Source organism: Paenibacillus sophorae, from assembly GCF_018966525.1.
Classification (GTDB): Bacteria; Bacillota; Bacilli; order Paenibacillales; family Paenibacillaceae; genus Paenibacillus_AQ; species Paenibacillus_AQ sophorae.
The window spans coordinates 3335008-3392678 of record NZ_CP076607.1 but is presented as its reverse complement, the minus strand read 5'-3'; the positions used below and the strand labels follow the sequence as shown (position 1 = coordinate 3392678).

At 53.2% G+C, this 57671-nt stretch carries 51 protein-coding genes and 1 other annotated feature (2 of these 52 only partly in view); of the genes, 9 read left to right on the top strand and 42 right to left on the bottom strand.

Translation table 11 applies throughout. From position 1 onward, the window contains the following. From rsgA to KP014_RS15930, 14 genes are all read right to left on the bottom strand, one after another. Positions 1-481, bottom strand: partial view of a ribosome small subunit-dependent GTPase A gene (rsgA, locus tag KP014_RS15995; RefSeq protein WP_036592204.1) — the 5' portion only. Its footprint begins 425 nt before the window's first position; only the first 481 of its 906 coding nucleotides appear in the window; the start codon lies at positions 479-481; its stop codon lies beyond the left edge, outside the window. Positions 482-594: 113 nt separating this feature from the next. Then, complete coding sequence (gene pknB / locus KP014_RS15990; RefSeq protein ID WP_090833919.1) at positions 595-2808, bottom strand: Stk1 family PASTA domain-containing Ser/Thr kinase; 2214 nt, start codon at positions 2806-2808, stop codon at positions 595-597. After that, a complete protein-coding gene (locus KP014_RS15985) occupies positions 2805-3581 on the bottom strand; it encodes a Stp1/IreP family PP2C-type Ser/Thr phosphatase (protein ID WP_036591537.1) in 777 nt (258 codons plus the stop codon). The genes pknB and KP014_RS15985 overlap by 4 nt, the downstream gene beginning before the upstream one ends. 6 nt (positions 3582-3587) lie before the next feature. Then, a complete protein-coding gene (rlmN, locus tag KP014_RS15980; RefSeq protein WP_036591535.1) occupies positions 3588-4628 on the bottom strand; it encodes a dual-specificity RNA methyltransferase RlmN in 1041 nt (346 codons plus the stop codon). 235 nt (positions 4629-4863) lie between these two features. Next, on the bottom strand, positions 4864-6366 hold the full coding sequence (gene rsmB / locus KP014_RS15975; protein ID WP_090833918.1) for a 16S rRNA (cytosine(967)-C(5))-methyltransferase RsmB: 1503 nt from the start codon (positions 6364-6366) through the stop codon (positions 4864-4866). Beyond that, positions 6363-7325 carry a methionyl-tRNA formyltransferase gene (gene fmt, locus KP014_RS15970; RefSeq protein ID WP_036598503.1) on the bottom strand — a complete coding sequence of 321 codons (963 nt, stop codon included), beginning with the start codon at positions 7323-7325 and terminating at the stop codon, positions 6363-6365. Before fmt ends, rsmB begins: the two co-directional genes overlap by 4 nt. A 5-nt stretch (positions 7326-7330) precedes the next feature. After that, complete coding sequence (gene def, locus KP014_RS15965) at positions 7331-7816, bottom strand: peptide deformylase (protein WP_036598502.1); 486 nt, start codon at positions 7814-7816, stop codon at positions 7331-7333. A gap of 48 nt (positions 7817-7864) precedes the next feature. Next, positions 7865-10414: a primosomal protein N' gene (priA, locus tag KP014_RS15960; RefSeq protein ID WP_036598501.1), complete on the bottom strand. Its 2550-nt coding sequence runs from the start codon at positions 10412-10414 to the stop codon at positions 7865-7867. Then, positions 10414-11628, bottom strand: coding sequence for a bifunctional phosphopantothenoylcysteine decarboxylase/phosphopantothenate--cysteine ligase CoaBC (gene coaBC / locus KP014_RS15955; RefSeq protein ID WP_036598500.1), 1215 nt, complete (start codon positions 11626-11628; stop codon positions 10414-10416). Before coaBC ends, priA begins: the two co-directional genes overlap by 1 nt. Positions 11629-11920: 292 nt before the next feature. Continuing rightward, positions 11921-12133, bottom strand: a complete 213-nt coding sequence (rpoZ, locus tag KP014_RS15950; protein WP_036598499.1) for a DNA-directed RNA polymerase subunit omega — start codon at positions 12131-12133, stop codon at positions 11921-11923. 42 nt (positions 12134-12175) lie between these two features. Continuing rightward, on the bottom strand, positions 12176-12745 hold the full coding sequence (gene gmk, locus KP014_RS15945; RefSeq protein WP_036598498.1) for a guanylate kinase: 570 nt from the start codon (positions 12743-12745) through the stop codon (positions 12176-12178). Between the two features lie 18 nt (positions 12746-12763). Next, positions 12764-13024 carry an extracellular matrix/biofilm regulator RemA gene (gene remA / locus KP014_RS15940; RefSeq protein WP_006209218.1) on the bottom strand — a complete coding sequence of 87 codons (261 nt, stop codon included), beginning with the start codon at positions 13022-13024 and terminating at the stop codon, positions 12764-12766. Positions 13025-13070: 46 nt separating this feature from the next. Then, positions 13071-13964: a YicC/YloC family endoribonuclease gene (locus tag KP014_RS15935; protein ID WP_036598496.1), complete on the bottom strand. Its 894-nt coding sequence runs from the start codon at positions 13962-13964 to the stop codon at positions 13071-13073. A 38-nt stretch (positions 13965-14002) separates the two neighbouring features. Beyond that, positions 14003-15874, bottom strand: a complete 1872-nt coding sequence (locus KP014_RS15930) for a bifunctional homocysteine S-methyltransferase/methylenetetrahydrofolate reductase (protein ID WP_036598495.1) — start codon at positions 15872-15874, stop codon at positions 14003-14005. Between the two features lie 159 nt (positions 15875-16033). On the opposite strand from KP014_RS15930, the gene KP014_RS15925 reads away from it, so the two are divergent. After that, the gene (locus KP014_RS15925; protein ID WP_036598493.1) at positions 16034-16291 is read left to right on the top strand and encodes a YczF family membrane protein; all 258 of its coding nucleotides are present in this window, start codon (positions 16034-16036) and stop codon (positions 16289-16291) included. Here the strand turns inward: KP014_RS15925 and KP014_RS15920 are convergent. The 5 genes from KP014_RS15920 to KP014_RS15900 form a co-directional block, all read right to left on the bottom strand. Further along, on the bottom strand, positions 16264-17364 hold the full coding sequence (locus KP014_RS15920; RefSeq protein WP_051500328.1) for a GerAB/ArcD/ProY family transporter: 1101 nt from the start codon (positions 17362-17364) through the stop codon (positions 16264-16266). The two genes, KP014_RS15925 and KP014_RS15920, sit on opposite strands and share 28 nt — an antisense overlap. Positions 17365-17379: 15 nt before the next feature. Continuing rightward, entirely contained in the window at positions 17380-18588 is a 1209-nt protein-coding gene (locus KP014_RS15915) for a Ger(x)C family spore germination protein (protein ID WP_036598505.1), read from the bottom strand. Beyond that, positions 18581-20182, bottom strand: coding sequence for a spore germination protein (locus KP014_RS15910; RefSeq protein ID WP_036598492.1), 1602 nt, complete (start codon positions 20180-20182; stop codon positions 18581-18583). Before KP014_RS15910 ends, KP014_RS15915 begins: the two co-directional genes overlap by 8 nt. A 180-nt stretch (positions 20183-20362) precedes the next feature. Continuing rightward, positions 20363-21199, bottom strand: a complete 837-nt coding sequence (gene dapF, locus KP014_RS15905) for a diaminopimelate epimerase (RefSeq protein ID WP_036598490.1) — start codon at positions 21197-21199, stop codon at positions 20363-20365. A gap of 66 nt (positions 21200-21265) precedes the next feature. After that, positions 21266-24109, bottom strand: a complete 2844-nt coding sequence (locus KP014_RS15900) for a calcium-translocating P-type ATPase, SERCA-type (protein ID WP_090833916.1) — start codon at positions 24107-24109, stop codon at positions 21266-21268. Positions 24110-24302: 193 nt separating this feature from the next. Between KP014_RS15900 and KP014_RS15895 the strand changes: the two genes are divergently transcribed. Next, positions 24303-26150, top strand: a complete 1848-nt coding sequence (locus KP014_RS15895; protein ID WP_036588797.1) for an Rqc2 family fibronectin-binding protein — start codon at positions 24303-24305, stop codon at positions 26148-26150. A gap of 173 nt (positions 26151-26323) precedes the next feature. Here the strand turns inward: KP014_RS15895 and KP014_RS15890 are convergent, their stop codons facing one another. From KP014_RS15890 to KP014_RS15840, 11 genes are all read right to left on the bottom strand, one after another. Next, positions 26324-27193 carry a PHP domain-containing protein gene (locus KP014_RS15890; protein WP_051499356.1) on the bottom strand — a complete coding sequence of 290 codons (870 nt, stop codon included), beginning with the start codon at positions 27191-27193 and terminating at the stop codon, positions 26324-26326. Positions 27194-27211: 18 nt separating this feature from the next. Next, a complete protein-coding gene (locus tag KP014_RS15885; protein WP_036588795.1) occupies positions 27212-27784 on the bottom strand; it encodes a GNAT family N-acetyltransferase in 573 nt (190 codons plus the stop codon). A 39-nt stretch (positions 27785-27823) separates the two neighbouring features. After that, the gene (locus KP014_RS15880; protein WP_036588792.1) at positions 27824-28720 is read right to left on the bottom strand and encodes a selenium metabolism-associated LysR family transcriptional regulator; all 897 of its coding nucleotides are present in this window, start codon (positions 28718-28720) and stop codon (positions 27824-27826) included. Positions 28721-28828: 108 nt separating this feature from the next. Next, the gene (locus tag KP014_RS15875; protein ID WP_036588790.1) at positions 28829-29266 is read right to left on the bottom strand and encodes a hypothetical protein; all 438 of its coding nucleotides are present in this window, start codon (positions 29264-29266) and stop codon (positions 28829-28831) included. 95 nt (positions 29267-29361) lie between these two features. Continuing rightward, positions 29362-30327, bottom strand: coding sequence for a GGDEF domain-containing protein (locus KP014_RS15870; protein WP_036588789.1), 966 nt, complete (start codon positions 30325-30327; stop codon positions 29362-29364). Positions 30328-30695: 368 nt separating this feature from the next. After that, complete coding sequence (locus KP014_RS15865) at positions 30696-30959, bottom strand: YlbG family protein (protein WP_036588788.1); 264 nt, start codon at positions 30957-30959, stop codon at positions 30696-30698. Between the two features lie 40 nt (positions 30960-30999). Then, positions 31000-31437 carry a YlbF/YmcA family competence regulator gene (locus KP014_RS15860; protein WP_036588803.1) on the bottom strand — a complete coding sequence of 146 codons (438 nt, stop codon included), beginning with the start codon at positions 31435-31437 and terminating at the stop codon, positions 31000-31002. Positions 31438-31484: 47 nt separating this feature from the next. Next, positions 31485-33434: a helicase-associated domain-containing protein gene (locus KP014_RS15855; RefSeq protein ID WP_175491808.1), complete on the bottom strand. Its 1950-nt coding sequence runs from the start codon at positions 33432-33434 to the stop codon at positions 31485-31487. Beyond that, positions 33434-35161 carry a DNA repair helicase XPB gene (locus tag KP014_RS15850; protein ID WP_051499763.1) on the bottom strand — a complete coding sequence of 576 codons (1728 nt, stop codon included), beginning with the start codon at positions 35159-35161 and terminating at the stop codon, positions 33434-33436. The genes KP014_RS15855 and KP014_RS15850 overlap by 1 nt, the downstream gene beginning before the upstream one ends. 92 nt (positions 35162-35253) lie before the next feature. Next, positions 35254-35667: a CBS domain-containing protein gene (locus KP014_RS15845; RefSeq protein WP_246590766.1), complete on the bottom strand. Its 414-nt coding sequence runs from the start codon at positions 35665-35667 to the stop codon at positions 35254-35256. A gap of 135 nt (positions 35668-35802) precedes the next feature. Then, positions 35803-36993 (bottom strand): M20 family metallopeptidase, encoded by a 1191-nt coding sequence (locus tag KP014_RS15840; RefSeq protein ID WP_090833913.1) that lies wholly within the window; start codon positions 36991-36993, stop codon positions 35803-35805. A 225-nt stretch (positions 36994-37218) separates the two neighbouring features. Between KP014_RS15840 and KP014_RS15835 the strand changes: the two genes are divergently transcribed. Together KP014_RS15835 and ftsW are read left to right on the top strand one after the other, a co-directional pair. Further along, positions 37219-37566 carry a YugN family protein gene (locus KP014_RS15835; protein WP_036601074.1) on the top strand — a complete coding sequence of 116 codons (348 nt, stop codon included), beginning with the start codon at positions 37219-37221 and terminating at the stop codon, positions 37564-37566. A 13-nt stretch (positions 37567-37579) separates the two neighbouring features. Next, positions 37580-38800, top strand: a complete 1221-nt coding sequence (gene ftsW, locus KP014_RS15830; protein ID WP_036601072.1) for a putative lipid II flippase FtsW — start codon at positions 37580-37582, stop codon at positions 38798-38800. A gap of 119 nt (positions 38801-38919) precedes the next feature. Here the strand turns inward: ftsW and KP014_RS15825 are convergent, their stop codons facing one another. Then, positions 38920-39285 (bottom strand): Asp23/Gls24 family envelope stress response protein, encoded by a 366-nt coding sequence (locus KP014_RS15825; RefSeq protein WP_025701447.1) that lies wholly within the window; start codon positions 39283-39285, stop codon positions 38920-38922. Positions 39286-39432: 147 nt separating this feature from the next. Here KP014_RS15825 and cax point away from each other — a divergent pair, with 147 nt between their 5' ends. Beyond that, the gene (cax, locus tag KP014_RS15820; RefSeq protein ID WP_036601068.1) at positions 39433-40503 is read left to right on the top strand and encodes a calcium/proton exchanger; all 1071 of its coding nucleotides are present in this window, start codon (positions 39433-39435) and stop codon (positions 40501-40503) included. An 84-nt stretch (positions 40504-40587) separates the two neighbouring features. Here the strand turns inward: cax and KP014_RS15815 are convergent, their stop codons facing one another. From KP014_RS15815 to KP014_RS15795, 5 genes are all read right to left on the bottom strand, one after another. Continuing rightward, positions 40588-40881 carry an Fpa/YlaN family protein gene (locus tag KP014_RS15815; protein ID WP_036601066.1) on the bottom strand — a complete coding sequence of 98 codons (294 nt, stop codon included), beginning with the start codon at positions 40879-40881 and terminating at the stop codon, positions 40588-40590. Positions 40882-41027: 146 nt separating this feature from the next. After that, on the bottom strand, positions 41028-41279 hold the full coding sequence (locus KP014_RS15810) for an HPr family phosphocarrier protein (RefSeq protein ID WP_036601064.1): 252 nt from the start codon (positions 41277-41279) through the stop codon (positions 41028-41030). Positions 41280-41386: 107 nt separating this feature from the next. After that, positions 41387-42502, bottom strand: coding sequence for an aminopeptidase (locus tag KP014_RS15805; RefSeq protein WP_036601063.1), 1116 nt, complete (start codon positions 42500-42502; stop codon positions 41387-41389). A gap of 96 nt (positions 42503-42598) precedes the next feature. Continuing rightward, complete coding sequence (locus KP014_RS15800; RefSeq protein ID WP_036601061.1) at positions 42599-43438, bottom strand: hypothetical protein; 840 nt, start codon at positions 43436-43438, stop codon at positions 42599-42601. A gap of 106 nt (positions 43439-43544) precedes the next feature. After that, on the bottom strand, positions 43545-45533 hold the full coding sequence (locus tag KP014_RS15795) for a sensor domain-containing diguanylate cyclase (RefSeq protein ID WP_036601059.1): 1989 nt from the start codon (positions 45531-45533) through the stop codon (positions 43545-43547). A gap of 384 nt (positions 45534-45917) precedes the next feature. Between KP014_RS15795 and rpsD the strand changes: the two genes are divergently transcribed. Further along, a complete protein-coding gene (rpsD, locus tag KP014_RS15790) occupies positions 45918-46517 on the top strand; it encodes a 30S ribosomal protein S4 (protein ID WP_036601056.1) in 600 nt (199 codons plus the stop codon). A 215-nt stretch (positions 46518-46732) separates the two neighbouring features. Here rpsD and tyrS read toward each other — a convergent pair whose 3' ends face one another. Then, positions 46733-47986, bottom strand: a complete 1254-nt coding sequence (gene tyrS / locus KP014_RS15785) for a tyrosine--tRNA ligase (RefSeq protein WP_036601049.1) — start codon at positions 47984-47986, stop codon at positions 46733-46735. 66 nt (positions 47987-48052) lie between these two features. Further along, positions 48053-48324 (bottom strand) — a binding site (T-box leader). Positions 48325-48457: 133 nt separating this feature from the next. On the opposite strand from tyrS, the gene KP014_RS15780 reads away from it, so the two are divergent. Continuing rightward, entirely contained in the window at positions 48458-51406 is a 2949-nt protein-coding gene (locus tag KP014_RS15780) for a transglycosylase domain-containing protein (protein WP_090833912.1), read from the top strand. A gap of 99 nt (positions 51407-51505) precedes the next feature. Here the strand turns inward: KP014_RS15780 and acsA are convergent, their stop codons facing one another. After that, the gene (acsA, locus tag KP014_RS15775; RefSeq protein WP_036601046.1) at positions 51506-53230 is read right to left on the bottom strand and encodes an acetate--CoA ligase; all 1725 of its coding nucleotides are present in this window, start codon (positions 53228-53230) and stop codon (positions 51506-51508) included. 251 nt (positions 53231-53481) lie between these two features. Here acsA and KP014_RS15770 point away from each other — a divergent pair, with 251 nt between their 5' ends. Beyond that, positions 53482-53652 (top strand): hypothetical protein, encoded by a 171-nt coding sequence (locus KP014_RS15770; protein WP_216700373.1) that lies wholly within the window; start codon positions 53482-53484, stop codon positions 53650-53652. On the opposite strand, the gene KP014_RS15765 is transcribed toward KP014_RS15770, so the two are convergent. The 3 genes from KP014_RS15765 to KP014_RS15755 all read right to left on the bottom strand — a co-directional run bounded on the left by KP014_RS15765 (position 53635) and on the right by KP014_RS15755 (position 56302). Beyond that, positions 53635-54333, bottom strand: a complete 699-nt coding sequence (locus tag KP014_RS15765) for a 5'-methylthioadenosine/adenosylhomocysteine nucleosidase (protein ID WP_036601043.1) — start codon at positions 54331-54333, stop codon at positions 53635-53637. The two genes, KP014_RS15770 and KP014_RS15765, sit on opposite strands and share 18 nt — an antisense overlap. A gap of 134 nt (positions 54334-54467) precedes the next feature. Continuing rightward, a complete protein-coding gene (gene ccpA, locus KP014_RS15760) occupies positions 54468-55478 on the bottom strand; it encodes a catabolite control protein A (RefSeq protein WP_036601040.1) in 1011 nt (336 codons plus the stop codon). 425 nt (positions 55479-55903) lie between these two features. Further along, positions 55904-56302, bottom strand: a complete 399-nt coding sequence (locus tag KP014_RS15755; RefSeq protein WP_216700372.1) for a hypothetical protein — start codon at positions 56300-56302, stop codon at positions 55904-55906. Positions 56303-56554: 252 nt separating this feature from the next. Between KP014_RS15755 and KP014_RS15750 the strand changes: the two genes are divergently transcribed. Beyond that, entirely contained in the window at positions 56555-57079 is a 525-nt protein-coding gene (locus tag KP014_RS15750) for a type 1 glutamine amidotransferase domain-containing protein (protein ID WP_036601080.1), read from the top strand. A 67-nt stretch (positions 57080-57146) separates the two neighbouring features. On the opposite strand, the gene KP014_RS15745 is transcribed toward KP014_RS15750, so the two are convergent. Further along, positions 57147-57671, bottom strand: the 3' portion of a protein-coding gene (locus KP014_RS15745; protein WP_036601034.1) for a hypothetical protein. 909 nt of this gene lie beyond the right edge of the window; the window shows 525 of its 1434 coding nt (coding positions 910-1434); its start codon lies off the right edge, out of view — the gene reads right to left on this strand; it ends in the stop codon at positions 57147-57149.

Sequence of the window (57671 nt, the reverse complement as noted above, 5' to 3'; positions counted from 1 at the left end):
GGAGCTCCTCGCTGCCTGAACCCGTCCGCGAACTAGTCACCATCACTTCATAGCCAATCCGCTCGTACAGCTGTTTAACATGAGCGATGCTCTCTCCGTCCTCTTCCGCCAAATCCCATTTGGTCAGCACGATGATCGTGTCCAATCCGGAATGCTCAATATGAACGAGAAATTTATCAAGAAGCTGCAGATTTAGGTCCGGTTCCCGAACGGAGAACAACAGCACCGCCAGCGAAGCATTTGCTACTGGCGGACGAATCAGTTCGGAATCGCGGGAGTGGAGTTCATCTACCGTCCCTTCTCCATTCTCGGTCAAGGAATAAATGACCCGGTCACCAACAAGTGGAGACTGGCCTCTCTTCTTAAAGATGCCGCGGGCTCTGCACTGAACGATTTCATCCTCCGGAGAGATCTTTCCTTCCCGGAGCGGTTTCACATAATAAAAACCGCTTAAAGCCTTGACGATTACTCCTTCAGGCATATAATGAAGCCTTCCTCTCTTGGATTCGGCGGGCACTATGGCAATCCGTCTCCCCGTTTGCTGCAAGAGCGGCTGTTTAAGCGGCCGCTCTTGTCTTTGAATAGTTTTTGTGATTACTTCTTATCTTTGCCTTTCTTCTTATGGCCGGAGGCGTCACCCTGGCCAGATATGATCTGCGTACCGCTCGCACTGTACCCCGTCTGATTGACGCCCTGCTCGCCCCCGGTATCCGGCGGAGTACCTTCCGTTCCGGGCGCGGTAACCGGATCTGCAGACGGTTCCGTACCGGCAGGTGTCTCGGCCGGCGTTTCGGCCGGAGACGGCGATGGCGGATTGACCGGCGAAGGTTCGGGAATTGGCACCGTACCGTTCTTTGCATCAATGTAAGAGACGGAATACGTATCGAAGAACTCTCCATCCCGGTACACCATGACAGCCCCTTCCTTATTTGGAGCGAGGATAAGGTTCACCGACAGCACCTGGGTTCTGCTAATCGTTCGGGTTCCCCAATCCTGTTTCTCGCCATTGTTCCGCGCATCGACGAATTCGATCCGGATCTTTGTCTTCTTCCCTTCCTGCACCGGAGATACCGGAAGGTTGAACGTGTATTCCAGCGCCTCAGGCGGATAGCCGTCACTGATGTATATGGTGATTTTTTCACCAGGCAGCGCCGCTGCGCCTTTTTCATACGGCCATTGCTTCGTTATCTTGCCCTTTTCCACGGAAAAACTGGCTTCCGTCTTCACATCGCCGAGCTCCAGGCCTAACTCCTCCAGCTTGGCTTTCGCATCCGACTCGGTGAGGCCCGTTAAGTCAGGCATCGTGATGCTCTCCTGGCCTTTGCTGACAGTGATCGAGATAGCAGCGGTATCCGGGTCATATTGGCTGCCTGATATCGGATTCTGCCGGAGTACCTCGCCTTCCTGAACCTCTTTGCTGAATTCGCTGTCCTGCGTTATTCGGCTCTGCTCCACACCTTGCGCCATCAGAGCTTTCACCGCATCGTCATAAGTCATTCCGGACAGATCCGGCATTTGCTGTAGCGGCTTGGCGATGCTTACCTTAAGCGCGATGGTAGTACCTTCTTTTACCGTCGTATCCGGCTCCTTGCTCTGCTCGAAGACAATCCCTTCGGCATAGTTAGGGTTGTACTGAGTCGTTACCGGCTCTTCCAGAACGAGTCCGGCTTCGCTCAGCTTGGCTTTGGCATCCTCCAGCGATAGACTGACCAATTTGGGAACCGTCACTTCCGGAACGACCAGCTTCGCGTTTACATACCATACCACCCCGGCCATCGCGATCAGAAGCAGCAGCGTAAGCCCGATCCACAGCGCGGGTCTTCCCCAATCCTTTCTCTTCTTGCCAGACGGGGTATCTTCCTCACGGATCATTCTATCCTCGCCACGGCTACGCAAGCCGTTGCTCCTGGGATTCGGTTTGATCGCCGGCATCACCCTGGTCCTGTCCTCATCGTCTTCCAAGAAGCTTAGTTTCGGCTCGCTGCGGCGCTCCGGGAGCAGACAGGTTTCCAAATCCTGAAGCATTTCTTTGGCCGATTGGTAACGCTCTTCCGGGTTTTTGCGCATGGATTTAAGAATAATATTCTCCACGCTTTGTGGGATCATCGAATTCAGCTTTCGCGGCTCCTCGAATTCCTCCTGAAGATGCTTTAGAGCTACGCTGATTGGACTCTCGCCCAAAAAAGGCAGGCTGCCGGTCAGCATCTGATAGATCACGATGCCGAGCGAATAGAGATCCGATTTTTCACCTGTGGCGACACCCTTGGCATGCTCCGGAGAAAAATAATGCACCGAACCGACAACCGAGCCGGTCTGGGTAATCGTAGTCGACGTCACCGCGCGGGCGATGCCGAAATCAGTCACTTTGACACGGCCGTTGCGACCGATAAGTATGTTATGCGGTTTGATATCCCGATGAATAATCTGATTTTGATGGGCATGATCGAGCGCGTCGCAGATTTGGGTGGCGATTCTCACCGCTTCATCTACCTGCAACGGCGCCCTCTCCTTGATAATTTCGTTCAGATTCTTGCCTTCCACATATTCCATGACAATATAATGAATTTCATCTTCCTGTCCCACGTCGTAGATACTAACCACATTGGGATGAGAGAGCGAAGCGGCGGATTGCGCTTCACGCCGAAACCGGCGAATAAATTCCTCATCATGCACAAATTGGTTACGCAATACTTTAATAGCGACATTACGATTGAGCAGAATATCATGTGCCCTATATACAAGCGCCATTCCGCCCCCACCGATCCGCTCGATGACTTGGTAACGGCCTCCCAACTCGTGACCGATCATCTCTCCCACTCCTTTGATTCGGGCACAGCGGCCTCCTCATGATGTTCCAGCATGGCGACGCTGATATTATCGCCGCCGCCGGCAAGCAGAGCCAGCTGAAGTAAACGGTCCGCTCTTTCCTTAAGCGATATTTCCTGCATGCCGGCAACCTTCCCCAGGTGCTCGCTACTAACAAAATTGCTCAGACCATCGCTGCACAGCAGCAGCACTTCACCCGGTTCAAGCGTTATTGGAATCAAATCGACTTTGATGTCCTCATCCGTTCCTAGAGCGCGTATAAGAACGTTGCGCCGTGGATGCGTATCCAGCTCCTCGAGTGTAATCTGGCCGTTCTTGAACAGCTCGTTTACCAGTGTGTGATCCTCGGTCAACTGCCGCGCCTTACCATCCTGAATTATGTAAGCTCTGCTGTCGCCGATGTGACCAATGTATCCAGACCGCCCTGCGAGCAGCGCAGACACGACAGTCGTCCCCATGTTGTGGTAACGCTCGTCACTGGCCGCTTGCTTGTAGACGGTATCATTGGCTTTCATTATCGCGTTCGACAAGACCGCGCTTAAGTCTTCTCCGGAAAGACCGGACGCAATTCCGTCCAGCCCTTCCCGGACAGACTCAAGCGCCAGGCGGCTTGCGGTATCACCCGCTAAATGCCCTCCCATTCCATCGGCGATAATACCCAGCGTATATCCTTGGCTCGTAACACCGGTCCAGACCGAATCCTCATTGACGGTACGTACCCGTCCAATGTCGCTGGCATGAACTGTTCTGATCAAAAGATCTCACCTCAACTCCATATGTTTGGCGCGCAGTTGTCCACATGCGGCGGCGATATCATGGCCTTGTTCGCGGCGAATCGTCACATTGACTCCCTGATCGGCCAAAATCCGCTGAAATTGGAAAATATCATTTCGTGAAGTGCGCACATATTTGCGTTCAGGCACATGGTTAACCGGAATCAGATTAACATGGCAGAGCATATGCTTGAGCACTCCAGCAAGCTCTTCTGCATGCTCCGGCTGATCATTTACGCCGCCGATCAGCGCATATTCGAAGCTGATGCGCCGTCCTGTCTTTGCCTGATAGTAGCGCAGCGATTCCATCACTTCATCAAAAGGATAACGGCGGTTGACCGGCATCAGCTTTGAACGAAGCGCGTCATTCGGCGCATGGATCGAGATCGCCAGGTTGATCTGGGTATCCTCATCGGCAAACTTATAAATGCTCGGGACAATCCCGCTTGTTGATACCGTTATATGCCGCTGTCCGATATTTAATCCTTTTTCATGGATCATCAGGCGCAGGAATCTCATTGTGGCGTCATAATTCTCAAACGGTTCGCCCGTGCCCATGATTACAATACTGCTGACACGTTCGCCCCTAGCATCCAGAATCTGCTGTGAGCGTACGACCTGTGCCACAATTTCACCTGCAGTCAAATCCCGCTTAAGTCCTCCAAGAGTCGAAGCGCAAAAGGTGCAGCCAATCCGGCAGCCCACCTGGGTTGTTACGCATACACTGTTGCCGTAATTATGCTTCATGATGACCGTTTCTATGGCATGATCGTCATGGAGACCGAACAGAAACTTCACCGTTCCGTCCTTCGATTCGAGTTTTGTAATTTCTGAAAGGGCGTTCATGGAGAACTGTTCATCCAGCTTCGCCCGCAAAGACTTCGGCAGGTTGCTCATCGAGTCAAAGTCGCTGACACGCTTGACGTACAGCCAATCAAAAATCTGTCCGCCCCGAAAAGCCGGTTCTCCGTTGTCCTTGGCCCACTCTACCAACTCTTCAAGGGTTAAATCATATATTAAAGGTTTCATTATCGTGATCGCACCTGTGCTTTCTTAATGATGTCTGAACTTATAGGATTTTCGCTAAAAATAGCCCGGGAATACCGTCTGCCGTCGTCAAAAAACCGCCCTACCGTTTGTTCATGAGTTATTCATATTATTTCTCATCCTGCCTATTTTAACACAAATCTCACAGAGGGTAAAAGAAAACCCGCCGAGGCAGGCCCGGCGGGGGATTAAGACGGTTGAGATCAGATCAGCGGCTCTACTGGCGGAGCCGTTCAAGAATTGCGATATAGAAGCCGTCACTGCCGTAATGTTGGGGTAAGATTTGCATCCCCTGACCCCTGGCAAGAACGTTATTACCAAGACGATTCCACAGTGGTGAAGAAAATGTCACAGAGCCGAAACCTTCGTTGCGTTCCAAGAAGGAATTAACGATATCGCCGTTCTCCATCCGGTCGAGCGTACAGGTGCTGTATACCAGCACCCCGCCCGGCTTCACCAGGGCAGCGGCCGAATCCAGAAGCTCGGACTGCAGTTTGGCAATCGCCGCCGCATCTTCCGGCTGTTTGGTCCATTTCAGATCCGGTTTGCGGCGGATAACTCCCAATCCCGAACAAGGGGCATCCAGCAAAATCCGGTCGAAGGAAGCAGGGGAAAATTTCTCCCCAAGCTCCAGCGCGTCTCCGCTTCCGGTGCCGATGCATTCTAGTCCAAGGCGCCTAGCCTGATCGGAGATCAGGGCGGCTTTATGCGGATGCAGATCATTCGCAAAAATGGAGCCTTGATCCTTCATCAGCTCGCCCATATGCGTCGTCTTGCCTCCGGGGGCGGCGCAGCAGTCCAGCACCTTCATGCCGGGCAGAGGATTAACGGCCTCAGCCACAAGCATGGAGCTTTCGTCCTGAATGGACAGGAGACCGTCCCGGTACCACGATGAAAGCGCCAGATTGCCGGCTCCTCTCACCACGATTCCATAAGGACTCAGTTCCGACGGCCGGGCATTGACTCCCTGACTAAGCATCTCATCAAGCAGCCGATCGCGGCTGGTCATCGTCGTATTCACCCGGACGCTTACGGCAGGCGGCTCATTATTGGCCTTGCAGACCGCTTCGGCCGTGTCCGCTCCGAACTCGTCCCGCCACCGCTCAACCATCCACAGCGGATGCGAATGGAGAAGAGCGGTCCGCTCTTCCCAGGACATTTCCTGCGGGATTACCGGCAGCGGACCCGCGCGAAGCACGCTCCGCAGCACGCCATTCACCATGCCCGAGATGCCTTGATGGCCGCGGCGCTTGGCCAGATTGACAGCCTCGTTCACTGCCGCGTGAGGCGGTATCCGGTCAAGGTACATAATCTGATAAAGACTTAAAGACAACAGGCTGCGAACCCAGGGCTGAAGCTTGTCCAGCCCTTTGCTCACAAAGCCCTTCAAGACATATTCGAGTGTATTCAAACGCGAGATCGTCCCGTACACCAACTCAGTGGCCAGTCCCGCATCCTCGCGGGATAAGGCCGCCTTCTGCAGGCTGGTGTTCAGCAGCAGATTGCTGTATGCCCCTTCCTGCTGAACGCGCACCAATACGTCAAGGGCTGTTTCTCTCGCCGAGACGCCCTTGGCACCGGTTCTAGTCCCGCCTGCGGAACCACGCCCTCCGCCGGGCCTGCCGCCTTTGAGCGCAGCCTTACCACTACGTTCCCCGCCTACGCGGCTGTTCAGATTGTTCCCGCCTGACGGCGTTCCCTGTCTGTTAGGCCCGCTCATTCCAGCACCGTACCCGGCTTCATCGTTCCGCCGCGTGCAAAGTCTCCCGCGGCCATTGCCTTCTTGCCGGCCGGTTGGACGGTAAGAAGATGCAGGCTTCCGTCGCCGGTCTTGACCTCAATGCCGGCCTGTCCAAGGGACAGCACAGTTCCCGGTGCGGGTCCATCACCATGAGCAGAAGCGCTAGAAGCCTTGGCGGCAGCACCTGAATCAGGAGACGCAGCCCATATTTTGAATGCCTCATCATTCCAGAGTGTAAATGCGCCCGAAAAAGGAACCAGACCGCGGATTCGGTTATAGATTTCGCGCGAGCCCGCGCTCCAATTAATCCGTTCATCCTCCCGGCTCAAATTCGGCGCATAAGTCGCCTGGCTGTCATCCTGAGGCTCCGCAGGTACGGGTCCGGCAAGCAGACGAGGCATTTGAGCCTTCAGCAAATCCCGGCCTGCCAGACTCAGCTTCTCAAACAGGGTTCCCGACGTATCGTCATCCTCGATCGGGACTTCAACCTTTGCGATCATATCTCCCGTATCCAGTCCTTCCGCCATGTACATCAGCGTCACGCCCGTTACGCTTTCGCCATTAATAATGCTTCTCTGGATTGGCGCCCCTCCCCTGTATTTGGGCAAAAGCGATCCATGCACATTCACGCATCCCCGGGCAGGCAGATCCAGTACGGCCTTGGGCAGAATCTGTCCATAAGCGGCCGTAACGATCAGTTCCGGTTCATAGGCGGCTAGCTCCGCAACCGCCTCCGGACGCCGCATACGTTCAGGCTGGAGAACGGGAAGGCCCAGCGCCTCCGCAGCCGCTTTGACAGGCGACGGTGTCAGTATCTTCTTTCTCCCCTGCGGCCGGTCAGGCTGGGTGATGACGGCAGCGACTTCATAGCCTTCATTCACCAGCATTTGCAGGCATGGCACCGCGAAAGCGGGTGTGCCCATGAACACAATCTTCATTTCAATCACTCCCCGGTCTGGCTGCGTTCCGCATTAATTTCGTATACCTTCTCCGCGACATCCGTGAACAGCACACCATTCAGATGATCGATTTCATGCTGGAATGCCCGGGCGAGCAGCCCGCTTCCCGTTATGGTAATCTCATTGCCGTCACGATCGAGCCCGTGGACGGTCACTGTTTCCGCGCGGCGAACATCACCGTTAATGCCCGGAATACTTAGGCATCCTTCCGGGCCAAACTGTTCGCCTTCGGACTTAATGATTTCCGGGTTGATCATCTTGATCAGACCGTGCTCTTCATCGGCGTCCACCACAATCAGCCGTTTAAGAATGCCAACCTGCGGGGCGGCAAGGCCTACGCCCTCAGCGTCATACATCGTGTCCGCCATATCATCCAGCAGCTTTTGCACATTGGGTGTAATTTTCGTAACCGCTTTTGCTGTCTTGTGCAGCACTTCGTCAGGCTCTTTCACTATTAAACGTATCGCCATTTCGCTATCACCTTCCTGGTTTTATATATATACTATGCCAAAACGGCGTTACATCAGCATTTGGGGATCGACATCAATACTGATCTGAAGCACCGGATCGCGAAGCGAATCTTCCAGCTCTTCCGACACCTCGCGGGCCAGCCCGATAGCATCAATGGTTCCCCGCCATTTGATCATGCACTGGAACCGGTATCGTCCCTTTAACCGGGGCAGCGGGGAAGCTACTGGACCAAGCAGATCGAGTCCGTCCGAGGTCAGCTTGTCCAGACTGCCGAACCACCGGCGCTGCCTTGCCTTTCCTTGAATGCTCATCGCATAATTCTCAGCCATGCGCAGCGCCACCGGCATTTGTTCATGCGACAGCGTCACAAGAATCAGCCGGCAGTACGGCGGATAGTGGAGCGCTTTCCGATGTTTCAGTTCTTCCCTTACGAACGAGGCATAGTCATGGCGGCTGGCGTGAATGATGGAGTAATGATCCGGCGTGTAGGATTGGACCAGCACCTCTCCAGGAAGCTTATGCCGTCCTGCCCGTCCCGCCACCTGCGTAAGAAGTTGGAATGTCTTCTCGGCGGCCCGGAAATCCGGCAGGTTCAGCGCCGAATCCGCTGTGATGACGCCCACAAGCGTTACATCTGGAAAATCAAGCCCCTTGGCTACCATTTGCGTTCCGAGCAGCACGTCGGCCTTCTTGTCCCTAAATTGTCCCAGCAGCTTCTCATGCGAGCCTTTCTCTGTCGTCGTATCGACATCCATCCGGATAACCCGCATTCCCGGAAACAGCTTGACCAGCTCTTCTTCCACACGCTGCGTTCCCGTTCCAAAAAAACGGATATGCTCACTTCCGCATTCCGGACAGACCTCTGGAGCCGGCTCTGAATGACCGCAGTAATGGCAGCGCAGATTATTGCTTCGGCTGTGGTACGTCAGCGAAATATCGCACTCTGGACAGCCCGCGACGTAGCCGCAGCTGCGGCACATCACAAATGTCGAGAATCCTCTGCGGTTCAGCAGAAGCACGGTCTGCTCCCCGCGCTCAAGCCTGCTCTGAAGCGCCGCGTGAAGTCCCCGGCTGAACATGGAGCGGTTGCCTTCCTTAAGCTCCTCCCGCATGTCCACCACCTGAACCGCCGGAAGCTCGTTTCCCAGCGCCCGGCTTGGCATTTCCAGCAGCACCGGTGAGAAATTCTCGTCGCTTTTCGACCTGGCGGCATAATAGCTCTCCAGCGAAGGTGTCGCCGATCCCAGTATGACGACCGCATCACCGAGCAGCGCCCGGCGAACCGCCACATCGCGCGCATGATATCTCGGATTTTCCTCCTGCTTGTACGAGGTTTCATGCTCCTCATCCATAATAATCAGTCCCAGATTGCCAAACGGAGCGAATATCGCAGAGCGCGCGCCGACGGCAACCGACGCTTTGCCTTCGCGGATCTTGCGCCACTCGTCATAGCGTTCTCCGGAAGACAGACGGCTGTGCATGACCGCAACCCCGCTGCCGAATCTCCCCTTGAAACGTTCCACCATTTGAGGAGTTAACGATATTTCGGGAACAAGTACAACAGCCTGCCGGCCTTGCTCGACGCAGTGCTGGATGCACTGAAGGTAGATTTCCGTCTTTCCGCTGCCGGTCACGCCGTGAAGCAGAAAGGTCTCATGCCGCTGCTCGTCGACAGCCCTTACAATACGTCCATAAACCGCCGTTTGCTCGGAGGTTAGCGGAAGCGGCGCACTCGGCTTGAAGTCGCGGCCGCGGTAGGGATCGCGGTAGACCTCCACCTCCGTAATCTCGATCAATCCTTTATCTTCCAGTCCCTTTACCGTTCCGGCGTTCACCTGCAGTGCAGACAATATCTCCTTCAGCGGCATCGGAAGCACCGCTTCCATATCGATCAGAAACGATAGGACTTCCTTCTGGCGGGCGGATCTGGCAGGCAGATTATTCAGCGCTTCCCGCGCGGATTCCGGTTCCATCGTCAGATCGACAGCTTTAAGCTTCTTCTTGCCCATTTTGTCCTTGATCGATTGGCTTTCCTTCAGTGCGCCCCGACGAAGCATGAATTTTATCGTTTCCGCCCCATCCGGAAAAGCCCGTGACAGCTGCTTCATCGACACCTCGCCGGCGCGGCGTACAAATTCAGTAATATCCCGCTCCTCCCGGCCGGTACCTTGGAAGACCGGAAACCACTCCTCATCGGGAAACAGCGTTCCTTCTTCATTCCTCGGTTCAGGCTCAGTGGCCCCAAGCGAAATAAGCCGTTCGGCTTTGCCCTTAAGCGCCGTCGGCAGCATCGCCTGCAGCGCCGAAATCCGGCGGCAGGCATATCGCTCGCTCATCCAATCCGCCAGCTCCACGAGTTCCGGCGAGAGCGGAGGAATGAGATCAAGCACTTCCTGGATCGGCTTGATTCCCTGAATCGCCCGCACATCGCCATACTCCAGGGAAACAACAAAGCCCTGAACGGTTCGGTGCCCGAAAGGAACCGCCACCCGGCTGCCTACCTCAATCCATACTTTTAAAGATTCCGGAATCGAATAATCGAAGGTTTTGTCGGTGCTGCGCACAGGAACATCGACGATCACCTTTGCGATATCCATTACAGACCTGCTTCCGGCAGCCGGGTCGCCGCAATGGCGAGCAGCCGGCGGGCTACCTCATCCTTAGAGAGCAGCGGCAGTTCCTCCACAAGACCTCTTTTGTCATATATCGAGACAATATTCGTATCAACACTGAAACCGGCTCCCGGCATACCTACATCATTGGCGACGATCAGATCAAGATTTTTGCGAACCAGCTTGTCTTTGGCGTACATTTCAGCATTGCCGGTCTCCGCTGCAAACCCGATTAGAAGCTGATGCTGCTTGCGCTCTCCCAAAGTTTCCAGAATATCGACGGTCTTTACCAGCTCCAGGGTCATTGTGTCGCCGGACTTCTTGATCTTGGTATCCGCTCTTTCCTTCGGGCGGTAATCCGATACGGCGGCAGCCTTGATCAGAATATCACAGTCCTCCCAGACGGCCGACACGGCGTCATACATCTCATCGGCGGATTGAACGCGCACAACGTTCACATCCAGCGGCGGCCGTTCATCCGTTCGGGCGGCTACCAGCGTTACCTCAGCGCCCATTTCCTTGGCCGCACGCGCCAGCGCAAAGCCCATTTTGCCGGAAGAATCATTGGAAATATAGCGGACAGGATCGATCCGTTCCACCGTGCCGCCGGCTGTTATGACGACTTTTTTGCCGGCCAGTTTACGACTCCCAGCCTTCTGCTCAAAATACGTCTCTACACAGCTGACGATGGTCTCCGGCTCCTCCATTCGTCCCTTACCGACATAGCCGCATGCCAGCAGCCCCTCACCAGGTTCGATGAACTGGATTCCGCGCTTGGCAAGAATATCCAGATTATTCTGTACGGCAGGATGCTGATACATATGCACATTCATCGCCGGAGCGACCATTACAGGTCCTGTCGCTGCCAACAGCACGGTAGAGAGCATGTCATCAGCGATGCCATGGGCCATTTTGGCGATAATATTTGCAGTGGCTGGCGCCACCAGCACAAGATCGGCCGAATCAGCCAAATCGATATGTGAGATAGAGGAAGGATCGCGCTCCTGGAAGGTATCGCTGTACACCCTCTGTTTCGACAATGACTGCAATGTCAGTTCAGTAATGAACTGTTTGGCCGAAGCCGTCATAATAACATGCACCTTGGCACCCTTTTGCACCAGCTTGCTGCACAGGGCGGCCGCTTTATACGCCGCGATTCCGCCGGTGATGCCAAGCAATATCGTTTTGCCTTTCAACATTTCCTTCCCTCCTGCTCCCCGTGTATACGGAAAGAATCCGGTTTGAGAAAAAGCTGCCGCGCCTGCTTGAATCTGTGAGCAACCGTTTCTCATATACGTAAAGAATCTGAATACAAGTAAAATTTTAAAAAAATAACAACCTTCCGGTTGTCAGGAACAGCCCTGTCCGGGCTATAAATGGAATGCAGGCATAAATCAAGCGCACGAGTCGCGCTATCGGCGCCCACAGCCCTCCATTCTAATAAAGGGCCGCAGCGCCAATCGTCACAATAAAGATACTGCTCTTCAAAGTTTAATCGTTGATTTTGTCATCTACCCGGGTTACGGTGATGTAGTCCTTGTATACTTCTTCAAGCGCAATCCCGACCTGCTTATGGGATTTCGGAGATTTCAGTTCGGACCGGCTGCCTTCGCGAAGCTGTCTTGCCCGTCGGGCCGCTGCGACAACAAGCGAATATTTGCTGTCGACTTTGTTCATCATTTCATCAATTGACGGATATAACACAGGGACACCTCTTCAATTAAATTTATACTATTAATCGCCAGCCTATCTTATTTTACAATGTTCGGCAATAATAATGCTTTCTATTCGTTTGCAGGCAAGATCGATTTCATCGTTAACCACTGCGTAATCATAGTGACGCATCAGGCTGATTTCGTCTTCCGCGACCGTCATACGGTGATTGATAATGTCGTCATGCTCCGTGCCGCGTCCGCGAATACGGTCTTTCAGCTCATCCATCGAAGGGGGAAGAAGAAATACAAAGATTCCTTCGGGAAACTTCTCTTTGACTTTAAGCGCACCCTGCACTTCGATTTCAAGGATAATATCTTTTCCGCTTTCCAGCGTCCGTTCTACGAAATCACGCGGCGTACCATAAAAGTTGCCCACGTATTCCGCGTATTCCAGCAGCTCATCGTTGTCAATCATCTGAAGAAACTGCTCCCGGGATTTGAAAAAATAATTGACTGCGTCCTGCTCTCCCTCGCGGGGCTTCCGCGTGGTCGCCGATACAGAATAGATGAGCTCCGGTATTCTCGGGCGCAATGCGGTGCATACCGTTCCTTTACCGACTCCGGACGGGCCGGACAATACGATCAGCAATCCTTTTGACATAGTACACTCCATTAATCTTTATTCGTCATTATCGTCATCTTTACTGGACAGCCTGTGCGCCACGGTCTCCGGCTGAACGGCCGACAGTATGACATGGTCGCTGTCCGTAATGATGACGGCACGGGTGCGTCTTCCGTAAGTAGCGTCGATCAGCATATGCCGGTCTCTCGCTTCCTGGATAATCCGCTTAATCGGAGCCGACTCCGGGCTGACTATGGAAATAATCCGATTGGCCGATACTATATTTCCAAAGCCGATGTTGATGAGTTTGATTGCCATGTTCCGGTTGTTCCCCCCATTAGTTACATCTTCGCTTGCCCTGTCGCTACTCCATATTGGCAGCCTGCTCGCGGATCTTCTCCAGCTCCGCCTTCATCTCAACAACGCAGCTGCTAATCCCCACATGATTGCATTTGGATCCGATCGTATTCGTTTCCCGGTTCATCTCCTGTATGAGAAAATCCAGTTTCCGGCCAATCGGCTCCCCGCTGTCCAGCAAAATCCTGCACTGCTCAAAATGGCTGCGCAGACGTGTCAGCTCTTCATCGATATTGGAGCGGTCTGCGAAAATAGCTACTTCCATTCCGAATTTATGTTCGTCAAAAGGGAGCGTGCCGTCTTGAAGAATTTCGAGCCGCTGCCGAAGCTTGTCCCTGAATTCAATCACGGCGGCAGGAGCCATTCCGCTCATTGCGCCATGCAATTCCTCAAGCCTGCTCAGCCGTTCCGCAATGTCGGCAGCCAAGAAGCGCCCTTCCCGGACACGCATTTCTACCAGAGCCTTGACGCTTTCTTCCAATCCGTTTACAAGCAGCTCTTGAAAGGAATCGCCATTCTCCGGAAGAGCGGTCAAGGAGTCCTCGCCGTTCTCCATAACTCCGGGCAGAGTCAGCAAGCCCTTCAGATCCAGCTCTCCGTTCACGCCAAATTCCTTCTTCAGCGCTTCCGCCGCCGCCAGGTAGGATTTCACGGCTAAACGGTTCAGAACCTGCCCGCCCGCGTTCTCCTCGTGCTCCCTATTGATAACGACATCCACCCGGCCGCGTCTGACGTATTGCTGGACTTTTCTTCGCAGCGCATCCTCAAACCCGTTCCACTCCCGAGGCATCCGCAGCACGATTTCGCAGTAACGGTGATTCACCGATTTGACTTCGAAAACGATCTTGCTGCCGCCATAATGCCTCGACGATTGACCGTATCCGGTCATGCTAAATGACATCGGTATCACATCCGTTACACTATTGTAAATGATTCTTTCTAGCGAAACAAGGGGGATAATTGGCGACCCGACTTCGCCCATACATGCTCCATGAGCTGAACGCTCATCTCATAGAACATGAATGGAGTCATCAAATAGATCCCGTTAAAGCGTTCCGTTGCCGCGTCAAGCAGTTCCTTGGCGATCGCTACCCCTTCGGCCCGTCCCGCTTCACCCTCCAGCCCTTTCATCCGGCTGCGCACCTCTTCGGACAGTTGAATGCCGGGCACCTCGTTATGAAGATACTCGGCGTTACGTCCGCTGGCCAGCGGCATGATGCCGATGAATATAGGGATGTTCAGGTGAGCCGTGCTATCAGCGATGGTATGAATCAATTCCTTGTCGTATACCGGCTGGGTCATGATATAGTCGGCTCCGAATGCGATCTTCTTCTCCAGACGCTCGACCGCCTTCCCCAAATGCTTCACGTTAGGGTTAAACGCCGCCCCGATGACGAACTTGGCTTTCTGCTTGAGCGCCTTGCCCGAGAAAGCGATACCGTCATTGAGCTGCTTGATCATCCGGATGATCTCGAATGACGTCAAATCGTATACCGAACTGGAACCCGGAAGATCTCCAAACCGCGCCGGATCGCCCGTAACGGCAAGCACATGGTCGATGCGAAGCGCATCGAGGCCCATCAAATGCGATTGGGTGCCGATCAGATTGCGGTCCCGGCAGGCAATGTGCACCAACGGACGCAAACCCGTCTTTTGCTGAACCAGCGAACCGAGCGCCATATTGCACATGCGGCTGACAGCCAGCGAATTGTCCGCGAGGGTCAGCGCATCTGCGCCTGCCCTGCGAAGCGCTTCCGCTCCCTTCATGAATTTCGATATATCGAGATCCCGCGGCGGGTCCAGTTCCACGATCACCGTATGCCGTTCCTTCACGAGATCGATAAGGGTTGGTTCTCCTCCGTCCGCGAAGGAATCATCCGCAAGGCTCTCCTGTATTCGGACGCTTGTCTTCTCCCGCTGGACCGCCTCCGGCAGAGGGAGCGGTTCATAGCCTGTAAGCGCCGCCGAAATTTCGGCGATATGCTGCGGCGTCGTTCCGCAGCAGCCGCCTATGATCCGGCAGCCCATGTCGGCGAATGCACTCGCCATCTCGCCGAAATATTCAGGCGATGCGCCGTATTTGTAGTGGCCGTCCACATAGTCGGCCAATCCCGCGTTCGGATATACCGACACCGGCAGCGTCAACTTGCCCTGGAGGGTGCCCAGCGCTCTTTTGATGCCTATCGGACCGGTGCGGCAGTTAAAGCCGATAACATCCGCGCCGTCCTCTTCCAGAACACGGAATGCCTCCGGAAGCGTCAGCCCGTCCATCGTCATTGCGGTTTCATCAACAGCGAACTGGCAGATGACGGGGAGATTGCTTAGCTTGCGCGCGGTTCTAAGCGCAAGATGGAGTTCCTCCAAGTCGTAGAACGTTTCCAGCAGAATGCCGTCCACATCTTCTTCGAGCATCGCGCCGATCTGCTGGCCGAAGTATTTCTTCAATTCGGAAGCGGACAGACTGGCTCGCTTGCCAGCACGGATCGACCCAACGGCACCCACGACATACCCAGTGCTGCCGGCAGCTTTTCTGGCGATTCTAATCCCGGCCCGGTTAATCTCCTTCACCTTGGACTCCAGACCGAACTTTGACAGTTTATCGTAGTTGGCCGAATACGTATTGCTCTCCAGCAGTTCCGCACCCGCCTCAATATAGCTTCGATGCACTTCTTCTATAACCTCAGGCGAGGTCAGATTCAATTCTTCATATGATATGCCGACGGGAAATCCTTTCTGATACAAAAAGGTTCCCATTGCCCCGTCGCCGACCAGCACTTTGGCGGCCCAGGCAGACCGCAAATCCAGCTTCACAGAGCAGCCCCTCCCTGACATTAGTTTCATACTAATGTAACATAAATCGTGAGGAAAGATAAGCTGTCCGTCCAAAAGCATCTGCAAGATTTGACACAAAGCGCATGACGAAAGGCTTCCCGACCCATACTATTGTATAAGGCAAAGGAGCTGAAACCCGTGAAGAAACGAATAAGAAAGATGCTGCTGAAAAAATACGCCGCTGTGGTCCTGTCTGGCACCCTTACCATTCTTCTGTTGTATTTTGTGGACTGGATGTTCGGGTACGGTATTACCAATATTAACACCCTGTTCCCTTTCACTATTACTACTCAAGCCGAAAAAATACTGATGATTACCCTGGCCGCAAGTTTCCTTATCCCGGATCTTATCCATTGGATTACCGGGAATCAGCCCGGTCGGGAACTCGAACGATAATTCCTGAAGGCGGCGACAATAATCAGGACGGCCGGAATGACAATAGTAAAGACGGGATATACGAAGGTAAGCATCTCCCCGCCTTCCTCCAGATGCTCAACAAAACTTCGCGAATCCAGCATACCGGATAATAAAATGATAATCGCTGAGGGAATAATCAACATCCGGTATGGAAGATTGAACAGATCCGAGATGGCGATCACCGCCGCACCGTAGTAAACGGCTACTTTGAAAAAAACACCGATAATCAGCAGCATTACCACCAAAACGTCCAATCGCTGAATAAAATCGGACAACGCCGCTTTACTCACGGTAGATAGCAGAGGAAACGGAGAACGCTCCACCATGTCGCTGCCCAGCACCGTAATATTGAGGAGCGCCGTGTAGCTGATAATCAATCCGGCTGCCAGGATTGCGGAAGGCACAACCCAAACCGCTCTTTTTTTGTCGCCGACATAAGGCATCAGCATCGTGAAACAGAAGACTTCGCCGAACGGAAACATATAATTTGAACGGATCACCGAAAGGGCCACCGGTTTGATTCCATCCCCCAGCATCGGCTGCAGGCGCGACCATTCCATTTCCCCCGAAAAAAGCATTAGCAGCGTAATAATCCCGCTGATCATCAGCACACCGATCATAATAATAAACGAGGTCCGGGCCAGCACCTCCAATCCTTTATGCAACACGTATCCGCAAGATAAAATCATCATCGCGGCAACGATCATGATCGGCGTTCGGTTCAGGGCGGCCATAACCAGCAGAGCACTTCCATCCCGCATATCACGACCGGCTCCATTCAAGAAGATAACCGCATAAAGAATGACCACGACCGACCCAAGCGGTTTGCCGAGAATCGCCCGCGCATAGCCGGATAATGGCAGATCGGGATACAACTTGAATAGATAATTGTAACCGGTATAGATAAGTATACCCACCAAACAGCCCAGGAAGATGGCTATCCAGGCGTCTCTGCCGGCTTCCATTCCAACATTGACGACAAGAGCCGTCCCCAGCTCAAACATAAGAACCAGGGAAAAAAAATGTAGTGATCCTATTCTGATCTCCCGCATGAAATCCCTCCATTCCTATTCCTCTCCCTCTTCCGACGATCGCAAGGAACGGGTCCTCATCTCGGTATGACGGATAAGGGTGTTCACCTTAATGTGCACTTCGCAGCGGGGAAAGATGGACTCCCAGCGATCCTTCACCCGTTTCCAGCCTTTCGGATTAACCCGGTTCACGGACTCATTGAACCGGATATAATCGCTGTTAAGACGCATGGCCTCTTTGACGGCGGCATCGATTTCCTTCTTTGTTTCTTCACTCAGAAGCTTTTCCCAGTTTCTTAGTACAGAAGACTTGGAAATATCCAGAGAACCGTTGTATTCCTTCAAGGTGGCTTGCTGTTGGGTGCTGATGTAGATAACCGGATGCTCCGGATCTTTCGCATTGGCCCTGACAGAGGTATGCACTTTGAACATACCGAAGGTGGCGGATTCATTTTTCCCAAGCTCAAGGAATAACGGATATTCTTTCTGCTTGTTATGGATTAGGCTCAGGCCCATTCCCTCAGGGCCATCTTGAAATGCCTCCAGCTTATCCTGCTTGAATACGGCAAGACCGGCGTTTTTCAAGATAGCCTTTGGCTTTATGCCCTCCAAATTTGCCTTCGTTTCCCCCGCTTCCGGATCGCCCTTGACAATCACGCCGTTAATAATCGCCCCTGCCTCTTTAGCCAAAATCCCGCGGATCACATCATCCACCTCAATCCGGAAATTGTAACCGAAGGAGCGGTTTCCCGTTTCCAGCTTTTGTACAAGGTCGTTGGCAGGGATTTTGCCGAATATCGTCATCACGGAAAGAATGTCTTCCGCCCGCTGTCCTCTGGACACAAAGACCAGGGTGCTGAGCCGCATCTCGGATTCCCGTTCAAAAATATCCATGAGATCCCGGATCCCTTCACGAGCGAGGTCTTCGGATATGATGATCACCTTCGAATGGCCCAGAGAGAGAATTCTCGCGGATTGACGGGAAGCGTTGCCGAGGGCCTCATAAATGGACCGGCCGCTTCCTTTATATAAAGCGACAGGGGCGTTCCCCCTGCTGTTTTTCCCGGTTATTTCATCCGCCACGATGACTTGGAAGGACACGCTGTATTTTTTGTCCTCCGTCAGCCCCTTATCGATAGATACGCCTGAAACAATCGCTCTTTTGTTCAGTTCAACGCTGTCCCAACAACCGGCCTCAAAAAGAAGAAGCCCCGACACCACAAGCAGCTTCCAAAATTTAAGCACCACTCTGCCCATCCTTCCCTGTACCGGCTGTCCCCTTGCGCTTACCTGACTTGTCGTCTTTCATGTATCCAAGCTTATTGGGCCTGAGACTGACCAGAAACATAGGCACTCTAATAACCGTATCCTTTTGCCCTCTTATGGAAAACGGGCTGAGCGGGGCTAGATAGGGAGTACCGAATGATTGCAGGCTGTTTATATGGGCAATCAATACAATCAGTCCCAGAGTAATCCCATAGAATCCAAACATGGACGCGGCCACCATAAATCCAAAACGGATAATTCGGCCCGCGACCGCGAGGTTGTAAGAGGGAATGGCAAAGCTTGCAATACCGGTAAGGGCAACCACAATAACCATGACCGGCGTAATAATACCCGCTTCCACTACGGCCGTGCCTAGAATCAAGGCGCCGACAATCGATACGGTCTGTCCTACCGCTCTCGGCATCCGGATGCCGGCCTCCCTCAGGATTTCAAACGCGGCCTCCATGATCATCGCTTCGATCGCAGCCGGAAAAGGAACGTTCTCCCGCTGGGCCAGCAGGCTGATCAGCATGGGCGTCGGTACCATTTCGTAATGGAAGGTGGTAAGTGCAATATAAACCGAGGGGCCCAGAAGCAGAATGATCAAGCTCATATAACGCACCAATCGCATGAGTGTGGCACTGTCAAATCTCTGAGTATAATCATCGGTCGATTGCAGAAATTGGGCTAAAACCGTAGGTACAACAAGCACAAAAGGCGTACCGTCAACAATCAGAACGACTCTACCCTCCAGCAAATTGGCCGCCGACACATCCGGGCGCTCCGTATTATAGACCGTGGGGAATGGGGTAAACACTTTATCCTGTATGAGCTGCTCAATATAGCTGGATTCCAGAACCGCTTCAATGTCGATTTTTTTCAGGCGCATTCTTACCTGGTCAACGACTTTGTCATCCGCCCTGCCTTTCATATACAAAAGGGCAACGTCCGTATTCGTCACTGAGCCGATTTTCATAAATTCAATCCAAAGTTTCGGCGATTTGATCCGTCTGCGGATCAGCGCAATATTCGTAATTAGCGACTCGACAAAGGAGTCTTTAGGTCCCCGTATCACAATTTGGGAGGAAGGCTCTGCAACGGTCCGCCATTCCCCCCCTTTCGTTCCTCCCACGATGGCCTTGCTGCAACCGTCCACCAAAATGATGGTGTTGCCCGACAGAAGGGAGAGCATCATGTCGTTCCAATCATCTTTGACTGCGGTTTCGCCTAGCTCCAGCGCCCTGTCCAGAATAAACTGAAACCTTTCCTGCGGCTCCCGCGGCATTCCTTCCGCAGCATCGGCGGAATTATCGAACAATGCTCCCATCACGAATTCATCAACGGCTACGGTGTTGATCAATCCATCCATAAAAACGGCGGCCACCCAGACCGGTTCAGCCGAACCGATCTGAAACTTCCGGATTTTCAGATCGGGACTGAAACCGAGCTCACGCGTGACGTTGTCGAGCGTCTGCTCAAGATTATTCGAAATATTAAGGTTATCGGCTCCAGATGCTGTATCGCCAGAAGCCCTCGCATCGCGGTCCTGAATAAGTGATCTGTTTTTTTTCATTCCGCCCTCGCCCCAATTCCGACTTCATCTTTCCATTATTTACGACTTCCGCGTATGTTATTCACCTGGACCCAAGGTATATGCATTAGTGAAACAGGCGTTATTAAAAAAGGAAAAAGGCCAACCAGCAATCTCTGGTTGACCTTATATAATAACTTTTGTGGCTTGGCGGAGTATAGCTTATATGGATACGGACCCTTTAAATACTGCTTCGGCCGGTCCTGTCATATATACATGATTGTCTTCTTCGTTCCATTCAATGTACAGGTCTCCGCCCTTCAGGCTTACCCAGGCCGCCCGGTCGCTCACTCCATTAAGCACGGAAGATACGAGTGTGGCGCAGGCGCCCGTTCCGCAGGCAAGCGTAGGGCCGGCTCCCCGTTCCCATACACGCATGTCGATCCATCCGCGGTTTTTCACAGTGGCGAATTCGACGTTTACCTTGCGGGGGAACAGAGGATGAACCTCCAGCTTTGGCCCCCAGGTAGCCAAATCGAAGGTAACAGCGTCTTCAACGTAGATAACGCAGTGCGGATTACCCATCGACACAGCAGTAAAGGTGAATTCCTGTCCATCCGTCTCGATCGGCCGGCCCAGCACCGGCTCGGCGTCAATGTCTACGGGGATTTTGGGGCCCGCCAGTACGGGCTCGCCCATATCGACCGTTACCGTCTCAACTTCTCCGTTCTTCACCTGCAGCTTTACTTTCTGTTCGCCCGCGCCTATCGTTTCAATGACGATTTGCTCCGACTTTACATGCCCGTGGTCGTACACATATTTCGCCACACAGCGGATGGCATTGCCGCACTGCTCCGCTTCAGAGCCGTCGGAATTGATAATCCGCATCATGTAGTCCCCTCGTTCCGAAGGCAGAATATATACGAGTCCGTCTGCTCCAATGCCGAAGAACCGATTGCATAATTTAACGGCCAAATCAGGCGCGTTGGCTGGCAGCGACTTCTCGCCGAATACGACAATGAAGTCGTTGCCGAGTCCGTGCATTTTGGTAAATTCCATGCTTCGTCCACTCCTTCGATTAATTGCAACAAGCATACCGCAAGGAAGAAGACAAAGCTATTAATTTTATGCCGAAATTTTTGTACTTTTCAGCATGGTCTGTCCGCCGCCGCTGCCGCCGCTGCGGCTGCGCTTCCGGTTCCGCTTCCCGCTCCAGACACTGCCTGCGCCCATTAGGAAGGTGGGAATCCCAGCTGCTACCAAACACAGCGACCAGTCCCGGAAGCCAAGCGGTATCGTCTTGAAGATCGGCTGCATCACCGGAATGTACATAACCGCCAGCATCAGCAGCACGGACGAGAGCACCGCAAGCACAAGATATTTATTCGTGAACGGGTTTCGGTGGAACACGGAGCGCGAGCTCCGGCAGTCGAATACATGGAACAGCTGGGCCATAACGAGAGTGGCGAACGCTACCGACTGTGCTCTCACCAGTTGGACCGGATCTTCCGGGGCAATACGAAGCGTCAGCCAGAAGGCGGCTAGCGTGCACAGCCCTATCAGAATGCCGCGGCTGATAATCTTCCAGCCGAGCCGGCGGGCGAAGATATTTTCTTTGGCGCCGCGCGGCTTGTGTTCCATCAAGTCCTTCTCGGGCTGGTCTACGCCCAGCGCCATGGCGGGCAGACCGTCCGTGACGAGATTGACCCATAATATCTGGATCGGCACAAGCGGCAGCGGCAGACCGAGCATCATTGCAAAGAACATGGTCAGAATCTCGCCGACATTCGAAGCGAGCAAATACCGGATGAATTTGCGGATATTCTCATAAATGCTCCGGCCTTCCTCAATTGCTGCCACAATTGTCGAGAAATTATCGTCTCCTAAAATGAGCGCGGAAGCTTCCTTGCTTACATCCGTTCCTGTAATGCCCATAGCTATGCCAATGTCCGCCGCCTTGATGGCCGGGGCATCGTTGACTCCGTCGCCCGTCATGGCCACAACATGGCCGTGACGCTGCAGCGACTTCACGATGCGCAGCTTGTGCTCGGGCGAAACGCGGGCATAGACGCTCACACTGTCCGACAATTTGTCGAGCGCATCATCGTCCATCCGCGACAGCTGGCTGCCTGTCAGCACCTTGCCGCCGCGCTGGAGGATGCCGAGCTGACCCGCAATCGCCTCGGCTGTGGTGCCGTGATCGCCGGTGATCATCACCGTCTTGATGCCCGCCCGCCGGGTGACGCTGATCGCATCCCGCACCTCCCGGCGCGGCGGATCGATCATACCGGCGAGCCCGGCGAAGACCAGCTGGCTTTCGGCATCCTTCTCTGAATTAGCTTGCTCATTAGGCCGCAGCTCCCGGTAAGCCAGACCGAGCACGCGGAGGGCGTCCGAAGCCATCGCTTCGTTCGCGTCCAGCGCTTTTTGCCGGAGCGTTGGCGTGCAGGGCACAACCTGGCCTTCCCACAGCATATACGAACAGCGGCTCAGCAGCACATCGGGCGCGCCCTTCGTGCACACCATGCGGCCGCCGGGATGGGTCACGGTCACCGACATCAGCTTCCGTTCGGAATCGAACGGAAACTCCTTGTCTCTGGAGAAGGTTGCGCCCAGCGCCGAGGCGGTCAGCCCCATCTTCGCGGACAGCGCCACAAGCGCCCCCTCTGTCGGGTCGCCTTTGAGCGCCCAGACCTTGGCTGTGGAAGATGCCGTCTCTCCTTCGCCGCCCTTCCCCTTGCCTTTATCTCTACGCTTGGTCTTCGTTTCAGCAGAAGCCGTCTCGTAGATCTCCGCGTTGTTGCATAACGCGCCAATTTGGAGCAATCTTCTCAGGCTCTGATCATGTTTCAAATCCGCAGGCTTTCCCTTGTCGAGAATTGCCCCAATCGGCGCATATCCTTCGCCAGTCACTTCAAGACTGCGCCCTCCGCTCCACACGCGGGTTACCGTCATCTTATTCTGCGTCAGCGTTCCGGTCTTGTCGGAACAGATAACGGACGCGCAGCCCAGTGTCTCTACCGAGGGGAGCTTGCGCACAATCGCCTTGCGCTTGATCATCCGCTGCACACCGAGAGCAAGCGCGATCGTAACGATCGCGGGCAGTCCTTCGGGTATCGCAGCGACCGCAAGGCTGACCCCTGCCAGAAACATCGACACCGCAGGCTGGCCATGTAAAATCCCGGCAAGCACCACTACTACGGTCAGAGCGAGCGAGACGTAGATCAGAATTTTACCAAGCTGCTCCAGCCGGCGCTGCAGGGGTGTTTCCTGAGTGTCGGTGCTCTGGATCAGGCCCGCGATTTTGCCCATTTCCGTATCCATCCCGGTACGGACCACAATCGCTTTGCCCGTTCCCCGGGTTACCATTGTGCCCATGAAGCCGATGTTCTTCTGATCGCCAAGCGGAACTTCCTCGGCGTGTATCGGCTCCGAGTGTTTGGAGACCGGCAGCGATTCCCCAGTCAATGCCGATTCCTCGCAGTACAGCGCGCTGCATTTAAGCCAGCGCAAATCGGCGGGGACCCGGTCGCCGCTTTCAAGCAGCACGATGTCGCCGGGAACAAGCAGCTTCGCCGGGATGTGCTGCACGGTCCCGTCACGCAGCACTTTTGCCGAAGGCGCGGACAGCTGCTTGAGCGCCCGCAGCGAGCGCTCTGCGCGAAACTCCTGAACAAACCCGAGTACCCCGTTTAGGGCTATGATAGCGACAATCGTGATCGCATCCAGATATTCGCCCAGCAGCCCCGATACAAGCGTCGCCCCCATAAGCACCAGGACCATGAAATCCTTGAACTGATTGAGCAGCAGCGTCAGCGGGGATATTTTTTCTCCCTCCGACAGCTCGTTTAGCCCCTTCTCCTTGCGTCTTGCTTCAGCCTCCTCATCGTCAAGGCCCCGCTGCGGCGAAACCGCGAATGTCTTTTGCAGTTCCTCGCTGCTGAGCCGGTGCCAACTTTTTTGTTCCATGACTCTCCATTCCCCTCCCGGTCGTTTCTTGACTTCCGGCGGCGTTAGTGCTTTTCCACCCGTTCATGACCAATGTATTCGGGGTCGTCCCGAATTATCACCCGGGCTTATCCTGTTCGTTTTGCGCAAGGCGGCAAAAGTATGGCATCATAGAGAGGAAAGAAATTTTACCAGCGACAGGAGAATTTGAATCATGGCACTAGACGGAATTGTAACCCGCGCCATTGTGGCTGAGCTTCAAGTTTGCATTGGCCAGCGGATCAGTAAAATATATCAGCCCGGCGATCACGATCTTGTATTTACACTCAGAGGCGCGGGCGGAGGCGGCAAGCTGCTCTTATCAGCCAATCCGACTTATCCGCGCCTGCATTTTACGGAAAGAAGCACCCTGAATCCGCCGGAGGCTCCGATGTTCTGCATGCTGATGCGCAAGCACTGCGAGGGGGGCGTAATCGAGTCCATTACCCAAGTGGGGATGGAACGGATCATTCACTTCGATATCCGGCAAAGGGATGAGCTTGGAGACGTGTCCTCCAAAAAGCTTATTATCGAGCTGATGGGACGTCACAGCAATATCATCCTAACGGACGCCCAGGCCGGTACGATTATCGACGGCATTCATCATGTTACGCCCGCAATCAGCAGCTACCGGATCGTTATGCCCGGCTTTGCGTATACGCAGCCGCCGGAGCAGAACAAGCATAATCCGCTGAACATTTCGCGGAACGGATTTTTGGAGTTGTACGACGATGCCGAGACCGGAACGGTAGAGCAAGATCAAGAGGCGGATTCGGAAACTGAAGCGGAGCAATCGAAAAAAGTCATCCGCAAGCTGCCCTCCCAAGATCCCGCCGGCTGGATCGTTGATACTTTCAGCGGCATCAGTCCGCTGATTGCGCAGGAAATCGCTCTGCGCGCTAAGGAAGGACAAAGCGCCGGTGAATCCGGCATAACTTCGGCGGACGCTAACCCAAGCGGCAAGCTGGCGGACGCCTTCGAATCCCTCATGGAGCCGGTCAGAGAGAAGCGGTTCGATCCGGTAACCGGCACGAATGCCAAGGGGAAACTCGTCTTCTCGGCGGTCCCGCTTAAGCTGCTGGAGGGCAAGACGAAACATTATGACACCATCAGCCGCTGTATGGAGGACTATTTCGGCGATAAAGGGGAGCGTGATACGGTCAAGCAGAAAGTAAGCGACTTGATCCGCTTCCTGACGAACGAGCGGAGCAAAAATATCAAGAAGCTGGCCAATCTTAAAGCGGACCTTGAGGAAGCGGGCGACGCCGAGCAGTACCGGGTCCGCGGCGAGCTGCTGTTCGCGTCGCTCCACACGCTGTCCAAGGGCGATATAGAGGCTCGTTTAGTCAATTATTACGATGAGGAACAGGCGGAGGTCGTTATCCCGCTTGATCCGCTGCTTACGCCGTCAGACAACGCTCAGCGCTATTTTAAAAAATACAATAAGTACAAAAACAGCCTGGCGGTCATCGAAGAGCAGCTTGAAAAGACGCATGAGGAAATCCGCTATATGGAGAGCCTGCTTCAGCAGCTGGATCACGCCACCCTGAACGACATCGAGGAAATTCGGGATGAACTTGTGGCCGGGGGGTATCTCCGCGACCGCAGTAAAAAGGGCAAAAAGAAGAAGAAGCCTGCCCGCCCGACACTTCAGGTGTTTACTTCCTCGGAAAGCCTGGAGATTTACGTGGGCAAGAACAACCTGCAGAATGAGTACCTGACGAACCGCCTTGCCGGTTCCAACGATACTTGGCTTCATACGAAGGATATTCCCGGCTCGCATGTCGTGATTCGCGGCGAGATTTTCGGAGACGCCACCCTTAATGAAGCCGCGCAGCTGGCCGCATACTTCAGCCAAGCGAAGCAGTCCAGCAGCGTGCCTGTTGACTGCACCCTGATTAGGCATGTACGTAAGCCAAGCGGCTCAAAGCCCGGCTTTGTCATTTACGACCATCAGCGGACCCTGTTCGTAACGCCGGATGAGGAAATGATCAAGCGCCTTCCCAGTACGCTTAAAAGTTGATGCTAATCTGGAACACGCGCAATTGAACAACCAAATGAGCTGTTGTTCGTTCGCGGACATAATAAAGAAGCTTTCACCGGATGCCCATGCCGTTCAGTGAAAGCTTCTTTTTTTCGTAAAATTAGGCCGATGAGTAATCTATTTGTTGGAGCAAATGCTCGCGTTAGGTCTCTCTAACCTTTCAGCCGTTCCAGCACTTCCGCTCCGACCGTTACGCCGCCGAGATCGCCGTGAAAAATCACGCCGCCCCTAGCGCCGTGAAAATCCGAACCTCCCGTAACGAGAAGGCCGTAATCCCGCGCCATTTCAAGGTAGCGCTCCTCCTCGGCCGTGCCGTGATCGGAATGATAAGCCTCGACACCGGCGAATCCGCCGCCCTCAAGAATACCGCGCACCAATTCATCGTCGCCGTACAGCCCGGGATGCGCGAGCACCGCCTTCCCTTTCGCTTCGGCGATCCAGACACATGCTTCTCCGGGGGAGATGCGCGGCGGCGAGACAAAGGCAGCGGCTCCCTCGGCCAGATACTTATTGAATGCGTCGCGCATGTCGATTGCTGCTCCAAGCCGCACCAGTTCATCCGCGATATGCGGCCTGCCGACGCTCTCGTCTTGCTTCAGTTCCCGGCCAATACCGCTAATGACCGCCTCCATCGTAATTTCGATGCCCAGTTCCCGCAGCCGTTCGATGATGGCTTCGTTCCGCGCAGCGCGAGTCTCCTGCAGTGCGGCCAGCCGTCCCAGGAACTGCTCATCCCGAAAATCAACATAATATCCAAGAATATGGATGTCTTTGCCGCCGGCGCGGGTGCTGATTTCAACCCCCGGAACGACCGTAATGCCGTACTGTTCCCCGGCCGCCAGCGCTTCGGCTATACCTGCTACGGTATCATGATCCGTAACGGCGACCGCAGTCAGGCCCTTCTCCTTGGCCAGACGCACATTTTCAGCCGGAGGCTGCATGCCGTCGGACGCAAGGGTATGCGTATGCAGGTCACAGCGCCCGATAGGCTCGGCATTCTCACCCCGAAATTCTTGTTCCATTCCCTTCTCCCTCCCCTTTTATATGAAATTCTTCATTCCTTCCCATTCCTCGCGCAGAATCCCCATCTTGATTGCATCATAATGTTGCCCGCGGACAATCCGCGCCTTGCGGACACGGGCTTCCTCCACCATTCCGCATCTGGCGGCAAGCCGCATCATCCGTTCATTGCCGGACCATGTGCCGATGCCAAGGCGGACGGTGTCCAGGTGTGTAAATAAATAATCCATCCACATTCGGAAAGCTTCGGTACCGTAACCGCCTGACCAATAACTTGAGTCGTAAATAACAATCCCGATCTCAAACCAATTCGTAACTTCGGACACCCAGTACCTGCCAACCTTTCCCTTAATTTCTCCGTCGATCTCGATGATCAAACTGGAGCGTGTCTCATCGGTCGAAGCCGTCTCCAGATCCGCCCTGTGTTGCTCCAAGAATTGTTCATGCGTAGCCGGCTTCGGCTTCTGATAGGGACCATTCCAGTTCCAATGCTCCCGGTCGGGCGATTCATAGTAGTGATAATAAAGCTTCGGAATATCGTCCTCTGTGATATCGCGCAGAATTACCTTTTTTCCCTGCAAAAAAATTCCCATTCCGCTCCTCCCAACTGCCATTTTTCCGGCTGAATCCTCTTAATCCTCCGCGTGCTGCCGCAGAAAAGTCAGGAACGTAACCGCGTGAATCGGCAGCAGCGTCGATTTCAGATGAATCGCGTAAAACTGCCGCTTGAACGAAGCGTCCGTTATATTCACAATTCTCAGCAGTCCCAAGGCGACTTCATGCCGCACCGCCTGGGGAGACAGCATCGTTATGCCCAGTCCCGCTTCCACCGCCGATTTGACGGCCCCCGTGCTGCCAAGCTCCATGACAACCTGCAATTCCCCCAGATCCATACCCTTGGACAAAAGCTGCTCTTCCATAACGCGGCGTGTCCCGGAACCCTGCTCGCGCAGTACGAATGGAAACCGCAGTGCCTCCTCGAGCTGCACTTCGCTTCTGCCTGCAAGGTCATGACCTTCCGGTACAATCAGCTTCAGCTCATCCTCCATCACCGGCTCGATCACCATATCCGGGTGTTTCACTTCCGCTTCAATCAGTCCGAAATTAAGCTGGTGCTTCGTGATTTCCTCCATGATCTGCGTCGTATTCATGATCTTCAGCATGACGGAAATGTTCGGATACGCCTTGCCAAAAGGCGCGAGCAGCCGGGGCAGCACGTATTCCCCGATCGTCAGGCTTGATCCGAGCAGCAGCCGCCCTTCAAGCATATGAGTATAGGCGGCCATCTCCTGATCGGTCTGCCGCATCAGCTCAATGCTGCGCAGCGCAAACGGCAGGAGCGTCCTTCCCGCATCGGAGAGCATAATCTTTTTGGTGGAACGGTTGAACAGCTTCGTCCCGAAATAATCCTCTAGCGCCTGAACCTGCATCGTCACGGCCGGCTGCGTCATATGCAGCGCCTGCGCCGCGGCGGAGAAACTGCCTTTTTCAGATACGGTGTAAAAAATGTGCAGCTGGTGAAAATTCATGCTCGTACACTCCTATTATCGTTAAGACTTATGTTCACGAGCTCTCGTCGATTTCAAAAAGACATGCGGCCCAGCCGCATGCCTCTTCGCCATATGGTTTACTTCCTGTTACCGTCTCTTCCGGCCGCTCTGCATGAGGGTTGTCCGCCGTGAACTTTGCTGCCGGGCATAATAAGTCTTCAGATCCCTAAGATCTATATTTTCCGACATTTTCCCCAGAAACGAAACGACGATCAGCTTGTAGAGCGGGTTCCCGTAAAGATCGGACTCGTCCGGAATTTCCACAATGCGCGCCGCCATCACAAGATCATTATCAACCACATACATTTCCGGCTCCGCCGGAGAATGCGCCCGCACCCTTTTTTGCTTGAGACACTGCCACAGCCAGTAAGCGGCATCTTTGCCGGGCTGTCCGTCGCTCTGGCCCCGGCCCTCATACCGGCTTCTCGCATGGGCTGTGATCACAAGGTCGGCAATTCTGTACTCATTCAGCATAACATAGAACGGCTCGTGAACGCCCCAGCTGCCGGTCTTATTATCGCGCATAGTTATCACACTCCACCATAAAGAGACTCGGCGCGCATGTATTGATGACATCTTACCATCACAGGAGCGGGATATACAAGTTTGAACCGGAGGGGCTATACATAAGCCCGGGGCTCCAAATGACTGTCGTCGATCAGACAGCTGCCCCTATGCAGCTTGCATCTTTTTTTCAGGCTTGCAGCTTCAGCAGAAATCTCTTCAATTGAACCGAAACTGCGAAAGCGGTTAGTTACAACGGCAACCGATAGCGATACAAGCGGGATTTCTTCCAATTTTCCCGAGCGGTTCTCGGTCAGGACCGACTGTCTCATGAAATGCGCCTCGGAGTAGAAGCCCCTAATCGTCTCATCGAACGCACGCAAGACCGACCGGCAGCATTCGCTGTAATGGTGGTGATCCAGAATGACGATAAAATCGTCCCCTCCAATATGTCCGACAAGTCCTCCTGCGGGAGTCATGCCGTTTTTTATAAGATCCGCCGTCCACTGAAGCAGCCGGTCCCCTTCCTTGAAGCCATAAGTATCGTTATAAGCCTTGAAATTGTCGAGGTCAAAATAAAGCACGCTGTAGTGCTCCTGTGCCAACGATCCCCTCAACCACTCGCTTATGCTCACATTTCCTGGAAGTCCGGTCAGTGGATTCATGAAACTCGCTGTCTCGGCTTGAATTTCGGCAAAATGAAGCAGCAAGTCCCTGACGCTGACCGCGCCGTACAGCTGACCGCCGCATGTGACCACCACATCGTCGTACAGCTTCTCTTTGTCACGTCCCATCGCAAGCTTGCTGACTTCAGTTATGGGGCAATCATAATCAACCACCAGAGGATCAGGGTCCATTATGAGCTGTACAGGTCTTTCCATATACACTGTGTAGCCGTATAAAGTCCCGATTCTCTGGTAAAATCTCACCCTCATAATCAGAGCGATTGGATAATCATCCTCCGTTACTGCCACCCCATGAAGTGCTGGATTTTCTTTAAAAATCCGGTCCACGCGTTCACACCGGGTACCAGGAGCGATGCTCGGAATTGCCTGGCTTATTTCTCCAACTTTATTCTGCATCAACCTAGGCTCCTTTCCAAGAAGAAGCGGCTGTCCGATCCTGCACAGAAGGGTACGCTTCCCGTAGAATATTGGGCTATTGAAAATCAGCATTATAGTGACGCATGTTCGTCTCCGCTACCAATTCGTAGTTGATATCCGCTTCGTCAAATCATGATATTATTTTGATTATAGGACTATACTATTAACTCCCAATAAAATCCGGGAATATTTTCCCAAAGAATAATGCGGGTCAGCTGATTATTAAGAACCGGATCCCGTTTGAAAAAATACAAAAAAAGGAAGAGGTCCAGGAGGCGGACTTCTTCCTTTTTGGCTAAAGAGATACCGCGAACAGGCCTGCTGTCTGCCGGGCGAGATGCTATGACTTATAATCCGTAATAGCGGGTCTTGTCCGGTTCGCTGCCGGAGTACTCCGTCTTCAACTCATTCCGATACGAACGTTCGATCTTGCGCACGTAAGACAGTCTTCGCACGTTCTTCATAATTTCCTCTGCACGGTCCGTATTTACATACATGACCGCGTAGTGCATTTTGCGTGAAATGTAATGCAGGGTGCCGTATTTCTCCAAATTTCGCGCGGCTTTTACGTCGCTGACCCAAATGATATAACCTGTGCGTTCCGCAATCATGCGTTTCTCCGCCTTTCTGTCTATGGCTTCCTTCGGCGGATCAGCCGCAGGAGCATTTGCCTCCGCTGCCGCAGCCGCCTTTAGGCAAAGGATCATTGCCGGGAACCTTGATGCTGTCCGAAACCGCAAAGGCAATCGTCTCCGACATGGAATGGAGCATATCGTCCAGCGCCTTCTCTGCCAGCTTAAAACGGGCAACCTCCTCGAATTCATCCAGTTCAGCCTCCACCGCCGCAACCTCTTCCTTGGCTGCATGATAATTCGGATGGAAATGGCCGAAACGCTGGGTTTCCTCGAACAGTTCTTTTTTGCTCCGAAGCTTTTTGATCAGGTTCTGGATATCGGAATTAGCGGCAACCCGCCCCTTCCAGTATAAATAATCCGCCACTTCGGCGGATTGATTAATCATATCGCCCAATTCATAGGCGTTTGTCAGCACTTCGGCCATATCGACCGTATTATATTCCGCTACGCTCATGAATTTCATCTCGACTTCCGTAATGAATGTTCCACTTTTCGGGTGGACTATCCCATCATACCACAACCGCCGCCTGGAGCAGAAGGGGGAAGGGTGGGAAAAGAGGGGACAACGAGCTGAATCTTGTCCCAGTCCCCGTCGGAAAACTCCCGTTCTTGCGAAGTTTCACCAGATTCGCCGAGTAAATATCCGGATACCCTCCACGCTCCCGGCAATATGCGGGAGGGAATAAATTCGCATGTCCGTTCTTCCATAGTCAGCCTTACCTTTGTCCCCCATTTTATTGCCTGTTCCATAATTAAACGATTAGTTGAAGCGTGGTATCGGCGCCTTTCTTTGATCCACATGGACGGGACATCCGCCGAATCCGGCCATAATTCCTTGGCAGACTTAAGCGTTGGCGGCATCTCCTTCGGCAGAGCAGCGGCATAATCATCGCCGTACCACAGCCCTGCGGCCGGAACGGTTGGCAGAGCAAATCGGGGGCCAGGTTCGCTCTCCGCGGAATGGGGGCTGCTCAGACGGAGCAGCCCGTCCTCACTTGTCGCTTCATCGCTTCGGCTGGGTTGCCCTTCCAGGGGAGCCATACCCGCTGAAGCGAGCTCCTTGCGGATCAGGCCAATCCGGTCACGGTTGACGCCGAAATGGCGTGGTCCGAGCCTTTCAAGACTGCCCTGCAGCCTGGGATGCCCGGCAATCAAATCGGCATCCTGTTCGTTTCTGCAGGTGAGCACCAGTGTCTCTGCAAGCGCTGTACGGCCGATATCGCGGCTCCATTGGCCGAGTACGGCTCTGACCTCGCCAGGCAGGCCGTTATCCGTGAATCTTTCCAGCCAGGCGATGATCTCTTGCGGAGACATCCCTCTTCCGCATGCCCACGCCAGCCGTTCCCTAGTCAGTCTGAAGCTCCACATGCAATCGCACTGAGCCAGCTCAGCGAAGCAGGCCAGACTCCAGCGAAGCCTATAGGGCGTCTCCTCCGGGACGAGCACCTCAAGATCCGGCTGCACGATAATCCGCTCCGCAGCTTGACCTCCCTTCAGCATAGGCTTCTCCGCTGGCGGCTTCACGGATGTCCAGCGGAAGCAAGGGGTTTCGCCGGCGGAGATGCCGACTTCGCACCAGCCGAATCCGGCAAGGCAGTTCAGCCATGCGATGGATGCCTCCGCAAGCGTGTCTCTTTCCCCGGGCGCAGACAATCCTTGCGCCTCCATCCAGCCGATTGTATCCTCCAGCGAATACCAGCGGCCCGGAATATGTTCGGGGCGAGCGATCAGACAGCGGAAATGCCGATCGGCTGCTGTCCGGCGGCCGTATCGCCGGGAGACTGCGTCTAGAAGAAGCGTAAACATTTCGCTGTCATCAAGGCGCAGCCAATTCTCCACCGAAGGGGCCGCGAGCGAATAAGCCTGCTGACTTCGCTCAAGCAGCCCCAGATGAAGCAGGAGATCAATAGCCAAGATTGCGGGGAGTGGATAATTATCCGGATACGGCGAGCGCAGACCCAGCCCCTGCAAATTACCCTCGTTCAGTTGAAGCTTAGCGGCGAGCAAGTTAACATATTTTTTATGGACGGCCCCTTTGGTGGTTAGTGGTAGTCCTTCCTCCGCCGCAAACAGCAGGACGCGAAACAGTTCTCCCGCCAGCCCCTGGCCCGCCAGGGCGGACAGTTGAATCCCGTCTGAACTCAAGGTGGAAGGATTTATAGGGAAAAGTCTGCTTTGCGCAGCCTCCCATCTTCCGGACGGAATAAAGAATAGTTTCGCACCCCCAATTTTCCGAACCGCAACAAGCCATCCTTCCCGCCAAAGCTCCGAAAGCGCCAACCTGAATTCGGCACGGGTCATCTCAAACGGACGAAGCGAATCTTCCTTCCCTTCCTGAAACGGATGGTCCGCATGTGCCGCGCAAATTCGTTTGAGCACTTCACATGCCTGGCCGGACAGCCTCTGAAGCTCCGCATCTCCATTTCTGGTTCGCCGGTCATTCATCGTCATTATGATCCTGAAGCCTCCTCTTTGTGCGGATTCTCGCATTCCGGTTCTTCGAATCGTATCTCGCTTTCTTCGCAGAACTTAGGCATCACGGTGTACTCATAGCCCTGCTCCGTCAGAAACAGCCGCCGGCGAAGCGCGAACTCCTGCTCTCTGCTGTCTTCCGTTACCAGCGTATAGAAAAAAGCCCGGTTGTCTCCCTGCTTCGGGCGCAGCACCCGGCCCAGCCGCTGCGCTTCTTCCTGACGGGAGCCGAACGCGCCCGACACCTCGATGGCAACCGAAGCATCCGGAAGATTGACGGCAAAGTTGGCAACCTTGGATACGACCAGCACCGGTAAAATGCCTTCATTAAATGCGTTGTACAACTTTAACCGCTCTTTCTGCGGTGTCTTTCCGGTAATGACCGGAGCTCCGACGATTGCAGCTAGCTCCGTGAGCTGGTCAAGATACTGGCCGATGACAAGAATGGACGCTCCCTTGTGCGCCTTGATAATCTTCACCGCTATTTCCGCTTTGACGGGATTGGCCGAAGCGAGACGAAACTTCTCTTTTGCCGTCCCGTACAGATACCGCTTCTTCAGCTCCGGTTCCATTGGCACAGGAACTTCCAGACACTGGACGGCAGCGATCCAGCCCCGGCGCTCCAGCGTCTTCCAGGGGCAGTCATAGATTTTGGGACCAATCAGGGAGAAAACATCCCCCTCCCGCCCATCTTCTCTGACCAGTGTAGCGGTAAGGCCAAGACGGCGTGTAGCCTGAATCTCGGCTGTTGCCCGAAAGACCGGAGCGGGGAGCAAATGTACTTCGTCGTAAATGATCAGCCCCCAATTCCGTTCATTGAAGAGCCCCATATGCTTAAACCCGTCACCTTTGGCAACGCGGTGCGTCAGCATTTGATAGGTGGCGACCGTAACCGGCCGCACCTGACGTCGTTCGCCGGTATATTCACCGATGGATTCGGGAGCCAGATTGGTTCGCATCTTCAGCTCCTCAGTCCATTGACGGACCGAGGTTGCATTGGACGTAAGGATTAGCGTCTCGTAATTTGAAGCCTCCAGCACAGCCAGACCGACGATTGTCTTGCCCGCACCGCAGGGCAGAACGATAATCCCGCTGCCGCCGATAGCTTCGAACCGTTCAGCCGCTTCCCGCTGGTAATCCCTCAGTTCAAAGGAATCATCGCCTTCCTTCCAGCTGATATCCAGCGCTTCGCCCTCATGGTAACCGGCGCTGTCCAGTACCGGATATCCGGCCCCGGCCAGCTCCTGCTTCAACATTCCCCGGCGGGCGGCGTTTCCGGTCATTTCAACCGGACCTGTTCTGTGGAAACCGCAGGCGGCTGCAGCCGCTGCCACCTCCGGCTCATTCAGCAACTCTTCGCTGTCTCCGCGCAGCAGCAGCCTCTCCTCTCCATCTGCCGAATATAAAGTAAGTCTCCCATATCTGGACATCAGCAGCTTAATCTCTTCCGATAACCCGGAAGGCAGCCCGCGACCGGACAAAAGCTCAAGGCATTCCGCGATTCCGTCTGCCGAGGCTCCCAGCGCAGCCGCATTCCACAGCGACAGCGGAGTTATCCGGTATGTATGATAGAGCGGAGGGCTCTTGACCAGCTCCGCGAACATCGGCAGACGGTCCCGGGCCGCTTCGAATTCCGGGTGGCTGCAATCCAGCAGCACTGTCCGGTCTTTGCGCACTAGACACGGCCCCATGTTAATCACATCCATCCTTCTTGCAAATTCTATCTTCTCTAATTCGCTGCACATAGGAAAAAGCCCATCCCGGCAACCCGGGAATGAGCTTATAGATAAGAACAGTTCTAATGCAGGCCATGCTGCTCGGAGATATCGGACAGCGCGGCTCCGGCATTGTCCGCAAAAATATTACGCACCGCCAAGTCGCCGATGGACACGACTCCAATCAGCTTTTTGCCGTCCGTAACCGGCAGGCGGCGAATTTGCTGCGAAGCCATCAATTCGGCGGCTTCATCGACCGAGGTGGATTGCGAGGCGCAGCGAATTCCTGTTGTCATTACTTTCTCCACCGATGTCGATCCCGAATGCTTCTCCGCATATCCACGGATGACAAGGTCGCGGTCGGTAACAACGCCGATGAGCGTATTGCCGTCGGAGAAATCAACGACAGGAATAAATCCGGTGTCATTATCTCTCATTTTGACGGCCGCTTCATAAATGTTGTCCTGCAGGGTCACCGTAACCGGCTGGGTGGTCATTACTTCCTGAACTGTTTTCTTCAATGAAGAACCCTCCTTTCGCTTTACGGATGACACAGCCGATACCCGGCTGAAGCGCTGAAGGCGCATTGGCCCATCCGTATTACGTAAATAGGTTCTCCTGTTACTGCAAAATTATTCGGCCTTCGCTTCGTTCAGGCAAGAATCCGTCATGGCAATCATCAGCTTGAGTCCGTGCAGCATCGCTTCCTCGTCGAAATCAAATTTGGCGTGATGATGCGGATATATCGCGTTCTTCTCGGGATTTCCGGCCCCCACGAACATAAAGCACCCGGGAATTTCCTTTACATAATAGGCAAAATCCTCGGCAGGCATCTGCTTTTCGATCCGTTCTACCCTCACCGAACTGCCTAGCGCCGCAGGCGCTTCCCGGAAAAAGCGGGCCGCCTCACCTTCATCATTAACGAGCGGCGGATAGCCCATTAAATAATCCAGCTTCGATTCCGCGCCATAGGCCGCGGGAACGGATGCCACCATTTCTTCAACTCTGCGTTTGAGCAGCTCCCGTGTCTCCGTATCGTATGCCCGAACCGTTCCGGTAATCCGGCACCGTTCAGCAACAACATTTTGGGCATACCCGCCCTGAATGGTGCCAACGCTTAAGACCGCCGGCTGCAGCGGATCTACGAAGCGGCTGATAATGCTGTGAAGCTGCGTGACGAGCGCCGCTCCCGCCGCAATGCTGTCGATCGTCCGGTGCGGCATGCCGGCATGCCCTCCCTTGCCGATGATATCGATAAAGAATTCATCCGCCGACGCCATCAGCGGACCAGGCGCGCTTGCCACCGTTCCGATCGGCAGCGTAGACCACAGGTGCAGCCCGTACACGGCGTCGGCTCCTTGCAGCACGCCTTCACCGATCATGCCAAGGGCTCCGCCCGGGCATACCTCCTCCGCAGGCTGGAACAGGAACCGCACCTCGCCGCGCAGCTCATTCCTGCGGCTGCTGTAATAACTCGCTGCCGCCAGCAGGATGGAGGTGTGCCCATCATGCCCGCAAGCATGCATCACGCCGGATTTTTGTGAAGCATAGTCGCATTCCTTCTCGTCCTGGATTGGCAGAGCGTCCATATCCGCCCGGAGGACTACCGTCTTTCCCGGCTGTCCGCCTTTTAATATTCCAATAACGCCATAACCAGACTCGCTTCTCCTCACTTCAAGCCCAAAGCTTTCCAATTTCTCAGCCACAAAAGCCGATGTCTCCCGCTCCTGGTACGACAGCTCCGGATGCTGATGCAAATAACGGCGCCACTCTACCATAGCCGGCTGCAGCATTTCTATCGGTTCTTGCTCCATATTATCCATTCCCTTCGCCTAATCCGCTCCCCAAAGGAAGAACCGCCTGTAAGGCTGTCTCCCCCTGCAGCGGCAGTATTCTTTTATTGTATCAGAAATGGCAGAAACGGGGTATTCCATCCCGCTTTCAGTCTTGCATAGCCCTGTTAAACATAATATCATGAGGTAGAATACGTTATTGGGCCAAATTGGATACCTTTATTAGATTTACTTCATAAGGGGGTTGGCACGCCAATGATTTTTGAGAATACGGGTCTTGTAGGACTGCAAAGCGATCTTCAGTATCTGGACGAGAGCGCCGAGAAGGCTGGTTTCATCCGCTGGCAGTGGGAATACTACCGGGCTACCTATGACTGCAAAATCGAAGACGCTGCTGGCGGCGGGGATTACTTTCTGCGGATCAACACCCGCGCAGTCGAGGGCAAACTTGAGAAGCCGGACGCCGTATTGTCGATTGAAGCCGTTTACCTGGGCAAAGCAACCTTTCCCCACGGTCTGGAATACGAGTCAACCGTTCCACAGTCTGTGCTGGACATTGCCGGAGAACGGATCGTTGAATTAAAAACACTACTTGAGGCATGAATGGGATGAAGGAATGAAAGAAAACGACAATCGCCCAAGGAAGGGCACACCCGATTTTCAACTATTAATTTTGACGCTGTTGTTGGCCGGATTCGGCCTAATCATGGTCTTCAGTTCAAGTTCAGCCCTCACTTTGGTCGACAAGAAATTCGGTCACGACCCGCTGTATTTTTTGAAAAAGCAGATCATTTGGGCTGTGCTCGGCACCGTGGTGATGTTTGTTTCAATGAACATCCCTTACACTAAATTCAAAAAATGGTATGCGCCGCTGTTCGTAATCACCCTGGTTCTGCTTCTATTTGTGGCTACTACCGAGGGGATCAACGGGGCAAGCAGCTGGATGAGCATTGGCGGACTCGGCATCCAGCCGACGGAGCTTGCCAAATTATCGATTATCCTGTATCTGGCCGCCCTGATTACCAAAAAAGGTGAACGCCTTCGTGATCTAAAGACTGGTTATATTCCGGTCATGGTTATTGTGGGCATTGTCGCAGGACTGATTATGCTGCAGCCGGACCTCGGTTCCTGCATCATTCTCGTCGCCACAAGCGGGCTGGTTATTTTCGCCGGGGGCGCCAGCCTGAAACATATTTTGGCGTCCATCGGACTGCTCATACTGGGCGTGGGTCTGGTGCTCGGCGCCAAAATGATGATCGACTCCCTTTCTCCCCATACGGAGCAGGCGGCGGCCAACAAGGATTACCGCCAAGGCCGGATTGAAGCGTTTATCGATCCGTTCCAGGACCCCGATGGGGCCGGATATAATATCAGACAATCCTTGACCGCGCTTGGAGAAGGCGGCTTGGGCGGTTCCGGTATCGGCAAAGGCGTGCAAAAGCTGCATTATCTGCCATATCCGTATACGGACTTTATATTTGCCGTCATCGGTGAGGAGCTCGGTTTTGCCGGCACGCTTCTGTTTCTGCTGGTTTATCTCTATTTTATCTGGAGAGGCATTCTCGTGGCGCTTAGGTGCAAGGACCCTTTCGGAACCTTGATCGGCATCGGAGTCATGGGACTTATCGCGATTCAGGCCTTTGTCAATATCGGCGGGGTAACAAAGACTATTCCGCTGACTGGTGTTACGCTTCCATTTATCAGCTACGGCGGCTCTTCACTTCTGGTCACGATGCTGTCGATGGGGATTATGCTTAACATTTCGCGTGAAAGCGCCCGTCCAACGAGAGAAGAGCATACGAAATCGGTCAGGATCACCCGTTCAATATCCCGCTAACCAACCGTAATTAATCCGCGTATACAACAAAAGGGTTCTCCCTCTTACCTGACGGTACGGAGGAGACACCCTTTTTTAATGACTTATTTACGTAAAAAACACGCATTCACTGTATCTGCTTACGAAATTTCATCGTTCTTGAAAGCAACGCCTTCCACCTTGACGTTCACCTCGACGACGCGCAGGCCTGTCATGCTCTCCACCGCTTCGCGGACGTTCTGCTGCAGCATCCGGCATACCTCGTGAATCGGCGTTTCGTACAGCACGATAATCCGCAAATCGACCGCCGCCTCCAGCTGCCCTACTTCCACGGTTACGCCTTTTTGCACGTTTTTACCGCTGAGACGCTTGGCCCAGCCTTCCGACAACCCTCCTGACATGGCTGCGATTCCCGGAGTCTCCAAGGCAGCCATACCGGCAATTTTTGAGACTACGTCATTAGAGATTCGTATATTTCCCATTTCCAGTTGAAGTTGTTCCGCCATGCCATTTCCCCCCTATATTCATTATCAATTATTGTAATTCCTAAACAGGCTAAAATGCAAATCAGTTCTGCATGTTCGTTTACATACCGGAACAATTTGGGTATATTGAGTTACGTACATAAAATGAAGATTGGAGTGTGCTTTACTTTGAAAAAATGGATTTCTCCATCGCTGCTCGTTATCACCTTCGCACTAAGCGCCATCGGACATTACGCCAACTGGGATCATACACTTCAATTCGTGTTGTCCGCCATCGCCGTGGTATTCGTAGCCGGATTTCTCGGCAGAGCAACGGAGAGCGTCGCCCATTACGCCGGTCAACGGCTGGGAGGCTTCCTCAACGCTACCTTCGGCAACGCTGCCGAACTGATTATTGCATTTTTCCTTGTCAAAGAAGGGCTGTTCGACATGGTAAAAGCGAGTTTGACCGGTTCCATTATCGGCAATCTGCTGCTTGTGCTGGGACTTAGCATATTCGCGGGCGGCTTGAAGTTCAAGGTGCAGAATTTCAATGTTACACTGGCTGGGATGAACGGCTCGCTAATGATTGTGGGCGTAATCGCCTTGTTCGTTCCGGCCATGTTCCTAAGCACCCATTCGATTACCGAAGGGGAGACCGATACGCTCAGCCTGGTTGTAGCCGGGGTCCTGATCGTTGCCTATATCGCCTGGCTGCTCTTCTCGATGATTACGCATAAACAATATTTGGACGACGTTACCGCAGACAGTGAGGAAGAGCTGCCGAACGAGCATGCGCCCTCATGGTCAAAGGGTAAATCGATTCTGTACCTGATTCTCGCCACTGTTATGGTCGCTTTTGTCAGTGAATGGCTGGTCGGCACGCTGGAGAGCCTGACTGAACGCTTTGGACTCAGCGAGCTGTTCGTCGGCGCGTTCCTGGTTGCAATTATTGGTAACGCCGCAGAGCACAGCGCCGCCATCCTGCTCGCCACGAAGAACAAGATCGGCGCGGCTGTGGAAATCGCGGTCGGCAGCAGCCTTCAAATCGCCCTGTTCGTGGCGCCTGTACTTATTTTCGCCAGCTATTTTCTCGGCAATACCATGGATATTGTCTTCACCACCATCGAACTGGTGGCGATCGCCGTAGCGGTCTTCATCGCCAGATCGATCACCCAGGACGGCGCGACCAACTGGTACGAAGGGCTGCTGCTTCTGGGCGTGTATATCATCCTCGGCGTTTCTTTCTACCTCGTTTAAGACCAAACAAAAATCGCGCTTGGAATCCCAGGCGCGATTTGTTATTACGGGTTTGTCCGGTTCTGTGATGAAAAAAGATCCGTTCTATTGTTTCGCCTTCTCGTTCAGCGCTTCATACAATACCGCCAGTTCCCGTTCAAGCTTGCTTACAATTTCTCTGCCTGTAAGCTCGGGCAGCAGACCCGCTCTGACCGCAAAGTCGACCTCTCTGGAGAAGCCGTACATTTGGGTGTCCAGCACTTCCTCATAGAGAGGGCAGTAGCGAGTTGCCAGATTCTCCATCTGCACTTCGATGAGCTTCTGAATCTTATCGGCATCTTCTTGCAGAAGAGTGACTGCTAAGATGTTTAATTGTTCCTGCAATTCCGACGAAGTCATGCATCTTCCCCCCCATGTCCAAATTTACAGCTTCATCGCTATTATATTTAATATTAGTCGAAATCGGTTGCCAATACAAGAATGCAGTTCTCCAGTCAGCATAAAAAGCCCTGCCGGAGCGGCAGAGCCTTTGCTGAGAACCCGTATTATTCCTCTACAACCGTAAATTTCAGGCTGTGCTTGGCGAAGACTTCACTCATCGCCTTCTTCGCATCCTCGGCATCGCTGCCATGTACATGCAGTTCATAATTCTGGCTGGATACCAGAGTTGTGAACAGACCAAGGATACTTTTTACGTCAATGTACTTGCTGTCAGCCTGAAGGACGATCGAGGAAGCGAACTTGCTCGCCGTTTGAGCAATTTCCACGATGGCTGCATTGTTACTGTTACTGGACATGTGAATCCCTCCGCAACTAAATTTAAGAAATTATATGCTGTATAAACAATTCAATGATACATTGAAGCCGCTTACCGGCGCAAGGATTTATCTAAATATTTGTCCTTCTATTTCAAATGCTCCGGGTTAAGCGCTTCGAGTTCCGGAATGACGAACACGCCGTCCTTTCGGATCAGTCTGTCGTCGAAATAAATTTCCCCGCCGCCGTATTCAGGACGCTGGATCAGAACGAGATCCCAATGAATGGAGGAACGGTTCCCGTTGTCGGTCACGTCGTATGCTTGACCCGGCGTAAAATGGAGGCTGCCGGCGATTTTTTCATCGAACAGAATATCTTTCATCGGATGCAAAATATAAGGATTGAAGCCGATGGCGAACTCACCGATATGGCGCGCGCCTTCGTCCGAATCCAGAATCTCGTTAAGGCGGGCGGTATCGTTGCTGGTCGCTTCAACAATTTTGCCGTTTGCAAAGGTAAGCTTGATGTTCTCAAACGTGATGCCGTTATATAAGGTTGGCGCGTTATAGCTGATCGTACCGTTGACTGAATCGCGCACAGGCGCGCTGTATACTTCGCCGTCCGGAATGTTTCTATGACCCGAACATTTCTGGGCGCCGATCCCTTTGATGGAAAAGGAAATATCCGTTCCAGGACCCGTGATCCGCACCTTCTCCGTCTTGCTCATGAGTTCCGCAAGCGGGTCCTGGGCTTTATCCATTTTGGCGTAATCCAGGTTGCAGACGTTGAAATAAAAATCCTCAAAAGCTTCCGTGCTCGTATTGGCAAGCTGTGCCATGCTGGAGTTCGGATACCGCAGGACTACCCATTTCGTATGCTTCACCCGCTGCTCGCTATGTACAGGATGGGAATAAAGCGAATTGTACAGACGCATTTTCTCTTCCGGCACGTCGGACAAGTCGTTGACATTCTCGCCGGCGCGGATGCCGATATATGCCTGCATTTGCTTCATACGGTTCAAATCGATTTCAGCCCAAGTACACAGACTTTCCTCAGTAGCAGTCATCAGCATGCTGCGCAGTACGGTACGGTCGATCAGCTGCACAAACGCATGGCCTCCGGCCTTCCCGATTTCCTCTACAATAGCTTTAACGAGATCACGTTCACTGCCGATCATTTCGACCAACACGTTCTCACCCGGTTGTACGTTTACGGAGTAGCCGACCAGATTTGCGGCCAATTTCTGAATTCGGGGATCTTTCATTTCTTGTTCTTCCTTCCTTTTTGGTAAAAATAAGCATGCTTTCTTATTGTAGCACGACCAGAACGAAGCGCAAGAGTATCATCAAGGGGGCGGCGTCTACTTGTATCCGTAAAAATCAACCCTGGAAACAAACGTTTCCCGGCGTGTCTTTCCATCGGAAGAAAGGAAGGTAATCGTCCGCTGTCTGGACAAGCTTTTGGGCAAATTTCGCCTTACATCCACCTCCAGATGGTAAACGGTCTCCACCTTGGCATCCCGAAGCCTTCGCTGCAGCTCTCCATTCTCGCGGTTCCACAGTATCTCTAGTGGGGAAACCCCCGCCGTCGTCCTGTCACTCGAGCTTGTTGCGCTTGTGGAGGCCGTCCGGAGAGCGCTCATCTCCGCTTCGAGTTCGGCGGCCAACTGATTATGGGCCTGCTGAGGGTCGAGTTCTATCCTCAGGAGACGTACTTTTCCTCCCGCCCCCACTTCTTTCGTCACCGTTTTTTTCATTATTTTCAGTTCCTCAAGCTGGCGGATGGGGTTCAGTCCCGGGAGCGGGTTGCCGCCTTCATCTTCGTTCAGGGACAGCACCCTCCATCGTCCGCTGCTTTTCTCCAGTCTGCTGTAGAGAGTAGGCCTTTCAGACCGCTGCTTCAGATCGCCTGAGAGTTCCTGAGACTTCGCCGCATCCGGAAGCAGGTTATAAATACGGAGCGATTTATGGTCGATCAACTCTCCGCCGTAATATAGCGATGCCTCCGGCAGCTGCCTGCCGTCCACCCGCAGCGCCGTCTCTCCCTCAAATGTTACCCCGTCGGTTCCCGTCATGCCAGCTAAAGCCAGTTCCAGCAGCTCCCCGGCCGTTTTTCCGTTCTCCGGGCCGCAACCGCCGGCAAGACCGCAGCTAATTGCCAGCAGCACCGTGAACATCCTTTTCGCAAGCAGTGTCATCATTGAGCTAAGACCCTCTTTTCACAGTTGTAGCTATATCGTTTCCATGTTCAAAGAGCTTATGCAAAAAGGCTCCAAAGCCGGGAAATCCCTCTTTAGGAGCTTTTTGTCAATTCTGGCGGACCTCCGCCTCTACCACCACTTTGTTCCTGCCGTTGTTCTTCGCCTCATACAGCGCCATGTCCGCCCTGTAAAAAAGGGAATCCGCGCTCGCACGGTCTTTTTCCGTCCAGTCCCACTCCGCAATACCGCAGGAGACGGTAACGGAGGGGTCCGTCTCTTTCTGAACCCGCAACCGGATACGTTCCGCCACAACATAGGCTTGCTGTGCGTTCAACTGCGGCAGGTAGAGTGCCAGCTCTTCGCCGCCCCACCTTGCCGCCAGATCTCCCTGACGGATCGACGCCCGTAAAATATCGCTCACCTGCTTCAGAATATGGTCGCCTTTTTGATGTCCGTATGTATCGTTTACCGATTTGAAATTGTCGATATCGACGACAACGAGAGTGCCGCAGAAATCGCAGTTCTGCATTTCCTTAATGGATTGATCGAGGTAATGCCTTGCATGCAGCCCGGTCAGCGAATCTCTGTTGGCGAGCCGGTGCACCTCCGCATGCAGAAGCGCATTGCCCACTGCGAGGCCGATTTGTCCCGCAAGCGCTTGTAGCAGCCTGAAATTATCAAAGGAAAAATAGTGCGGGCGCCGGTGAGCCAGCATAATCGCTCCGCGCACTTCCCCGCCAACGCTTAGCGGAGTAGCGATCAGCGACTGTGAATCCGTAAAGTCCATTAGTCTCGACCTTGCACCCGATTGGTCATACTCGGTTAAAATGACCGGTTCTCCCAAGGAATATACCTTTCCTCCTATTCCCCTGCCGACTTCGATGATTTCATTGCTCAGGCCGGGGTAGTTGCACATGACCGCCTCAAGTCCATCCTTGTCTTCGCTGTAATGGAGAATGCAGCAGTAGTCGGCCTCAAACATTTCCAGCAGTCCTTCAAAAGCCGCTTCAAAGGTTTCACCCAACTGAAGACTCTGATTCAAGCGTTCGCTCAACCCATTGCTCATCCGCAGTTCGCGTATAAGCTGATTGGAACGCTCATACAGCTTCGCGTTCTCAAAGGCGGTTCCCGCGGTGCTCGCCACCATGGACAGAAAAGACATATCCATGTTATCCATGTTCTGATGGGCTGGAACCCGCATCACCAAATGGAACACACCATATACGCCCTGCTTGCCGCCAAGAGGCAATCCAATCTCTACAAGCTGGTTATCCTCGTTAATTGTCCGCAGGGCCACTCGGCCGCTCTTGAACGCCTTCCCGCAGACGTCTTCCTGATTCCAGCGAAGCGGGAGATGCTTCACCTGAGGATGCGCGCGGCGGTGATCCTGTGACATGTAGAGCGTAAGGTCGGCCCCCGGATACATCGCGGAAATGCTGGCGATTACCTCGGTCAGCACAGCGTCGACGTCGATGCTGTCATACATCCGCTGCACAATCTGAAACAGCAGCGAACGGCGGCTGCTCTCGCGTTCTTCGTGAATATGCACGCTTGCAAGATCGGTCACAAATACATATTCGAATTGCCTGTAGAAGCATGTGCTGAAATGCTTGGCCATTGCCTCGGCAGCATTGCGCCCGCCTTTTGCGAACTGCTCCGTGGGCATTGCGCATCCGAGCAGGGCAAAGATCTCCCCGTTAGACCTGGTGCCCACCGGCATTGCGAAAAAAGACGTTTCCACTCCGTTCTCTTCAATTTGAAGTGTGCACTCCCCGGCCGTTTGCAAACAGACAGCCACAATCTGCTCCCATAAAGGGTTGCCCGGCTCTCTTGCTCCGCTGCTGTCAGCCAGCCACTTGCCCGTATAATCAAATATGCACCATTTCCACGACTCTGTAAAAGAAAGCGCGGCGTCCTTTTTGTACCATTCATCAAAACTGTCCGCAATCAAGCCTGAAGCATAAGGAAAATCATGCCGATTAATGTCCATTCTCCCAAGCCACTCGACGGGATCCTTGAAGCTGCGCCCCGATGTCTGGGCTTTTCGTATCCGTTCATGGCTGTCCATGCAGCCTATAGCTTCCTGCTCTGACATAAGAAGGACCCCCTTTGCATCCCGAATAATAATCCGCCGCTGTTGCAATAAGACTATTTTACTCTTTTTTCGTCCGTCCTGCATTAGTTTTTCAGATAAATCGGGACTTTTTTAGGTATAAAGAACCAAAAAACAAAAAATATCATAAACTTCGGTGTGCACTCTTGACTTTGAATAACATTTTCATATAATATATATTGTTGAACAAGACTGTAACAAGTCTTTATTGGGCGTAACGTTGTGTCACCCTCACGCTTTTCGTCTGCCCGGGGCAGCGGCTGAACTTTCCCGGCAGCGCGGCGCCAATTCGGTCTGTCGCAATTACGAAATGCGGCGCAAATAGAGCCCTGCTGAAATTACAATTAAAAAGGAGTCTACTATAACATGGCACGTTACACCGGACCTAAATTCAAACTCAGCCGTCGTCTGGGCATTTCCCTGAGCGGCACTGGCAAAGACCTGAAACGCCCTTTCCCTCCGGGACAGCATGGCGCTAACCAACGCAGAAAAGTAAGCAACTACGGTCAACAGCTTCTGGAGAAGCAAAAACTGCGTCACATGTACGGCTTGGGCGAAAAACAATTCCGCACTTTGTTCCACAAAGCGCACGGCATGCAGGGGATCGCAGGCGAGAACTTCATGTTCCTGCTTGAGAGCCGTCTGGACAACCTCGTTTACCGTCTTGGCTTTGCCAACTCCCGCGCAGGAGCGCGTCAATTGGTTTCCCACGGCCACGTAACGGTCAACGGCAAAAAGGTTGACATCGCTTCTTACCTTGTGAGCACCGGCGACGTTATCGGCCTTCGTGAGAGAAGCCGTGCCTTGTCTTCCGTTAAGGAAGCACTGGTTAACCGCACTCATCTGCCAGCTTACCTGGAATACTCCGACGCTGCAGTGGAAGGTAAGTTCATCCGTCTGCCTGAGCGCGCTGAGCTTTCCCAAGATATCGACGAGAAACAAATCGTCGAATTCTACAACCGTTAAAATTAGCTGGACAAATCGTCCGGCAGAAGCCTCCGGAACTTCCGGAGGCTTCTTTACGTTCTCCGGACATAACCAAATGATTTACTGTTTGCTACTATGTTAAGATTCCATGGCCGATGATCTGCATATGCCCTCGCAGGCATGCCAAAAGAGGGTGAACCGGATTGCTTCCCGGTCACCCTCCTTCTATTTTGCTTATTAGACGTGCGTTATACCTATTCCAGAGTCAGCTTGGCGAACTTGCGCTTGCCTACCTGAATGATGTCCCCGTCCTGGGGGACGATGTCGGCATTCGGGTCGCTTAGCTTCTGTTCGTTCAGCTTGACGGCCCCCTGCTGAATGCTGCGCTTAGCTTCCCCATTGGAAGCGGCAAAGCCAATCAGCGTAAGCAACTTTGTCAGCCGAATGGCGCCATCCGTTAGCTCCGCAGCTGGCAGAACCGCTGTTTCGATATCGTCCGGCAGCGCCCGCTGCTGGAATACGGTCACAAAGTGCTGCTGCGCTGCATCCGCCGCCTCGGCGCCGTGATACATTCTGACGAACGTATTCGCCAGCTTCATTTTGGCGTCCCGCGGATGAACCGTTCCAGACTCCAGTCCTTTCTCCAGCTCTTTCAGTTCCTCGTTGTCGATGTCAGTCGCAAGCGAATAATATTTCAGCATCAGCTCATCCGGGACGGACATGGCTTTGCCGTAAATTTCATTCGGCTCTTCGTCAATGCCGATGTAGTTGCCAAGACTCTTGCTCATCTTCTGTACGCCGTCAAGGCCTTCAAGCAGCGGAGTCATAATTGCAGCCTGGGTATCGACGCCGTATTCTTTTTGCAGCGTGCGTCCCATCAGCAGATTGAATTTCTGGTCCGTTCCGCCGAGCTCCACGTCGCTTTTCAGAGCCACGGAATCCATGCCCTGCATCAGCGGATAGAAGAACTCGTGAATGCTGATCGGCTGTCCGCTCTGGTACCGCTTGGTGAAATCGTCACGCTCCAGCATGCGCGCAACGGTCACTTTTGCCGACAATCCCACAACATCCGCAAAGGTCATTGGCCCGAGCCATTCCGAATTGTAGTATACTTTTGTCTTCTCGGGATCAAGGATTTTATGAAGCTGCTTCTTGTATGTTTCCGCGTTCCGCTTCACATCCTCCTCGGTCAGCTGCTTGCGCGTTTCCGATTTGCCCGTCGGGTCGCCGATCCGCCCCGTGAAATCCCCGATAATCAGCTGCACCTGATGGCCCAGCTCCTGAAATTGGCGCAGCTTATGCATAACGACCGTATGGCCCACATGGATATCCGGCGCCGACGGGTCCAGACCCAGCTTGACATTGAGCGGCACGCCGGAGACGACCGATTTCATGATTTTTCGCTTCAGTTCCTCTTCCGGCACGATTTCCACAACTCCGCGCGCGATAATCTCCAGTTGGCGCTCGACCTCACGCTGCTGCTCCGGCGATAATTCTTCCCACTTCATAATAGCAACCCCTTTCGATGTTGATACTTCCTAAATAGACGCACACAAAAAAGCCTCCTCCTCATCCCAAGGGACGAGAAAGAGACTCGCGGTACCACCCTAGTTAAAGCTCCTTGCCGCCATACTGAAATAGTACGATTCAGAGCCTTCGCTTCATTCAAATAACGGGCGCTAATCGTACCCGGTGCCGGACTACTGGGACAAGCCTTGACGCTTTTATCCGTTCCCCCGGACGGCTCCGGACTGTAATTCAAAAGGTCCCGCCATCGGTTCGCACCATCCACCGACTCTCTGAAAACCAAGGATTCCCTTTTACTGATGCCCTTCTCCGCCTTTAGAAATATCCAATTGAATTTATTTATATCACATGATCTTTTGAAAAGTCAATGTCCGCAAAACCACAGTCTCCCTACAAGCGCATTCAAAATCGCCAAATTGTGCTATAATAATTCCGTTAAAAGGAGGATGTCGATGGCTCAGGAAAATATGAAAAAAACAGCGACGGACATTCGCCCGCGAAGGTCCTGGCTGCGCAGGGTCGGTTCCGTCGTGAAATGGTTGTTCATTCTTGGCGTAATGGGCGTCCTGTTCGCAGGCGGCGCCGTAGGAGGACTTGTCGCTTCCATAGTCAAAGATGACCCCGTCCGCTCCGAGCAGACGATTCAGGAAAGAATCGGCGAGAACGTTGTGACAGGGTTCGCCTATTTCCGCGACGGCATGCCGATCGGCCAGCTCCGGACGGAGGAGGACCGCAGGCTGGTCGCCTATAATGATATTCCCAAAGTCGTTATTGACGCTGTTCTCGCAATCGAGGACAACCGTTTTTACGAGCATCATGGTGTGGATATCAACGGTACGATGCGCGCCGTCAAGCAAAAACTGCTGAACGAGTCCGTGCAGACCGGCGGAAGCACCCTTACCCAGCAGCTTGCCAGACGCGTATTCTTAAACCTGGATAAGACGGAAGACCGCAAGGTGAAGGAAATTCTGCTGTCGCTGCGGCTGGAGCGCTTTTTGAGCAAAGATGAAATTTTAACGGCTTATCTGAACAAGGTTCCCTTCGGCAACGGAGCGAACGGCTATAACGTCTACGGCATCAAAGCCGCAGCCAAGGGATTGTTCGGCGTCGATGATCTTGACAAGCTGAATATTGCCCAGGCTGCCTATTTGGCCGGCCTCCCCCAGCTTCCTTCCGCCTATTCGGCGTTCAACGGATATGGGGAATTCAATGAGGCTGCGTTTAACCGCGCGCTCGACCGCCAGCACCTTGTCCTGCGGCGCATGCTGGAGGAGAACAAAATTACGTCATCCCAGTATCAGGAAGCTTTGGCCTTTGATATCAAGAAATCCCTGGCTCCGCACACCAAGAAAGCCTACGTTACTTTTCCTTATCTCATGATGGAAACGGAGCGCCAGGCGGCGGGAATCCTGCTTTCGCTGGCTAACAACAATAATCAGGAGAGCTCCAAGGGCGTTTCACAGCTTGAAGAGGCTCGCCAGCAACTGCTGACAGGCGGATACCGGGTGTATACGACAATCGATAAAAAAGTATACAACGCGATGCACAGCATCTCCGAGGACAGCAGCAATTTTACTAAGGAAAGCAAAAGCAAAGGTCTCGAACAGACCGCCGGAATGATGATCGACAATAAGACCGGCGCGATTCTGGGAATGATCGAAGGACGTGATTTCAATGTCGAAAGCATGAATTACGCCACTCAGATGGTCCGTCAGCCAGGATCGACAATGAAACCGATCGCTGCTTATCTGCCCGCTCTTGAGGAAGGGGTGATTCAGCCCGCAAGCATTTTGGACGACGCGCCGATTATTCTGAAGGACGGTACGAAGGGCTTTCACATTCCCAAGAATGCCAATAACCGTTATCAGGGCCTCGTGACGGCAAGATATGCGCTCAACAACTCCTTGAACCTGCCGGCGCTTAAGCTGTTCGACGAAAAGGTTGGGATCAAGAACGCCTGGGCTTTTGCTAAAAAACTGGGAATCACGACCATACAGGACGAAGACTATAGCGCACAGACCGGGGTTCTCGGGGGATTAAAATATGGTGTGTCCGTCCAGGATTTAACCAATGCCTATTCCGCCATTGGCAACAAAGGCGAATTTAACGATGCCTATATGATCGAGAAAATCGTCGATTCGAAGGGAAAAATCATCTATCAGCATAAGGTTATTCCGGAGCGTGTATTCTCCGAGCAAAGCGCTTATTTAATGACCGACATGCTGCGCACCGTTATTACTGACGGGACGGGAAGCACCGTCAAGAGTAATTACAAGCATTCCAAGGATATCCCGATTGTCGGCAAGACGGGGTCCACCCAGAATTATGCGGACGTATGGTTCATGGGCTACACTCCTGACATAACACTGGGCATGTGGGTCGGCTACAAAGAACAGATCAATACGCTTGAAACCAGAACGCAGCGGAGACAGGCGCAAGCCCTGTGGGCCAAGGTAATGAACGCGGTCATTGAGAAAAAACCGGACCTGTTCCCCACGAAGAAATTTGATCAGCCGGACGGCATCGTCAAAGAGACCGTATCGGCATACAGCGGCAAGCTGCCAACCTCGCTCACGGATAAATTTACGACCGATATTTTCAATAAAAAATTTGTGCCGAAGGATAGCGACGACGGAATTTCAAGAGCCAAATACATTACATACGGCGGAGTGAATTATATCCCGCGTGACGGGACGCCGGATGACTTCCTGAAGGAGAAGATCGTAGTTTCCAGAGAGAAGCCGATCGAGGAACTGGTCAAGGAACTGCAGGCCGCCTTCCCGTCCATGAAAGAGCATGAACCGCTGGAGTACTATCTGCCTGCGGATGCGAAGACGGGCGTTCCGACGGAGGTCGACCCTCGCGAGGACGACGGCAACGCTCCGACGGCACCGGGGAAGGTTGAGCTTTATTATAACAACGGTAAGGCAGTCATCCGCTTTACCCAGAGCGGCTCGCCCGATGTCGTCGGTTATCGGCTATACCGTTCCGTAAACGGAGGCCCATTCCAAAAAGCGGATGTGCTTCTGGCTGGGGACGGTACGTCGTTCACAACGGATACCCCGGCAAGCGACTATGCTGTTTTTTATGTCGCAGCGGTTGATGTGGCCGGAAATGAAACAGCTTCGGGCAGTGTCGGCGGGGGCGCTCCGACGCCGGAGCCGTCGCCAAGTCCGGAAGACGGCCTGTTCCCGGGCATTGAGGCTACACCTGGAGAGGACATTGTGCCGGGTCCAAGCGCGACTCCCGGTACGTCCGACGAGCCTGGGACGACCGTTGATCCCGGGAATATCATTGATCCCGGGGCCGTCCTGATTCAGCCCAATGGAAACGATAGTCAGGGCAAGGTGCAAAGCAGCAACAACAAGGTGAATGCCAGGGGGAAGCGCGGCGCTCACTAGGTCATTGGCATTTCGTACTCCGCAGCAGTCCATAGAACGAACTAGACGGTTGACAGCCGCCCGGGAACGGGCAGGGCGGTCAACCGTCTTTTTTAATGCCTAATCCTCAATCGTCGACAGATCTCCGGCGGGCTGGTGAAGCTCCCAGGCCTTGAGCACGCGGCGCATGATTTTGCCGGACCGGGTCTTCGGGAGCTTATCCTTGAATTCGATTTCCCTCGGCGCGGCATGGGCGGAAAGCCCCGATTTTACAAACGCCGCAATTTCGTCCTTCAGCGCGTCCGAAGGCAAATATCCTTCGCGAAGTGATATAAAGGCCTTGACGATCTCTCCGCGCAGGGCGTCAGGTATGCCGATAACTCCCGCCTCCGCAACCGCGGGGTGTTCAACCAGCTTACTCTCTACCTCGAAAGGTCCGATCATTTCACCCGAGGAGTTGATACAATCGTCAACCCGTCCCAGAAACCAGAAATATCCTTCATCATCCATATAAGCGGAATCTCCGGAGATATACCAGCCTGGAATGCGAAAATACTCCTCGTACTTGGCGGGGTTGTTCCAGATCCGGTCCATCATGGACGGCCACGGCGTCTTGATAGCCAGATTTCCCATGGAATACGGGGGCAATTCATTGCCCTGATCATCCAGAATTGCGGCGGTAATGCCGGGCAGCGGCTGTCCCATAGACCCCAGCTTGATGTCCATCCCCGGATAGTTGCAGATAAGCTGGCCACCCGTCTCCGTCATCCACCAGGTGTCATGAATGCGCTGGCCAAGCACGTTGTCTCCCCAGCGGATGACTTCCGGGTTGAGCGGCTCTCCAACTGAGAGGACATGGCGCAAACTGCTTAAATCAACGCCTTTCAGACTCTCATTCCCTGCCCCCATCAGCATGCGGAACGCCGTCGGAGCACTGTACCATACCGTTACTCTGCAGCGTTCAATCGTACTGTACCAATCGCGGGGACTGAAGCGTCCGCCGCGAACAACATTCGTGATGCCGTTAAGCCACGGGGCAAAAATCCCGTACGAGGTGCCTGTAACCCATCCCGGGTCGGCTGTGCACCAGTATATATCATCATCCCGCAGATCGAGCACTACTCTTCCGGTGTAATAGTGCTGAATCATCGCACGCTGTACATGATACACACCTTTGGGCTTTCCGGTCGAACCTGATGTATAATGCATAATCAGCCCATCCTCGAGGCCCAGCCACTCCGGTTCAAGCTCCACAGACGCGGAAGCGCTTTCCAAATCATAGCTGATCAGTCCTTTTTCAGGATCCGAATACCCGCCTACCAGAAAAATATGACGCAGGTCGGGAAGCTCCTCCCGCTTCACCCGCTTAAGCAGCTCAGGCGTAGTGACCAGCGCAACAGCCCCGCTGTCCTCAAGCCGGTCCTTGACCGCCGTTTCCATAAACGCTTCGAACAGGGGGCCCACAACAGCGCCTATCTTCAAGATGCCCAGCAGACTGAAATACAGATCGGGCTGCCTTGGCATGAATAGAAATACCCGGTCTCCCTTGCCAATCCCATATTTGCGCAGCACGTTGCCAAAGCGGTTCGACTTTTCTTTCAAATCGGCAAAGGAGTATGATTCTTCACGTACCGGATCACTGTATATCAGCGCCGTCTTTCCGCCCCGTCCCTCCTCCACATGGCGGTCAACCGCCTCATAAGCCATATTGACTTTACCCGTTTCGTACCAGCTGAACTGGCGTTCCACATCCTCCCACTTGAAATAGGTGACAGCCTGGCCGTAATCAGCTAAATTGGAATTGTTCGCACGGCGAGGTAAAATTTCCTGGTGAACCTTTCCCATTTGTCCATGCCTCCTCTCGCTTGAATAACGTAAGCTTAAATTGCAGTGACATGCGGAACGCTCAATTGATCTCATCGTTTGTAATTGCACAAACTTGATTTCTTAGCTTCACGGATATGAAGTCAAGCTATCAAATGTGAACTTTTTATGTCAAAATAAAGTATATCACAGCAAGCGCTTACAATCCATCCTGAATTAATGGAAAGGCAGCTGTCTGGATACCCGGGCGTACCGTCACATGATCGCGGTTGATGAAGAGTATCGATATGATCCGGTACGCCGCAGATAATCTGGAAATCCCCTCCCATTCAACGAACTGCCTAATAGTCAGCATCGCTCTCAAGATACCGCTGACCTCTAGAGAAATGTGCGGCCAGAGTGCGGCTCAGGCAGCGATTCATGTATTAAAGCAATCCGTTTAGAATCACGCTCAGGATTTGATGGGACTGCCGCGATGCGATTTCCGTAAATTCCGCATAGCTGACATTCGCCGAGCCGTCTGCCTTATCGGACATAGAGCGGATGACAACGAACGGTATACCGTTCATCTGACACACCTGTGCCAGTGCCGCTCCTTCCATTTCCGCACAGGCTCCTCCGAGCTGCTCCCGCAGCATGGCGACCGATTCATGGCTGGCAATAAACTGGTCGCCCGAGAGAATTCTCCCCGTTACATAGCGGACTCCCAGATCCCGGCAGGCCTTCTCTGCAAACTGTACAAGCTCCGGATCTGCGGGGAACACCGACGTCTCCTGATACGGAATGATGCCGCGGGCGTATCCAAGCGCCGTAACATCCATATCGTGCTGCATACATTCCGAAGATATAACGATATCCCCAACTTCCAGCTCCGGATGCAGCGCTCCGGCCACTCCCGTAAACAGTATTTTTTGCGCACCGAACGTATCGATCATAATTTGCGTAGTGACAGCGGCGTTCACCTTTCCCACACCTGATTTGCAGACGACGATGGAGTTCCTGCCGATTGAACCTTTATAATATGTAATTCCAGCTTTGACAACAGCCTCACTGTGCTCCATTTGCTCCAGCAGCAGCTTGATTTCCTCATCCATAGCTCCAATAATGCCATTTACAGCTTCCATTAGGCTGACCTCCTGCTAAAAAATTATATATAAAAACATAAAAAGCCCCATGACGGAGCTTTATACGCCGACTCATATTCTTCTAAACCGGGCCTATGAAGCCGCCCGGCAGCCCTAAAGGGTGATGTCAGAAATTATTCATTCACATGGTTAACGGACAAACGCAGAATGGTCTCATGCGGCAAAATGACGCGCGGATTCTCTACGGTCTCTTTCTTCATCAGCTTGGTCAAAAGTCTCATGGCCACAGCGCCAAGGTCGTACATTGGCTGTGCAACCGTCGTAAGCAGCGGACGGACCATGGATGCCATACGAATGTTGTCCACACTGATAACCGAGAAATCATCCGGCACTTTCAGGCCTTCGTCCTGAATGCTGTGGATGGCGCCAATGGCCATTTCATCCGTCGCGGCAAAGACTGCCGTAGGCTTCTTCTTAAGGCCCAGGAAGTATTTCATGGCCTCAACGCCGGACTCATAACGGTAATTTCCGATACGTACAAGATCTTCTTGGTACTCAATTCCGGCCGTTTCGAGCGCTTTCTTATATCCATGGAATCGAGCATAGCCGTTGGCCGGGTCCTGCAGCGTGCCACTGATCATCGCAATTTCGCGGTGGCCGTGGCGGATCAGAGTATTAACCGCGTCGAATGCGGCAGCCTCATGATCGATATCTACGGAAGGATACGTACCCTTCTCATCACTCGTCGCGCACAACACAATCGGGACGGAGGATGTCTGGAAGGCCAGGATATGCTCATCCGTCACAGTGCCGCCCATGAAGAGGAGCCCGTCCACCTGCTTCTCCAGCAAAGTGTTGATGACGCGGATTTCCTTCTCCTTGCGCTTGTCGGCGTTACACAAAATAATATTATAGTGATACATATTGGCAATATCTTCAATTCCGCGGGCGATTTCCGCAAAAATGGAATTGGAAATGTCAGGAATGACCACGCCAACGGTTGTCGTTTTCTTACTGGCAAGACCTCTCGCCACGGCATTGGGACGATACCCTAAACGCTCAATAGCTTCATAAACTTTCTTGCGGGTTTGCGGTTTCACATTTGGATTGTTATTCACAACCCGTGATACCGTTGCCATAGATACGCCTGCTTCACGCGCTACATCGTAAATGGTTACCGTCAAATTACTCTCTCCATTGCGATAAATTTTATCGTTCGACCTAATTAAAATCATGATACGATAATTTGTACTTTTGTGCAATGATAACGCTTCAATTTCCTTTCAAAAGTCATTTCAACATCGAAGCGATGATACGGAAATGGGACATATTCCACACTGCCTCCCCATTATTGACAAAAAATCTCCTGGGAGACTAGTGCCGGATACCCATTTTCTCTCGTGTCTTCGCCTGATACGCAGTAGTACTGAATAACATCGACCAATGCGTAAGGAGAGGAAGTTGCCTGGACTTTTCCGCATAGAAGACTGGACTTGTCCGTAAGTTCACAGCCCTTTATCAAAGGAATGTAACCTCTTTCTTATGGTAACAAAAATCGACGAAAAAATCCAATGTTTCTGAAATATTTTCATTGTTTTTGCAGAAAAAATCAAGACACTTTTGATGCCGTATGGCAAATGAGCTTTAGCAGCCTGCTCTCGATCTCCCCCATCCATTCCGAATCGGCCGCCTTCGACGCAATTCGGAACAGATCCAGCAGCAGATCAATCCGGGCGCTCATAGCCTGCTGAACAGCCTGCTCCAGATCATAGTCTCCGCCTTTAAACGTATTCAAAGTATCATTCAGAACGGAAGCCCACTCGTTGCGTTCGGCAAAAGAGAAGCTGTTTCTTTTGGGATCACTGCCAAGCTCCTGAAGAACCAGGCTCAAATCCCGTTTCACCGCCGGATGCGGCACATACTGGAAGCAGGTACGACACATAAATACGGGAACACTGGCGATTTTTACTTTAGCTTTATAAATCAGCGTATGCATATGTATAGTCATCTCGCCGCCGCAGCGGCAGGTTTGAGAAAGCTGGCTCTCATTGCACATAGTTGCACCTCAAAAAAAGATTTGAAATAAATTTAGAAAAAGATATATTAAATCTATATTCGCTTCCCCGAGCAAAAAACCTTCCCGTTTGCATAAAATGATGAATTTACCATATATGATAATTTATTCATGATCACAGATGACTTCAAATTTTATATTTGCTACAATAAGCGGGACTACGTTCTTGAAGGGAGCTGCAGCCAATTGAGACTGGCCGGAAAAAAAGTTATCGCGCTCGTAGACGATGAGTTTGAAGATTTGGAGCTCTGGTATCCGGTATACCGGGTCAGGGAGGAAGGCGCAGAGGTGCATCTAACCGGGCTTGAAAAAAACAAAACATATATTGGCAAGTATGGCGTACCGGCAACCGCCGAATACTCCTGGGATGAACTGGACACGGCTGATTACGATGGCATCTTGGTTCCGGGCGGCTGGGCGCCGGATAAGATCCGACGCTATCCCGCTGTGCTGAAGCTCATCCGCGATTTCAACGAAGCCGGGAAACCGATCGGGCAAATCTGCCATGCCGGATGGGTGCTGATTTCCGCCAAAATTCTGGAAGGCGTTACGGTAACCTCCACCCCCGGTATCCGGGACGATATGGAGAACGCCGGAGCCATCTGGAAGGACGAGCCGGTCGTTGTCGACGGCCATATCGTCTCCGCCCGCCGTCCACCCGATCTCCCGCCATACGGCAAAGCGTTCTGCGATGCTCTTGCCGGGAAATAATCCAAAGAAAGCCGCCTCGGGCCCGCGCTTGTAAAGCGGGTGGGGGGGCGGCTTTTTGGCATAATTATTAACGAATTCGGACGGTTTTCTCCTCAAGTATAGGGTTCGGGTAGCTGCTAATCGTAAAGGTAAGCGGCTGTGGAAGCTTGGCGGACCCTAGATTGTAAATACCAGTATCTGTCCATCCCTCCGAATTGCCGCTGGATTCCCAATACGTTCCTTCGTTCCGGTTAATCGAATGCTTCACTCCCTCGCCGTCCGTAAAGCTGTCGTCCAGATCAAATGACACGCGAGTCATTTCGTCGTTCGGAGTAGGCTTGGTACTTAATTGGAGTACAAGCTGACCGGGCTTTCCCTTCCCCTCAACCCCCGAACTGCTTTCGGTAAACCTGATATCGGTGCTTCGGTCGGATAGCGTTAATCGGTCGTCAGGCGCCTTGATTATTTTTTGGGCCTCCGTATCGATGACAAGCTTCAGATCGGGTTTGTCCAAAGCCTGGATTCCCTTGATCGTAAGCTTCAGCGGCCCTTTGGCATCCATATTATTGTTGTGGAAAACCATCGTCTGCAGCGGAGTATTCACATCCAACGT

What these genes read in the sequence shown, in the direction of transcription:
- pknB (WP_090833919.1), bottom strand. Translation starts at nt 2,808, where the DNA reads ATGATCGGTCACGAGTTGGGAGGCCGTTACCAAGTCATCGAGCGGATC.
- rlmN (WP_036591535.1), bottom strand. Translation starts at nt 4,628, where the DNA reads ATGAAACCTTTAATATATGATTTAACCCTTGAAGAGTTGGTAGAGTGG.
- rsmB (WP_090833918.1), bottom strand. Translation starts at nt 6,366, where the DNA reads ATGAGCGGGCCTAACAGACAGGGAACGCCGTCAGGCGGGAACAATCTG.
- fmt (WP_036598503.1), bottom strand. Translation starts at nt 7,325, where the DNA reads ATGAAGATTGTGTTCATGGGCACACCCGCTTTCGCGGTGCCATGCCTG.
- def (WP_036598502.1), bottom strand. Translation starts at nt 7,816, where the DNA reads ATGGCGATACGTTTAATAGTGAAAGAGCCTGACGAAGTGCTGCACAAG.
- priA (WP_036598501.1), bottom strand. Translation starts at nt 10,414, where the DNA reads ATGGATATCGCAAAGGTGATCGTCGATGTTCCTGTGCGCAGCACCGAC.
- coaBC (WP_036598500.1), bottom strand. Translation starts at nt 11,628, where the DNA reads ATGTTGAAAGGCAAAACGATATTGCTTGGCATCACCGGCGGAATCGCG.
- gmk (WP_036598498.1), bottom strand. Translation starts at nt 12,745, where the DNA reads ATGTCAAAAGGATTGCTGATCGTATTGTCCGGCCCGTCCGGAGTCGGT.
- remA (WP_006209218.1), bottom strand. Translation starts at nt 13,024, where the DNA reads ATGGCAATCAAACTCATCAACATCGGCTTTGGAAATATAGTATCGGCC.
- KP014_RS15935 (WP_036598496.1), bottom strand. Translation starts at nt 13,964, where the DNA reads ATGTCATTTAGCATGACCGGATACGGTCAATCGTCGAGGCATTATGGC.
- KP014_RS15920 (WP_051500328.1), bottom strand. Translation starts at nt 17,364, where the DNA reads ATGCGGGAGATCAGAATAGGATCACTACATTTTTTTTCCCTGGTTCTT.
- KP014_RS15910 (WP_036598492.1), bottom strand. Translation starts at nt 20,182, where the DNA reads ATGAAAAAAAACAGATCACTTATTCAGGACCGCGATGCGAGGGCTTCT.
- dapF (WP_036598490.1), bottom strand. Translation starts at nt 21,199, where the DNA reads ATGGAATTTACCAAAATGCACGGACTCGGCAACGACTTCATTGTCGTA.
- KP014_RS15900 (WP_090833916.1), bottom strand. Translation starts at nt 24,109, where the DNA reads ATGGAACAAAAAAGTTGGCACCGGCTCAGCAGCGAGGAACTGCAAAAG.
- KP014_RS15895 (WP_036588797.1), top strand. Translation starts at nt 24,303, where the DNA reads ATGGCACTAGACGGAATTGTAACCCGCGCCATTGTGGCTGAGCTTCAA.
- KP014_RS15890 (WP_051499356.1), bottom strand. Translation starts at nt 27,193, where the DNA reads ATGGAACAAGAATTTCGGGGTGAGAATGCCGAGCCTATCGGGCGCTGT.
- KP014_RS15885 (WP_036588795.1), bottom strand. Translation starts at nt 27,784, where the DNA reads ATGGGAATTTTTTTGCAGGGAAAAAAGGTAATTCTGCGCGATATCACA.
- KP014_RS15880 (WP_036588792.1), bottom strand. Translation starts at nt 28,720, where the DNA reads ATGAATTTTCACCAGCTGCACATTTTTTACACCGTATCTGAAAAAGGC.
- KP014_RS15875 (WP_036588790.1), bottom strand. Translation starts at nt 29,266, where the DNA reads ATGCGCGATAATAAGACCGGCAGCTGGGGCGTTCACGAGCCGTTCTAT.
- KP014_RS15870 (WP_036588789.1), bottom strand. Translation starts at nt 30,327, where the DNA reads ATGCAGAATAAAGTTGGAGAAATAAGCCAGGCAATTCCGAGCATCGCT.
- KP014_RS15865 (WP_036588788.1), bottom strand. Translation starts at nt 30,959, where the DNA reads ATGATTGCGGAACGCACAGGTTATATCATTTGGGTCAGCGACGTAAAA.
- KP014_RS15860 (WP_036588803.1), bottom strand. Translation starts at nt 31,437, where the DNA reads ATGAGCGTAGCGGAATATAATACGGTCGATATGGCCGAAGTGCTGACA.
- KP014_RS15855 (WP_175491808.1), bottom strand. Translation starts at nt 33,434, where the DNA reads ATGACGATGAATGACCGGCGAACCAGAAATGGAGATGCGGAGCTTCAG.
- KP014_RS15850 (WP_051499763.1), bottom strand. Translation starts at nt 35,161, where the DNA reads ATGGATGTGATTAACATGGGGCCGTGTCTAGTGCGCAAAGACCGGACA.
- KP014_RS15845 (WP_246590766.1), bottom strand. Translation starts at nt 35,667, where the DNA reads ATGACCACCCAGCCGGTTACGGTGACCCTGCAGGACAACATTTATGAA.
- KP014_RS15840 (WP_090833913.1), bottom strand. Translation starts at nt 36,993, where the DNA reads ATGGATAATATGGAGCAAGAACCGATAGAAATGCTGCAGCCGGCTATG.
- KP014_RS15835 (WP_036601074.1), top strand. Translation starts at nt 37,219, where the DNA reads ATGATTTTTGAGAATACGGGTCTTGTAGGACTGCAAAGCGATCTTCAG.
- ftsW (WP_036601072.1), top strand. Translation starts at nt 37,580, where the DNA reads ATGAAAGAAAACGACAATCGCCCAAGGAAGGGCACACCCGATTTTCAA.
- KP014_RS15825 (WP_025701447.1), bottom strand. Translation starts at nt 39,285, where the DNA reads ATGGCGGAACAACTTCAACTGGAAATGGGAAATATACGAATCTCTAAT.
- KP014_RS15815 (WP_036601066.1), bottom strand. Translation starts at nt 40,881, where the DNA reads ATGACTTCGTCGGAATTGCAGGAACAATTAAACATCTTAGCAGTCACT.
- KP014_RS15810 (WP_036601064.1), bottom strand. Translation starts at nt 41,279, where the DNA reads ATGTCCAGTAACAGTAACAATGCAGCCATCGTGGAAATTGCTCAAACG.
- KP014_RS15805 (WP_036601063.1), bottom strand. Translation starts at nt 42,502, where the DNA reads ATGAAAGATCCCCGAATTCAGAAATTGGCCGCAAATCTGGTCGGCTAC.
- KP014_RS15800 (WP_036601061.1), bottom strand. Translation starts at nt 43,438, where the DNA reads ATGATGACACTGCTTGCGAAAAGGATGTTCACGGTGCTGCTGGCAATT.
- KP014_RS15795 (WP_036601059.1), bottom strand. Translation starts at nt 45,533, where the DNA reads ATGTCAGAGCAGGAAGCTATAGGCTGCATGGACAGCCATGAACGGATA.
- rpsD (WP_036601056.1), top strand. Translation starts at nt 45,918, where the DNA reads ATGGCACGTTACACCGGACCTAAATTCAAACTCAGCCGTCGTCTGGGC.
- tyrS (WP_036601049.1), bottom strand. Translation starts at nt 47,986, where the DNA reads ATGAAGTGGGAAGAATTATCGCCGGAGCAGCAGCGTGAGGTCGAGCGC.
- KP014_RS15780 (WP_090833912.1), top strand. Translation starts at nt 48,458, where the DNA reads ATGGCTCAGGAAAATATGAAAAAAACAGCGACGGACATTCGCCCGCGA.
- acsA (WP_036601046.1), bottom strand. Translation starts at nt 53,230, where the DNA reads ATGGGAAAGGTTCACCAGGAAATTTTACCTCGCCGTGCGAACAATTCC.
- KP014_RS15770 (WP_216700373.1), top strand. Translation starts at nt 53,482, where the DNA reads ATGAAGAGTATCGATATGATCCGGTACGCCGCAGATAATCTGGAAATC.
- KP014_RS15765 (WP_036601043.1), bottom strand. Translation starts at nt 54,333, where the DNA reads ATGGAAGCTGTAAATGGCATTATTGGAGCTATGGATGAGGAAATCAAG.
- KP014_RS15755 (WP_216700372.1), bottom strand. Translation starts at nt 56,302, where the DNA reads ATGACTATACATATGCATACGCTGATTTATAAAGCTAAAGTAAAAATC.